General features: G+C 62.8%; 59 protein-coding genes (1 of these 59 cut by a window edge). 29 read left to right on the top strand and 30 right to left on the bottom strand.

The features are described 5' to 3' along the window. Positions 1 to 27 precede the first annotated feature (27 nt). On the bottom strand, positions 28 to 2,514 hold the full coding sequence (glyS, locus tag EN859_RS25640) for a glycine--tRNA ligase subunit beta (RefSeq protein WP_127855266.1): 2,487 nt from the start codon (positions 2,512 to 2,514) through the stop codon (positions 28 to 30). A 227-nt stretch (positions 2,515 to 2,741) separates the two neighbouring features. Here glyS and EN859_RS25635 point away from each other — a divergent pair, with 227 nt between their 5' ends. After that, positions 2,742 to 2,924: a hypothetical protein gene (locus EN859_RS25635; protein ID WP_127855267.1), complete on the top strand. Its 183-nt coding sequence runs from the start codon at positions 2,742 to 2,744 to the stop codon at positions 2,922 to 2,924. A 91-nt stretch (positions 2,925 to 3,015) separates the two neighbouring features. On the opposite strand, the gene EN859_RS25630 is transcribed toward EN859_RS25635, so the two are convergent. Beyond that, positions 3,016 to 3,972 carry a glycine--tRNA ligase subunit alpha gene (locus EN859_RS25630; RefSeq protein ID WP_189502239.1) on the bottom strand — a complete coding sequence of 319 codons (957 nt, stop codon included), beginning with the start codon at positions 3,970 to 3,972 and terminating at the stop codon, positions 3,016 to 3,018. 217 nt (positions 3,973 to 4,189) lie between these two features. Here EN859_RS25630 and EN859_RS25625 point away from each other — a divergent pair, with 217 nt between their 5' ends. Next, entirely contained in the window at positions 4,190 to 4,681 is a 492-nt protein-coding gene (locus tag EN859_RS25625; RefSeq protein WP_127855269.1) for a GNAT family N-acetyltransferase, read from the top strand. Positions 4,682 to 4,738: 57 nt separating this feature from the next. Here EN859_RS25625 and EN859_RS25620 read toward each other — a convergent pair whose 3' ends face one another. The 6 genes from EN859_RS25620 to EN859_RS25595 all read right to left on the bottom strand — a co-directional run bounded on the left by EN859_RS25620 (position 4,739) and on the right by EN859_RS25595 (position 10,432). After that, positions 4,739 to 6,514 (bottom strand): tetratricopeptide repeat protein, encoded by a 1,776-nt coding sequence (locus EN859_RS25620; protein WP_127855270.1) that lies wholly within the window; start codon positions 6,512 to 6,514, stop codon positions 4,739 to 4,741. A gap of 257 nt (positions 6,515 to 6,771) precedes the next feature. Continuing rightward, the gene (locus tag EN859_RS25615; RefSeq protein ID WP_127855271.1) at positions 6,772 to 7,215 is read right to left on the bottom strand and encodes a DUF1284 domain-containing protein; all 444 of its coding nucleotides are present in this window, start codon (positions 7,213 to 7,215) and stop codon (positions 6,772 to 6,774) included. Beyond that, positions 7,212 to 7,805, bottom strand: a complete 594-nt coding sequence (locus tag EN859_RS25610; protein ID WP_127855272.1) for a biotin transporter BioY — start codon at positions 7,803 to 7,805, stop codon at positions 7,212 to 7,214. The genes EN859_RS25615 and EN859_RS25610 overlap by 4 nt, the downstream gene beginning before the upstream one ends. A 338-nt stretch (positions 7,806 to 8,143) precedes the next feature. Continuing rightward, positions 8,144 to 8,554: a hypothetical protein gene (locus EN859_RS25605; RefSeq protein ID WP_127855273.1), complete on the bottom strand. Its 411-nt coding sequence runs from the start codon at positions 8,552 to 8,554 to the stop codon at positions 8,144 to 8,146. A 60-nt stretch (positions 8,555 to 8,614) separates the two neighbouring features. After that, positions 8,615 to 9,295 (bottom strand): GntR family transcriptional regulator, encoded by a 681-nt coding sequence (locus EN859_RS25600; RefSeq protein WP_127855274.1) that lies wholly within the window; start codon positions 9,293 to 9,295, stop codon positions 8,615 to 8,617. A 120-nt stretch (positions 9,296 to 9,415) separates the two neighbouring features. Next, positions 9,416 to 10,432, bottom strand: a complete 1,017-nt coding sequence (locus EN859_RS25595; protein WP_127855275.1) for a polyprenyl synthetase family protein — start codon at positions 10,430 to 10,432, stop codon at positions 9,416 to 9,418. Positions 10,433 to 10,596: 164 nt separating this feature from the next. On the opposite strand from EN859_RS25595, the gene EN859_RS25590 reads away from it, so the two are divergent. From EN859_RS25590 to moaB, 6 genes are all read left to right on the top strand, one after another. Then, positions 10,597 to 10,821: a DUF2007 domain-containing protein gene (locus EN859_RS25590; protein ID WP_127855276.1), complete on the top strand. Its 225-nt coding sequence runs from the start codon at positions 10,597 to 10,599 to the stop codon at positions 10,819 to 10,821. After that, positions 10,821 to 11,621, top strand: a complete 801-nt coding sequence (locus EN859_RS25585; protein ID WP_127855277.1) for a methyltransferase — start codon at positions 10,821 to 10,823, stop codon at positions 11,619 to 11,621. The genes EN859_RS25590 and EN859_RS25585 overlap by 1 nt, the downstream gene beginning before the upstream one ends. A gap of 86 nt (positions 11,622 to 11,707) precedes the next feature. Beyond that, a complete protein-coding gene (locus EN859_RS25580; protein WP_127855278.1) occupies positions 11,708 to 12,571 on the top strand; it encodes a S49 family peptidase in 864 nt (287 codons plus the stop codon). An 82-nt stretch (positions 12,572 to 12,653) separates the two neighbouring features. Next, a complete protein-coding gene (locus EN859_RS25575; RefSeq protein WP_127855279.1) occupies positions 12,654 to 12,839 on the top strand; it encodes a hypothetical protein in 186 nt (61 codons plus the stop codon). Positions 12,840 to 12,865: 26 nt separating this feature from the next. Beyond that, positions 12,866 to 13,762, top strand: a complete 897-nt coding sequence (locus tag EN859_RS25570) for a 4-(cytidine 5'-diphospho)-2-C-methyl-D-erythritol kinase (protein ID WP_189502235.1) — start codon at positions 12,866 to 12,868, stop codon at positions 13,760 to 13,762. Beyond that, positions 13,749 to 14,306 (top strand): molybdenum cofactor biosynthesis protein B, encoded by a 558-nt coding sequence (gene moaB, locus EN859_RS25565; RefSeq protein ID WP_127855281.1) that lies wholly within the window; start codon positions 13,749 to 13,751, stop codon positions 14,304 to 14,306. Before EN859_RS25570 ends, moaB begins: the two co-directional genes overlap by 14 nt. Positions 14,307 to 14,356: 50 nt before the next feature. On the opposite strand, the gene EN859_RS25560 is transcribed toward moaB, so the two are convergent. Both EN859_RS25560 and EN859_RS25555 read right to left on the bottom strand, forming a co-directional pair. After that, on the bottom strand, positions 14,357 to 15,331 hold the full coding sequence (locus tag EN859_RS25560) for a hypothetical protein (protein WP_127855282.1): 975 nt from the start codon (positions 15,329 to 15,331) through the stop codon (positions 14,357 to 14,359). A gap of 298 nt (positions 15,332 to 15,629) precedes the next feature. After that, complete coding sequence (locus EN859_RS25555; RefSeq protein ID WP_127855365.1) at positions 15,630 to 16,133, bottom strand: glycosyltransferase; 504 nt, start codon at positions 16,131 to 16,133, stop codon at positions 15,630 to 15,632. A gap of 149 nt (positions 16,134 to 16,282) precedes the next feature. On the opposite strand from EN859_RS25555, the gene EN859_RS25550 reads away from it, so the two are divergent. Both EN859_RS25550 and EN859_RS25545 read left to right on the top strand, forming a co-directional pair. Continuing rightward, a complete protein-coding gene (locus EN859_RS25550; RefSeq protein ID WP_127855283.1) occupies positions 16,283 to 17,437 on the top strand; it encodes a PA0069 family radical SAM protein in 1,155 nt (384 codons plus the stop codon). A gap of 157 nt (positions 17,438 to 17,594) precedes the next feature. Further along, positions 17,595 to 18,299, top strand: a complete 705-nt coding sequence (locus EN859_RS25545; RefSeq protein WP_127855284.1) for a ribonuclease HII — start codon at positions 17,595 to 17,597, stop codon at positions 18,297 to 18,299. A gap of 123 nt (positions 18,300 to 18,422) precedes the next feature. Here EN859_RS25545 and EN859_RS25540 read toward each other — a convergent pair whose 3' ends face one another. The 7 genes from EN859_RS25540 to EN859_RS25510 form a co-directional block, all read right to left on the bottom strand. After that, entirely contained in the window at positions 18,423 to 18,914 is a 492-nt protein-coding gene (locus EN859_RS25540; RefSeq protein WP_127855285.1) for a F0F1 ATP synthase subunit B, read from the bottom strand. A 10-nt stretch (positions 18,915 to 18,924) separates the two neighbouring features. Further along, a complete protein-coding gene (locus tag EN859_RS25535; protein ID WP_127855286.1) occupies positions 18,925 to 19,518 on the bottom strand; it encodes a F0F1 ATP synthase subunit B in 594 nt (197 codons plus the stop codon). A 99-nt stretch (positions 19,519 to 19,617) separates the two neighbouring features. Continuing rightward, positions 19,618 to 19,842 carry a F0F1 ATP synthase subunit C gene (locus tag EN859_RS25530; protein ID WP_127855287.1) on the bottom strand — a complete coding sequence of 75 codons (225 nt, stop codon included), beginning with the start codon at positions 19,840 to 19,842 and terminating at the stop codon, positions 19,618 to 19,620. A gap of 82 nt (positions 19,843 to 19,924) precedes the next feature. Then, positions 19,925 to 20,683 (bottom strand): F0F1 ATP synthase subunit A, encoded by a 759-nt coding sequence (locus EN859_RS25525; RefSeq protein WP_127855288.1) that lies wholly within the window; start codon positions 20,681 to 20,683, stop codon positions 19,925 to 19,927. A 69-nt stretch (positions 20,684 to 20,752) separates the two neighbouring features. After that, positions 20,753 to 21,151: an AtpZ/AtpI family protein gene (locus EN859_RS25520; protein ID WP_127855289.1), complete on the bottom strand. Its 399-nt coding sequence runs from the start codon at positions 21,149 to 21,151 to the stop codon at positions 20,753 to 20,755. Positions 21,152 to 21,417: 266 nt separating this feature from the next. Beyond that, positions 21,418 to 22,599 (bottom strand): cell wall hydrolase, encoded by a 1,182-nt coding sequence (locus EN859_RS25515; RefSeq protein WP_127855290.1) that lies wholly within the window; start codon positions 22,597 to 22,599, stop codon positions 21,418 to 21,420. 144 nt (positions 22,600 to 22,743) lie between these two features. Continuing rightward, complete coding sequence (locus tag EN859_RS25510) at positions 22,744 to 24,027, bottom strand: MFS transporter (protein WP_127855291.1); 1,284 nt, start codon at positions 24,025 to 24,027, stop codon at positions 22,744 to 22,746. 137 nt (positions 24,028 to 24,164) lie between these two features. On the opposite strand from EN859_RS25510, the gene EN859_RS25505 reads away from it, so the two are divergent. Continuing rightward, positions 24,165 to 25,085, top strand: coding sequence for a LysR substrate-binding domain-containing protein (locus EN859_RS25505; RefSeq protein WP_127855292.1), 921 nt, complete (start codon positions 24,165 to 24,167; stop codon positions 25,083 to 25,085). Between the two features lie 30 nt (positions 25,086 to 25,115). Here the strand turns inward: EN859_RS25505 and der are convergent, their stop codons facing one another. Both der and EN859_RS25495 read right to left on the bottom strand, forming a co-directional pair. Further along, positions 25,116 to 26,546, bottom strand: a complete 1,431-nt coding sequence (gene der / locus EN859_RS25500) for a ribosome biogenesis GTPase Der (RefSeq protein ID WP_127855293.1) — start codon at positions 26,544 to 26,546, stop codon at positions 25,116 to 25,118. A gap of 6 nt (positions 26,547 to 26,552) precedes the next feature. Beyond that, positions 26,553 to 27,218 carry a tetratricopeptide repeat protein gene (locus EN859_RS25495; RefSeq protein WP_127855294.1) on the bottom strand — a complete coding sequence of 222 codons (666 nt, stop codon included), beginning with the start codon at positions 27,216 to 27,218 and terminating at the stop codon, positions 26,553 to 26,555. Positions 27,219 to 27,413: 195 nt separating this feature from the next. Between EN859_RS25495 and EN859_RS25490 the strand changes: the two genes are divergently transcribed. Beyond that, entirely contained in the window at positions 27,414 to 28,418 is a 1,005-nt protein-coding gene (locus EN859_RS25490) for a polysaccharide deacetylase (RefSeq protein WP_127855295.1), read from the top strand. Between the two features lie 24 nt (positions 28,419 to 28,442). On the opposite strand, the gene sbmA is transcribed toward EN859_RS25490, so the two are convergent. The 3 genes from sbmA to EN859_RS25475 form a co-directional block, all read right to left on the bottom strand. Continuing rightward, a complete protein-coding gene (sbmA, locus tag EN859_RS25485; RefSeq protein WP_127855296.1) occupies positions 28,443 to 29,702 on the bottom strand; it encodes a peptide antibiotic transporter SbmA in 1,260 nt (419 codons plus the stop codon). 119 nt (positions 29,703 to 29,821) lie between these two features. After that, the gene (locus EN859_RS25480) at positions 29,822 to 30,937 is read right to left on the bottom strand and encodes a YbfB/YjiJ family MFS transporter (protein ID WP_189502237.1); all 1,116 of its coding nucleotides are present in this window, start codon (positions 30,935 to 30,937) and stop codon (positions 29,822 to 29,824) included. Positions 30,938 to 31,126: 189 nt separating this feature from the next. Further along, complete coding sequence (locus tag EN859_RS25475; protein WP_127855298.1) at positions 31,127 to 31,336, bottom strand: hypothetical protein; 210 nt, start codon at positions 31,334 to 31,336, stop codon at positions 31,127 to 31,129. 98 nt (positions 31,337 to 31,434) lie between these two features. On the opposite strand from EN859_RS25475, the gene EN859_RS25470 reads away from it, so the two are divergent. The 3 genes from EN859_RS25470 (at position 31,435) to EN859_RS25460 (ending at position 34,088) form a co-directional block, all read left to right on the top strand. Beyond that, complete coding sequence (locus EN859_RS25470) at positions 31,435 to 32,349, top strand: LysR substrate-binding domain-containing protein (protein ID WP_127855299.1); 915 nt, start codon at positions 31,435 to 31,437, stop codon at positions 32,347 to 32,349. Positions 32,350 to 32,430: 81 nt separating this feature from the next. After that, positions 32,431 to 33,687, top strand: coding sequence for an aminopeptidase (locus tag EN859_RS25465; protein ID WP_127855300.1), 1,257 nt, complete (start codon positions 32,431 to 32,433; stop codon positions 33,685 to 33,687). Positions 33,688 to 33,731: 44 nt separating this feature from the next. Next, positions 33,732 to 34,088: a DUF488 domain-containing protein gene (locus tag EN859_RS25460; protein ID WP_127855301.1), complete on the top strand. Its 357-nt coding sequence runs from the start codon at positions 33,732 to 33,734 to the stop codon at positions 34,086 to 34,088. A 62-nt stretch (positions 34,089 to 34,150) separates the two neighbouring features. Here the strand turns inward: EN859_RS25460 and EN859_RS25455 are convergent, their stop codons facing one another. Further along, positions 34,151 to 34,504, bottom strand: a complete 354-nt coding sequence (locus EN859_RS25455; protein ID WP_127855302.1) for an ArsC family reductase — start codon at positions 34,502 to 34,504, stop codon at positions 34,151 to 34,153. A gap of 178 nt (positions 34,505 to 34,682) precedes the next feature. Between EN859_RS25455 and EN859_RS25450 the strand changes: the two genes are divergently transcribed. Together EN859_RS25450 and EN859_RS25445 are read left to right on the top strand one after the other, a co-directional pair. Further along, positions 34,683 to 35,039: a metalloregulator ArsR/SmtB family transcription factor gene (locus EN859_RS25450; protein ID WP_127855303.1), complete on the top strand. Its 357-nt coding sequence runs from the start codon at positions 34,683 to 34,685 to the stop codon at positions 35,037 to 35,039. After that, complete coding sequence (locus EN859_RS25445; RefSeq protein ID WP_189502233.1) at positions 35,036 to 35,521, top strand: SRPBCC family protein; 486 nt, start codon at positions 35,036 to 35,038, stop codon at positions 35,519 to 35,521. The genes EN859_RS25450 and EN859_RS25445 overlap by 4 nt, the downstream gene beginning before the upstream one ends. Positions 35,522 to 35,795: 274 nt before the next feature. Here the strand turns inward: EN859_RS25445 and EN859_RS25440 are convergent, their stop codons facing one another. The 4 genes from EN859_RS25440 to EN859_RS25425 all read right to left on the bottom strand — a co-directional run bounded on the left by EN859_RS25440 (position 35,796) and on the right by EN859_RS25425 (position 38,986). Beyond that, positions 35,796 to 36,224: a PIN domain-containing protein gene (locus EN859_RS25440; protein ID WP_348632945.1), complete on the bottom strand. Its 429-nt coding sequence runs from the start codon at positions 36,222 to 36,224 to the stop codon at positions 35,796 to 35,798. 143 nt (positions 36,225 to 36,367) lie between these two features. Continuing rightward, entirely contained in the window at positions 36,368 to 36,814 is a 447-nt protein-coding gene (locus EN859_RS25435) for a helix-turn-helix domain-containing protein (protein WP_127855304.1), read from the bottom strand. Between the two features lie 332 nt (positions 36,815 to 37,146). Next, on the bottom strand, positions 37,147 to 38,604 hold the full coding sequence (locus EN859_RS25430; RefSeq protein WP_127855305.1) for an aldehyde dehydrogenase family protein: 1,458 nt from the start codon (positions 38,602 to 38,604) through the stop codon (positions 37,147 to 37,149). A 37-nt stretch (positions 38,605 to 38,641) separates the two neighbouring features. Next, positions 38,642 to 38,986 carry a TOBE domain-containing protein gene (locus EN859_RS25425; protein WP_245525703.1) on the bottom strand — a complete coding sequence of 115 codons (345 nt, stop codon included), beginning with the start codon at positions 38,984 to 38,986 and terminating at the stop codon, positions 38,642 to 38,644. Between the two features lie 285 nt (positions 38,987 to 39,271). Here EN859_RS25425 and EN859_RS25420 point away from each other — a divergent pair, with 285 nt between their 5' ends. The 5 genes from EN859_RS25420 (at position 39,272) to EN859_RS25400 (ending at position 44,703) form a co-directional block, all read left to right on the top strand. Then, positions 39,272 to 40,429: a fumarylacetoacetate hydrolase family protein gene (locus EN859_RS25420; RefSeq protein WP_127855306.1), complete on the top strand. Its 1,158-nt coding sequence runs from the start codon at positions 39,272 to 39,274 to the stop codon at positions 40,427 to 40,429. A 292-nt stretch (positions 40,430 to 40,721) separates the two neighbouring features. Then, positions 40,722 to 41,654 (top strand): substrate-binding domain-containing protein, encoded by a 933-nt coding sequence (locus EN859_RS25415; protein ID WP_127855307.1) that lies wholly within the window; start codon positions 40,722 to 40,724, stop codon positions 41,652 to 41,654. Between the two features lie 116 nt (positions 41,655 to 41,770). After that, positions 41,771 to 42,760 carry an ABC transporter permease gene (locus EN859_RS25410; RefSeq protein WP_127855308.1) on the top strand — a complete coding sequence of 330 codons (990 nt, stop codon included), beginning with the start codon at positions 41,771 to 41,773 and terminating at the stop codon, positions 42,758 to 42,760. A 3-nt stretch (positions 42,761 to 42,763) separates the two neighbouring features. Then, a complete protein-coding gene (locus EN859_RS25405) occupies positions 42,764 to 43,564 on the top strand; it encodes an ATP-binding cassette domain-containing protein (RefSeq protein WP_127855309.1) in 801 nt (266 codons plus the stop codon). Positions 43,565 to 43,680: 116 nt separating this feature from the next. Further along, positions 43,681 to 44,703 (top strand): LacI family DNA-binding transcriptional regulator, encoded by a 1,023-nt coding sequence (locus EN859_RS25400; protein WP_127855310.1) that lies wholly within the window; start codon positions 43,681 to 43,683, stop codon positions 44,701 to 44,703. Between the two features lie 274 nt (positions 44,704 to 44,977). Here EN859_RS25400 and EN859_RS25390 read toward each other — a convergent pair whose 3' ends face one another. Then, the gene (locus EN859_RS25390) at positions 44,978 to 45,559 is read right to left on the bottom strand and encodes a TetR/AcrR family transcriptional regulator (protein ID WP_127855311.1); all 582 of its coding nucleotides are present in this window, start codon (positions 45,557 to 45,559) and stop codon (positions 44,978 to 44,980) included. Positions 45,560 to 45,815: 256 nt separating this feature from the next. Here EN859_RS25390 and EN859_RS25385 point away from each other — a divergent pair, with 256 nt between their 5' ends. The 3 genes from EN859_RS25385 to EN859_RS25375 are packed head-to-tail and all read left to right on the top strand — an operon-like array spanning position 45,816 to position 50,417. Next, a complete protein-coding gene (locus tag EN859_RS25385; protein WP_127855312.1) occupies positions 45,816 to 46,076 on the top strand; it encodes a hypothetical protein in 261 nt (86 codons plus the stop codon). Further along, complete coding sequence (locus EN859_RS25380; RefSeq protein WP_127855313.1) at positions 46,070 to 49,246, top strand: multidrug efflux RND transporter permease subunit; 3,177 nt, start codon at positions 46,070 to 46,072, stop codon at positions 49,244 to 49,246. The genes EN859_RS25385 and EN859_RS25380 overlap by 7 nt, the downstream gene beginning before the upstream one ends. A 16-nt stretch (positions 49,247 to 49,262) precedes the next feature. Further along, entirely contained in the window at positions 49,263 to 50,417 is a 1,155-nt protein-coding gene (locus tag EN859_RS25375) for an efflux RND transporter periplasmic adaptor subunit (protein WP_127855314.1), read from the top strand. 213 nt (positions 50,418 to 50,630) lie between these two features. On the opposite strand, the gene EN859_RS25370 is transcribed toward EN859_RS25375, so the two are convergent. Then, positions 50,631 to 51,104, bottom strand: coding sequence for a cupin domain-containing protein (locus tag EN859_RS25370; protein ID WP_245525702.1), 474 nt, complete (start codon positions 51,102 to 51,104; stop codon positions 50,631 to 50,633). Beyond that, the gene (locus EN859_RS25365; protein WP_127855315.1) at positions 51,101 to 51,727 is read right to left on the bottom strand and encodes a TetR/AcrR family transcriptional regulator; all 627 of its coding nucleotides are present in this window, start codon (positions 51,725 to 51,727) and stop codon (positions 51,101 to 51,103) included. The genes EN859_RS25370 and EN859_RS25365 overlap by 4 nt, the downstream gene beginning before the upstream one ends. Positions 51,728 to 52,013: 286 nt before the next feature. Between EN859_RS25365 and EN859_RS25355 the strand changes: the two genes are divergently transcribed. From EN859_RS25355 to EN859_RS25340, 4 genes are all read left to right on the top strand, one after another. After that, positions 52,014 to 52,751, top strand: a complete 738-nt coding sequence (locus EN859_RS25355; RefSeq protein WP_127855316.1) for a GntR family transcriptional regulator — start codon at positions 52,014 to 52,016, stop codon at positions 52,749 to 52,751. Between the two features lie 62 nt (positions 52,752 to 52,813). Then, complete coding sequence (locus EN859_RS25350) at positions 52,814 to 53,920, top strand: mandelate racemase/muconate lactonizing enzyme family protein (RefSeq protein ID WP_127855317.1); 1,107 nt, start codon at positions 52,814 to 52,816, stop codon at positions 53,918 to 53,920. Between the two features lie 225 nt (positions 53,921 to 54,145). Beyond that, positions 54,146 to 55,468, top strand: coding sequence for a homoserine dehydrogenase (locus tag EN859_RS25345; protein ID WP_127855318.1), 1,323 nt, complete (start codon positions 54,146 to 54,148; stop codon positions 55,466 to 55,468). Positions 55,469 to 55,488: 20 nt separating this feature from the next. Next, positions 55,489 to 55,686 carry the start of an FGGY family carbohydrate kinase gene (locus tag EN859_RS25340; protein WP_127855319.1) on the top strand. It continues 1,293 nt past the right edge of the window, so only the first 198 of its 1,491 coding nucleotides appear in the window; its start codon is at positions 55,489 to 55,491; the stop codon falls past the right edge of the window.

Below are 55,686 nucleotides of genomic sequence, written 5' to 3'. Positions count from 1 at the left end.
TGCAAGCCGGCTCGAAAGGCCAGCTTCTCAGCCGGCGATCTTGGAGAAATCCGCGACCTGGTCGGTTGCGGCGCGAATGCGAGCGAGCAGCGCCAGACGGTTGGCACGCACGGCCTGGTCCTCATCATTAACGAGAACGCGTTCAAAGAATGAATCAACCGGTTCACGCAACGCGCTAAGCGCCAGCATGGCGGCGGAAAAGTCTTCGTTCTGAATCGCTTCGCTGGCTTGCCTCTCGGCCTGATTCACCGCGGCAAACAGCTTCTTTTCCGCATCTTCGCGGAAAAGCGCCGGCTCGACACGGTCGGCGATCATCGTTTTCTTCTTCTCCTCGACGGCCAGGATGTTGGCCGCGCGCTTGGTACCGGCGAGCAGGTTCTTGCCGTCCTCGGTGTCGAGGAACGAGCCCAGCGCCTCGACCCGGCGCACGATCTGCAGAAGGTCGTCGTTTTGCGATTGGCCAATCTCCCCCCTTGTGGGGGAGATGCCCGGCAGGGCAGAGGGGGGCGCCTCGCGCTGAGGTGTTGGCGGGACAGCGCCCCCCTCTGTCGGCTTCGCCGACATCTCCCCCACAAGGGGGGAGATCGGGCGCGAACCCGCAGACAGCACCGCGTCGATCAGATCGTACCGCGCGCCCTGTTCGCGAAGATAGACCTTCAGGCGGTCGTGGAAGAAGGAGAGGAGGTCGAGCACTTCAGCGCCAACCTGTTTACCGCTAATTTCCCGCATTCCTCGTCCTATTGCAAAACTTCCACCTAGCTTACGGAGAACGTTTTCCATGGACTGATGGATCGAGGGAACATGAGATTCTGCGACACCGACAACGCTCAATCGAGTTTTGTTCTCGACCAGAATCCTGATCACACCCAGTGCCGCCCTTCTCAGCGCATAAGGGTCCTTCGACCCTGTCGGCTTTTCATCGATGGCCCAGAAGCCGACCAGCGTGTCGAGCTTGTCGGCGAGCGCGACGGCGACCGAAACCGGATCGGTCGGCACGCGGTCGGACGGGCCTTGCGGCTTGTAGTGTTCCTCGATTGCGGCGGCGACCGAAGGATGCTCGCCCTGCAGCAACGCATATTTGCGGCCCATGGCGCCTTGCAGCTCCGGGAACTCACCGACCACTTCGGTGGTGAGATCGGCCTTGGCAAGGACTGCGGCGCGACGCGCCAGCGCCGGAATCTCCCCCCTTGAGGGGGAGATGGCCGGCAGGTCAGAGGGGGTTGTCTCGCGTGGATCGGTGACCCCCTCTGTCGCCTTCGACGACATCTCCCCCTCCAGGGGGGAGATTGCACGTGCCACGATAGGCGCCAGTTCCTCGGCCAGCCGCTTGATCCGCTCCACCCGTTCACCCTGCGAGCCCAACTTGGCGTGGAAGGTCACATTCAGATGATCGAGACGGGCCATGCGCTGGTCGAGTGGTTTCTCGAGATCGAGCCCGAACTTCTCCGCCGATGCCTGCAGCTGGTCGAGATCGGGCAGATCGCCCTGGTCGGTCTTCCAGAAATAGAGCGCGTCGGACAGACGAGCGCGTACCACCTTGCCGTTGCCGTGGGCGATCTCCTTGCCGCCGTCGCTGGCCTCGATGTTGGCGGTGAGGATGAAGCGGTTGGAAAGGTCTTCGCCGGCGCCGTGCGGCCGCGTGACAAAGCACTTCTGGTTGGCGCGGATGGTCAGCCGGATCACCTCGGCCGGAATGGCGAGAAAGTCCTGCTCGAATTCGCCCATCAGCACGACAGGCCATTCGACCAGGCCGGACACTTCCTCCAGCAGCCCGTCGTCCTCGACCAGGTCCAGCCCGCTGGCGAAGGCGAGATTGCGGGCGTCAGCGAGGATGATCTCCTTGCGGCGGTCGGCATCGAGCACGACCTTCGCAGCCTCCAGCTTGGCGACATAATCGTCGAAGCGGCGCACGGTGATTGCGCCCGGCGCGTGAAAGCGGTGGCCATATGTGACGTTGCCCGAACGGATGCCGTCGATCTCGAAATCGACCACCTCCGGTTCCTCGGTCTCCGGACCGAAGGTACAAAGAATGGATTGCAGCGGCCGCACCCAGCGTAAGGATCCCGGCTTCGCCGAGGCCGGCCCCCAGCGCATCGATTTCGGCCACGGAAAGCTGCGGATGATGCCCGGCACCAACTCGGCGATGATCTCCTCAGCCGCCCTGCCCGGCTTCGAGACATGGGCGACATAGAAGTCGCCCTTCTTCGGGTCGGAATGGACATGCGCGTCGGTAATCGAGGCAAGTCCGGCCTTGCGCAGGAATCCCTGCACCGCCTGTTCCGGCGCGGTCGTCGACGGTCCCTTGATCTCCTCGCGAATGTCCTTGGAGCGCGCGGTGAGGCCGCGAATGTCGAGGGTGAGGCGCCGCGGTGTCCAATATTCACGCGCCGCCTCGTAGGTCAGCCCGGCCTCGACCAGACCGTCCGTCATCATCTTCCTGAGATCGCCCGCAGCCTTGCGCTGCATGCGAGCGGGGATTTCCTCGGATCGAAGTTCTAGAAGCAGGTCGGGCATAGAGGTCAGCTCATGCGGGAGAGTGGTCCGGGCGGGGCATAGCAACTCGGCTGGCCGCTGTCACCCTTTCCACGGTGCCGATTGTCGGCTTCGCCCAGTTTGCGAAAATTTTGCTTGCCCTGTCGGGACGAAACGAACCCGCCCGTCCTTGGATCAAAGATTTCCATGAACCGAACGCAGCGCTGAAGCGACCCACGCTCAGGCAGAGAGCTTTTGGCTGAACGACCATGAAGACGGCATCGACATTCCTGCAGATCCTGGCACTCAGCGCCTGCTTTGCCGCGCAGATGCACGGCACGTTCACGATGCCTGGCGTCAGGCAAGCGTTGCGGACAATGGCTGGCCCGAGCGGCCAGGGGTTGTTGCCAATCAATGCCGCCGTTGAAATCACCAAAGCCGCGTTGAGCTAAAGCGCGTCGCGTTTGAAGAGATGCGAGGAACGCGCTTTAGATGTTTTATGCATGTCGCCCAAAACCGCCGCGCACTTTTGGGCGACATGCATCAGGCCGCCAGACCACCCGCCTGCGTCAGCAGGAACGCCTCGCCGCAGGCTTTGGCCAGGTTGCGCACCCGCAAGATGTAGCTCTGCCGCTCGGTGACCGAAATCACGCCGCGCGCGTCGAGCAGGTTGAAGACATGGCTGGCCTTGATGCACTGATCGTAAGCCGGGAACACCATCTGGTGCGGCTTTGGAACACCAAACTCCCCGTAGAGTGGATTGTCTTTGTACTCGTCCGGAACGCGGTCCTGCCCCGCATCGAGCAACGCCTTGCACTCAGCTTCCGCATCCTCGAAATGCCGCAGCAGCATCGCGGTGTTGGCGAATTCGAAATTGTGGCGCGAATATTCCTGCTCGGCCTGCAGGAAGACGTCGCCATAAGTCACCTTGTCGCCGCCCTCGCGGCCGTTGAAGTTGAGGTCGTAGACATTATCGACGCCTTGCACATACATGGCCAGTCGCTCCAGCCCGTAGGTGAGCTCGCCCGCCACCGGCGCGCATTCGATGCCGCAGACCTGCTGGAAATAAGTGAACTGCGACACTTCCATGCCGTCGCACCAGCACTCCCAGCCCAGCCCCCAGGCGCCCAGGGTCGGGCTTTCCCAGTCGTCCTCGACGAAGCGAATGTCGTGCAGCAGCGGATCGACGCCGATCGCTGCCAGCGAGCCGAGATAGAGCTCCTGCAGGTTGGGCGGATTTGGCTTCAGGATCACCTGGTACTGGTAATAATGCTGCAGCCGGTTCGGGTTCTCACCGTAGCGCCCATCCTTGGGCCGGCGCGAGGGCTGCACATAGGCGGCGTTCCAGCGCCTTGGCCCGAGCGCGCGCAATGTCGTCGCCGGATGAAAGGTGCCGGCACCGACTTCCATGTCGTAGGGCTGAAGGACGACACAGCCATAGTCCGCCCAGTAGTTATGCAGGGTCAGGATCAGCCCCTGGAACGAGCGGCTGGGATGCATATGGGCGGGGATGTTGACGGTCACGGCGGCCTCGACGGAGCGGCGGGATGCGGCACTCCCTAGATGCCTGGCCGCCAAGCGTCAAGGCGAGGCTCGCCGTCACGAGTTCCGCCGCCTGGCGACCAGGAGAAATGTTGAACGCTTTGCTGATGCCTGGCCCATTGCCGACCAAGGACGGCTGCAGTCTGCTGGACCTGCAAAATGCAGCAGGTGCAAAATGTCTGGCCCGATCACCATTCGCCCCGTTACACGGCAAGATTTCGATCAATGGCTGCCGCTGTGGGAGGGCTACAATGCGTTTTACGGCCGGTCGGGCGCAACCGCATTGCCGAACGAAATCACCGAGATGACCTGGTCCCGCTTTTTCGATGCCTATGAGCCAGTGCATGCGCTGGTGGCGGAAGCCAACGGAGATACCGAGGGCAAGACGGACAGCCTGGGGCAACTTCTTGGCCTGGTGCACTACCTCTACCACCGCAGCACTACGGCGATCGGACCGAACTGCTATCTGCAGGACCTTTTCACCACGGAAGCTTCGCGGGGCAAAGGCATCGGCAGAGCCCTCATAAACGGCGTCTACGACCGCGCGAAAGCTGCCGGCTCAGGCCGGGTCTATTGGCTGACGCATGAAACCAATCACACGGCGATGAAGCTCTACGACAAGATTGGAGAGCGCTCAGGATTTGTCGTCTATCGAAAGCTGCTTTGATCCAATGTGAGGTGCAACTCGCACCCCACACCGGAGCGAACCCCAGCCTGACGCGGCTCATCCCTTCGGCGCGGGCACCGGCTCGGGCTTGACCTTCGGGGTTTCCTGCGCCGTGTTGGATTCGATCGGCGGCAGGCCCTTCAGCAGCTTCTGCTGCAAGGCGGCGAGCACGTCGGGATCCGGCTTCAGGTCGCGGGCCTGGTTCCACTGGAAGGTGGCTTCCAGCTTGCGGCCGACACGCCAGTAAGCGTCGCCAAGATGGTCGTTCAGTACCGGGTCTTCCGGCTTCAGCGACACAGCACGCTCCATTTCACGCACCGCATCCTCGAACCTGCCGAGGCGGAAATAGGCCCAGCCCAGCGAGTCGACGATGTAGCCGTCGCTTGGCCGGAGGTCGACAGCCTTCTGGATCATCTCAAGGCCTTCCTTGAGATTCATGTTCTTGTCGACCCAGGAATAGCCGAGATAGTTCAGAACCTGCGGCTGGTCGGGGAACAGTTCCAGCGCCTTGCGGAAATTCGGCTCGGCCTTCGGCCATTCCTTCAGGCGCTCATAGGCAATGCCGCGCTGGTAGAAGATGTTCCAGTTGGCGCTGACCGGGGTCTTCAGCACATCCACCGCCTTGTCGTAGAGATTGGCCGCGGAGCGGAAATCCTCCTTCGAGGAGTAGACATTGCCAAGCGCCAGATAGGCGCGCATGTCGTTTGGGTGCGCCTCGACGAACGCCTTCAGATGGGCGATCGCCTCGTCCTTGCGGTTGAGATCGGCAAGGTTGAGGCCGAGTTGCAGGTCAGAAAGCTCCTTCAGCGGCGAGCTTTCGGGAATGCGGCGATAAAGCGCGATTGCCCCCTCGCCGTCCTTCAGTTGCTCGGCAACGGCGGCAAGCTGCGCAAGCGCCGCATCACTGTCGGGCTTTAGCGCAAGGGCGTATTGCAGATAGAGGCGGACGAACGGCTCGCCGCCGCCGCGATTGAGCGCTGTGGCAAGATCGAGCAGGATTTCCGCGGCACCGCCCGACGGACCGGAGACGAAAGGCTCGACCTTTTCGCCCTTGTTGATCTTGTCGCGAAGTGCCGCGATTTCCAGCTTGCCCGGCGAGAACGCCTCGGCCTGGTCGAGCACCGAAAGCGCCTTGGCCTTGTCGCCCTTGCGGGCGAGGAAGGAGGCATAGGCCTCAGCATTGCGCATCCATGTTTCGGGGGCAGCACCGCCCGCGGCAGCGTCCTGCAAGGTCGCGGCATAAATCGTATCAGCCTTGTCGGGCAGGCCCGCGGCATCGGCGATCAGCGCGCGATGGAAGGATTTGAACAAGCCGAACCAGTCCGGCCCCTGGAGCTTGTCGATGGCGGCCATGGCCTCGCTGGCGTCGCCGGCGCCCTCCTTGGCCCAGCCGGTCATGACGCCGGAAATGAGCCGGTCGAGATCGGATTCGAGCGAAAGCTTGAGCCAGTATTCTGCCTTGGAGAAATCCTTCTTGTGGAACGAATCAACCGCCAGCGCGAGACGCGAGAACCGCTCGACGTCGGGAACTTCCTTGAGCTTGTCGGCATAGACCAGCGATTCCTCGAAGCGGCCCTGCGCGATCAGCGACAGCATCAGGCTCTGCTGCAGCGAGGTGTCGCCAGGATCGAAGGCGAGCGCCTGCTTGTAATAGGCGATGGCGCTGTCGAGGTCGTTGTCGCTTTCAGCGGTCCGGGCAGCGAGATAGGCTCCCGAGAAAGACGTGATCTTGACCGGTTCGGTGGTTTGTTTGGCATGGGCCGGCAGACCAGAGATCGCCATGCCCGTCACAATTGCCAGCCCTGTCAGCCAGCGCGCACGTCCTTGCTGCATCGTATCCCTTTCAGCCAGGCACCCTCCCACGTCAGCGGGATCACCATAGACTCGATCTTTTCCGGGCAAAGCATGGCCTTTTTGGGGTCAGGCTTCAATCCGGCCTGAATTCACAATCGGGTCAGGGGATTAATAAACGATATGGAGAAGGGTGTGAATGGTTCCGGATGTCGCAACCGGTTGGCTCAGACCTATTGCTGGGACGGCACTCGCAAGACGGCATGATGATTTATGCAACGCGAAATTGTCGCGCGTGTCTAGCCCTGCTTCGACTGACCGGACCGCTGGACGCGGGTCTCTTGATACCCGCTCGCTGCGACTGCACTGCACAGCCCGGACCATTCGCAGCCTTGGCAGGCATTCCGGGTCTGGCCTGTGGAAAAGGCCCGCCGCATCTCAGTCAAGATTGCCTTGTCGAGGATAAGGCTGGTGCCGGCGCGGATCGGCCGCGCCAGCAAACCTCCTACGTCGCGCGCTGCAAGCCGGTCCCGCTCGGCAGCGCTTTCGCGCAGGCAGTGCGGTTCCGGCTCTTTGAGTGGCGGGGCACAAATGTCGTCAGGACCGGAAACGATCAGGACATCCTCGCCCCGGCCAAGACGCTCCGCGATCACGTCGTAGTTGGCGGTGAACGCAGGACTGTATCCCTTGCCGACATAGGTCAGCAGGCAGAGCAGGTGGTGGGAGCGCAGCCTTATCGTCAAGGATTGGCCGGCTCCGCCTTGTTGCCGGAGAACAGCTTGAGTGTTGCGGCGCCGAGCGCCGACTTGAGCAAGCCGCCGACGATGAACGGCAGGAAGCCAAGGGCGAAGGCTTGTTCGGCGCCGATGATGACGGCGAGCCACGCCGTGCCGAGAACCAGGCAGGCGAGGTTGCCGAGCAGCATGGCGGCGAAGGCTAGCATGACCCTGTTGCCGTTCCAGCCACGTTCGGCCAGCCAGCCGACAAGGGCGCCGGTGATCGGGAAGGCGAAGAGATAGCCACCCGTCGCGCCGAGGAAATGCTGTACGCCAGCCGCGCCTCCAGCCAGCACCGGAAAGCCCAATGCGCCTTCGACAAGCCATGCGGTGATGGTGATCGCGCCAAGCCTGCAGCCATAAAGAGCGCCGATGAGCGTCACGGCAAAGGTCTGCATGGTGACTGGGACCGGCACCATTGGGACTTCGATGTAGGATGACAGCGCCAGCAACAGCGTGCCGAGGACAACGGCTCCGGCCTGCCAGCCGAGGGAGCGGGTGTGCAGCCTCAGCGGGCTGAAAGACCTCTTGGAGGACGTAAGTGCGATGTCTGTCACGGATATTTCCTAGCTTGGTTGAAATTATAGATAATTTTTGCATTCGATCTATTATCGAATCCATATTTTGCCAGGGATGGCAACCCCTCGCGCCGGAAATTACTTGGGAGCGCTTCGGCATTGGGGACATTTGCGGTTGGCGGAAGCCTTCATGACTTCGTTATCCCAGGGCGGAGCGAACGCGAAGCGGAGCGCAGACCGTGGGATCCATGCCGTAATGCCAGCCGAAGAATGGAGCGGCGCAAGACGACGAAGCTGAAAAGCTTCGGCCAATCTCGAAGGTTTGAGAGTTTCCTGCCGACAAGCTTCCGACCTGCCAAAATCACTTCACCGAGGCCCTAGAAGAATCCACTGAGGAATGCCGCCGCTTGATCCGAAATGCCGACGATCTTGTTCGTTGCCTGACGATAGAATTTGAAATTGAGCTCGGTCCCGGGCTGGCCGTCATTCCAGTCGGTGAGATGTTTGAGTTGGCTGCGTCCCAGCGGTCGCTTGGCGAGCGCGGTGCGGCTGATGGAGAGGCTCACGCGCGGCGTCTGCCTGACGATGCCGGGCCTCCTGGCGACCGCCTCGGCTGATGTGACGACGCCGCGCGCAATCAGGCCTTGCCCACCCTCGTTCTCGCTCGCGAATATGAAAACCGTGTCGCCTTCGGCAATATGCTTGCCGCCATACATCGTCTTTTGAGCCGTGAACGCGAAGGTTTCCGCAGGCGGATCACTGACCTCGGCTTTGATCGCGAACGCCATGCTGTCCTGCCCTCAAATGAGGATCACCGTCATTTCGCCGCCTGCCCGGGCTCGCCCGGTCTAGCCGACGATGGCGAAGGCTTCCCGGGTCCTGCCTGAAGCGGTCTTGACCGGCTTCTGGCCGATCCATTGCACATGCCGGCCAAGGGTGGCGGCGGCCGATTCGGTATTGCCTTGCCGGAGCGCGCTCAGGATCGCCCGGTGATCCTGATCGGTGCGGATTTCCCATTCCGAGCGCCAGGCCGCGAACAGGAAGCGGGCACTCGCCGCGTGCAGGTCGTCGATGGTGGCGAGAAGACGCGGCATGCCGCAGGGCGCAAGGATCAGCCGGTGGAAGGTGCGGTTGGCTTCCTCCCATGAGCGGACATCGCGGGATTTGTCGCCGGCCTTGGTCGCCTCCTCGGCGAGATCGAGAATGGCCGCCGTCAGATGCGGCGCGGCATGGCGCAGCGCCAGCACTTCGAGCGCCGCCCGCATTTCGGCGACCTCCCTGACCTCGCCGAGATCGAAGGCGGCGACGCGGACGCCACGACGCGGCTCGCCGATCGCCAACCCTTGCGCCTCCAGACGACGGAAGGCCTCGCGTACGGGAACATGGCTGGTGTGGAATTCCTCGGCGATATGATCCTGCCGCAGCCGGGCTCCCGGCTCGATGGCGCCCGATATGATGCGATCCGCCAGCACCTTGCTGATACGGACGGCGATAGTGTCGTCTGTGCCCTTGGATTCTTTTCCGACCATATTTTATAGATAATTTGCGCGGCGGCCAATTGTCGAGACGACCGTTACACGATTTCGCGGCGGGTTCGCGCCGGAAACGTCGTCAGGGCATTCGGCGCCGAGCTTGCCGCTGGCCGGACCTCAGTTCACCCGGCTGATGCAGAAATCGATGACGTCGATCAGCGCCGATTTCTGCGGCGTCGCCTCGAGCGGCGCCAACGCATCGCGGGCGATCTCGCCGAAATGGCGGGCACGCCCGATGGTGTCGGCGATTGCCCCATGGTGCGTCATCAGCCCGATCGCCTTTTCCAGGCCGGCGTCGTCGGCGATATTGTCCTCGATGGCGCGCTTCCAGAAAGTGCGTTCGGCCTTGGTGCCGCGCCGGTAGGCGAGGATCACCGGCAGCGTCACCTTGCCTTCGCGGAAATCGTCGCCGACATTCTTGCCCAGTTCCTTGCTCGAGCCGCCGTAGTCCAGCACATCGTCGATCAGCTGGAAGGCAAGGCCGAGGTTCATGCCGTAGGAGCGCAGCGCGGCGCGATCGTTGCGCGTCGCCAGCGCGATAACCGGACCGACCTCGGCGGCGGCCGAAAACAGCGCCGCGGTCTTGGCCTTGATCACCGCGAAATGCTCGTCCTCGGTGGTTTCCAGGTTCTTGGCTGCGGCAAGCTGCATAACCTCGCCCTCGGCGATGATCGAAGCCGCGCTTGACAGGATGTCTAGTGCCTCCAGCGAACCGACATCGACCATCATGCGAAAGGCCTGGCCGAGCAGGAAATCGCCGACCAGCACGCTTGCCTGGTTGCCCCAGATCATGCGCGCGGTCTTCTTGCCGCGCCGCATGCCGCTCTCGTCGACGACATCGTCGTGGAGGAGGGTGGCCGTGTGCATGAATTCGACTGACGTGGCGAGCTTGACGTGACCCTCGCCGGAATAGCCGAACATCTGCGCGGCGGCGAGCGTCAGCATCGGCCGCAGCCGCTTGCCGCCCGACGAGATCAGGTGGTTGGCGACCTCGGGGATCATCTCGACGTCGGAGCCGGCCTTCGACAGGATCAATTCGTTGACCCGCCCCATGTCGGCCGCCGTCAGATCGATCAGATCCTTGATGGAGGCGGCATCCCGCTTTCCGTTTTCGATGTTGAGAACGACACCCACCACAAACACTCCCGTCCTAATGTCACGCGAACGACGGCACCCCGGTCCCGTTACAACTCTAGGGCGGCACCCACGGGCACGGCAAGAGGCGAATTGGCGCGGAGAGGCTGGCGAGGGGAGCCACCCACGTTTACATCAACGCTGCAACCTGCGAGTTTCATCCGATGATAGAGCTCATCCGCACCAACGACGCCGTGATCATCTCCTTTGTCGAGTCGCTGATGCGCGATGCCGGCATCGGCTGTTTCGTTGCCGATCAGAACATGAGCGTGCTCGACGGTTCGATCGGCATCCTGCCCCGACGCATCATGGTCGACGCCGAGCAGGCCGATGCGGCGCGGCGCATCCTGACCGATGCCGGCATCGCCAACGAAATTCGCCAGAGATAATGTCTGCTTCGCGCGCCGCTCTTGTTCCGGACACGCCGGCCCACACGGTCGATGCCTTCCATCGCGGGCGCTTCTGGCTGGTGCAGCCGAGGCAGGCCGGCCATCGCGCCGGCATGGATGCCATGATGCTGGCAGCCGCCGTGCCGTCCTCCTTCGCCGGTCGCCTCGCCGATTTCGGCGCTGGCGCCGGTGCCGCAGGCCTGGCGGTGCTGTCGCGCTGCCCGGACGCCGAGGCGGTGCTCGTCGAACGCTCCCCGGAAATGGCGGCCTTCGCCGCGACGACACTTGCCCATCCCGGCAATGCGCATCTCGGCAATCGTGCCTCGGTGCTTACCGCCGATGTCACGCTGTCGGGTCGGGCACGAACGGTCGCCGGCCTTGCCGACAAGTCCTTCGATTTCGTCATCATGAACCCGCCCTTCAACGCCGCCGAGGATCGCGCCACGCCCGACCGGCTGAGGAAGGAAGCGCATGTCATGGAGGACGGGCTGCTGGACAGCTGGATCAGAAGCGCTGCCGCGGTGGTCCGGCCGCGCGGCGAGCTCGCCGTGATTGCCCGGCCGGAGCAGCTCAGCGTCCTGCTCGATGCGATATCGGGCCGCTTCGGCGACGCCGAGATGCTTGCCGTCCACCCCCGCCCCGAGGCAGCGGCAATCCGTATCGTCGTCAGGGCAGCGCTCGGGGCACGCGGAAAACTGTCGATCCGCCCTCCACTGCTGCTGCATGCGCAATCGGGCAACGGCCCTTCGGAACGGGCCGAGATGATCAACAACGGGCTGGCATCACTGTTTGGCGACTGATCCCTTTTCCCAGCCGGCGTCGCGGCATTGCCGTTGGCCGGTGAATCCCTACATGCTTTCAAGCTAATGACCGGAGACAGTCCCTCGTGAAACGCTTTTTCAATCGCCTGCTGCCGAAGTCCTTGCGCTCCAGCGTCGTCACCATCCCGGTCATCCGGCTGCACGGCACCATCATGGCCGGCGGCGGCCAGTTGCGTCCGAGCCTGTCGCTGGCGTCAACCGCCGGCCTCATTGAAAAGCTGTTTTCCTTCGATGCCCCCGCCGTCGCCATCTCGATCAATTCGCCGGGCGGCTCACCAGTGCAGTCGCGGCTGATCTTCAGGCGCATCCGCGACCTGGCGGCAGAGAAGAACAGGAAGGTCCTGGTCTTCGTCGAGGACGTGGCGGCCTCGGGCGGCTACATGATAGCGGTCGCCGGCGACGAGATCATTGCCGACCCATCATCCATCGTCGGTTCGATCGGCGTGGTATCGGCTTCGTTCGGTTTTCCCGAGCTGATGAAGAAGATCGGCGTCGAGCGCCGCGTCCACACCGCCGGCCAGAACAAGGCGGTGCTCGACCCGTTCAAGCCCGAGAAGAAGGAAGATGTCGAGCGGCTAAAGGCGCTGCAGCTCGAGGTCCACGAGACCTTCATCGACCTGGTCAAGGAGCGGCGCGGCACGAAGCTCAAGGATGATCCGGACCTGTTCACCGGCCTGTTCTGGACCGCCAAGAAAGGGCTGGAACTCGGCCTTGTCGATGCGCTCGGCGATATGCGCAGCGTGCTGAAAAACCGCTTCGGGGCAAAAACCCAGCTCAAGCTGATCACGGCGCCGCGCGGCCTGTTCGGCCGCTTCGGCCTGTTCGGCTCGAGCAAGGGCTTTTCGGCGCCCGATATCGCCGCTGCTGCCGCCAGCGGCCTGATCGATGCGGCGGAAGAACGCGCATTGTGGGCACGCTTCGGGCTTTGAAAAACTGGTGAAAGCGTTTAGCTTAAGAGCTTGACCGACCCGACCGGCCGCCTTTGCCGGCTTTGCGAGGGAGGAGTTTGACATGCCACAGATCATTTTCTTCATCGCCGTCGGCGTGCTGGCCTATATCGGCTATCGCTCCTTCGTCAGGGAAGCGGAGCGCGTGACGGCCAAGATACGGCGCACCGAAAAGCAGGCGGCCAACGGCACGATGGGCACATTGGTCAAGGACCCGAAGACCGGCGAATACCGTTTGGCCAAGGACTGACCATCATCTCCCTTGCGGCCGACACATTGAATTCCGAGGCCCGGACGCAGCATGCGCATGCCAAGATCAATCTTGCGCTGCATGTCACCGGCAGGCGCGGCGACGGCTACCACACGATCGAAAGCCTGGCGGTGTTCACGCGCTTCGGCGACAGGGTCGAGGTGGAGCTTGCCGACCGCGACGATTTTTCCGTATCGGGCCGGTATGCGTCCGCAGTCCCGCTCGACGGCAGCAACCTGGTGGTGACAGCGCGCGACGCGCTGCGACGGGAAGCCGGTCTCCGACAGACGCCGCCTGTCGCCATCAGGCTCGAAAAGAACCTGCCGGTTGCATCCGGCGTCGGTGGCGGTTCGAGCGACGCTGCAGCCGTGCTCCGTGGCCTGGTCCAGACATGGGAACTTGATATCGACGATGCCGAACTGGCGCGGATCGGCCTTTCACTCGGCGCCGACGTGCCGATGTGCCTCGCGGCCAAGCCGCTGATCGCGCGTGGCATTGGCGACGAGCTGTCGACCGTGCCGGGCTTTCCGGCACTCGGGCTGGTTCTCGTCAATCCCGGCATTGCCGTCTCCACGGCCGAGGTGTTCAACGCGCTTGCCAGTCGCGACAACGAAGGACTGCCGCCATTACCGCGCAGCATCGATTTCCACAGCATCCGCAACTGGCTGGAGACCACGCGCAACGATCTCGAGCCTGCGGCCCGCGCGATCCAGCCTGCCATCGGCAAGGCGCTTTCGGTGTTGAACAAGGCCGGGGCGGGGTTCGCCCGAATGTCGGGTTCCGGCGCGACCTGCTTCGGACTGTTCGAGACCGGCAATGTAGCCAAGCGCGCCGCCGTCGATATCCGCAGCCGCCATCCCGACTGGTTCGTCGCCGCGACGCGAAGCATGACATCGGAGGCGGACCGACATGGCCAGGACTGACGAGAGCCGTCCGTTCATTCCCGTGCGTATCGCGGTACTGACGGTTTCCGACACGCGCAGCCTTGCCGACGACAAATCCGGCCAGACGCTTGCAGACCGGATCGCGGAAGCCGGCCATATCCTGGCCGCACGCGACATCGTCACCGACGACCGGGAAAAGATCCGCGACAAGGTTTTGGGCTGGTCGAAAGATGAAGCGATCGATGTCGTCATCACCACCGGCGGCACCGGCTTCACCGGCCGCGACGTGACACCGGAAGCGCTGGAACCGATCTTCGAAAAGCGCATGGACGGCTTTTCCGAAGTGTTCCACCGCATCTCCTACGCCAAGATCGGCACCTCGACGATCCAGAGCCGGGCGACCGGTGGCGTCGTCAACGCCACCTTCGTCTTCGTGCTGCCGGGCTCGCCCGGCGCCTGCAGGGATGCCTGGGACGGCATCCTGAAGCCGCAGCTCGACTACCGCCACATGCCCTGCAATTTCGTCGAGATCATGCCGCGGCTGGACGAGCATCTGCGGCGCGGCGGCGCCAAGACCGGTTAGACAGGATTGCCTTGCGGGAGAGAGGCTATCGAGCTTCTTAGGGGGCCAAATCAGCGAATGACTGGCTCGCCATGGAAGCGCCGGCGCGAGGGCGGCGAAACGCCGAAGCCGACTTCCATCATCAGCCGCGGCGTGCGCGTCGGCACGGTGCCCATGTGGAACCCGAACGGGTCCTCGACGAAGCCGAGACCGGCCTCGCCGGTCAGCATGACCGGGCTCTGCTCGCCATAGACGTCCAAGACCTCTTCCGCGGGATGGCCGACGAGAAGGGTCAGCTGATGCTTCAGGATACGACGGTTGTGGCTGCCGCGGACATAGACATGCGGACCGGTGCCCTCATCGACCGGCTTGAGATAGAAGAAGAATTTCAGCATCCGCCAGTCGTCGAGGTCGAAATGGTATTTGCCGAGCGAAGCAAGGTTCTTGTCGGCGTCCGAGGCCGCACCGGTCGGAAAGCTCCACCAGACGCGGGTCGTGATCAGCTTTGCCTGGCTGCCGAGATAGTGCGCGGCAATGTCGAGTAGCAGGGGATCACGTTGCACGGCGAGTGCCGCATCGCAGTCGAGGATGCGCTCGAAAAAATGTCCGCTGAGCAACGGACGGCCGAAATGGGCCTCAGCCTGCGCATGCTCCGTCGGCAAGAACTCGAGACGGCGATCGAAATTGCCGAAGCACGACGTGCGCTCGGCGAAACTGGCGATCTCCTCATGGATCGATGCCGGCAGGACAAGCCCGGAAAAAAGCCCATCCAGCCGCAGCGCATCGACAGCGTCCTGACGATCGACGCCGGCAAACATGGTTTCACGGGCTTTCTGTCCCGGCCGAACCGGTTTTGCACCGCGCCAGTGCATCCGCCGTGCCGGCATGGTGCGCGCCAGCATGAACATCGGCAGCCATGCCGGATTCTCGCGAAGGTCCGACAGATAAGTCGGAATGCGCACGGCGATGCGACGCAGCAGGCTGCCGTTTCGCGCGATCGCCTCGAGGCTTGCAGCGCCGGATTTGTCAGGGCTTGGAAGGGTCATCGGGGTCCTCAGATATGAATGCAACACCGGCGAAGAGTCGGTTGCTCACCGCTCCGCCATTACCCAAGCCTAATTTACCCGTATCGCAAGAATGCTAACCGCGCGTCGGATTTTGTGCAATGCACAATAACTGACAAGCTGTAGCAAAATCGCCGAGCTCTTCAAAATACAGCCGAGTGCCTGAACGGCAGGCAAGCGGGCGATATCCGCTGCAGCATCAATTTTATCTGCACGCCGCTCTGGTGCCGCTCTGGTCCGCCCGCCGCTTCGCTCCGCTTAGTGACGGGAGACGGCGAGATCACTTCGTCGGCGCCACCCAGATCTCGGCGTGAAGCCTTTTGGTCGCAAGGCCGCGGGCGAGGGCTTCGGCGCTGCGGGCGTTCTTCGACAAGGCTGTAGCCTGACGCTTGCTGATCACCAGCCCTTCGGCCAGCGCCCGGTTTCCCGAAAAGACCCGCGACAGGAACGGCACGCGGCTGCCGCGCGCCCGCGAGAACCGCGCCGGCATGGTTTGCTTGGCCGTATGGGCGACGACCTCATCGATCCAGCCCTCCGCCAGCCGCGCACCCGGCTCCAGCACAAGCAGCCATTCCCCCTTCGTCTGCCTGATGCCGGCCGTAATGCTGCCCATCACGTAATGGCAGCCGGCATGTTCGGCGACACGGTGCGTCTGGTCGGTAGAGCCGGTGTCGCAGACGACGACATCGCGCACCACGCCCTCGACCGCGCCGCCGACCAGTGAGGCGAGCGTGCGGGCAAGGCCTTCTTCGTCATTCAGGGTTTCAATGAGAACGCTGAGCATCATTAGCCGAATAGCGGAAAGCCGGGCGCAGCGCCAGTTTTGCATCGCACCATAAAAAGTTCTTGCTTTGTTCTCACCGGCAAAATAGGAATAGTTTCATGAACAGAGCGATTCGACAGCCAGCCGACAGTCCGTGGGAGAGGGCGAAAATGGAACAGATCGTGCGTGCCGACATTGCGGCTTTCGGGGCCGGAAGAGCTGAGATGGCGAATGCGATGATCGAGCAGAGCGGCGTCCGCGTCCGCCCGGATCGCAATCGCGGCCGCTCGGCCGGCATCAATCCGTCCGGCCGGTTCGAACCGGTCAGCCGGCATGTGTTCGACGACGGCTGGAATTCGCTGGAGGAACTGCCACCGTTCAAGACCGAGGTGCAGGTCGAGAGGCCGCGCACCATCATCACCCGCAACGAATCGCCCGACATTTCCTTCGACCGCTCGATCAACCCCTATCGCGGCTGCGAGCATGGCTGCGTCTATTGCTTCGCGCGGCCGACGCACAGCTTCATGGGCCTATCGCCGGGGCTGGATTTCGAATCGAAGCTGTTCGCCAAGCCGGATGCGGCGCGGCTGCTCGACAAGGAACTGTCGAAGCCCGGTTATCAGCCGCGTACCATCGCCATCGGCACCAACACCGATCCCTACCAGCCGATCGAGAAGCAGTACCGGATCATGCGCGAGATCCTCGAAGTGCTGGAGGCGCGCGGCCATCCGGTCGGCATCGTCACCAAGTCCGCGCTGGTGGCGCGCGACATCGACATCCTGTCGCGGATGGCCGAACGCGGGCTGGCCAAGGTGGCACTGTCGGTGACGACGCTCGATCGCATGCTGGCCAGAACGATGGAGCCGCGCGCGTCGACGCCGACCAAGCGACTGGAAGCGATCAGGCAGCTTTCGGATGCCGGCATTCCGGCCTCGGTCATGGTCGCGCCGATCATCCCAGGCCTGACCGATCCGGAGATGGAGCGCATCCTCGATTCGGCGCGGGCAGCGGGCGCGCGCGAGGCCGGCTATGTCGTGTTGCGCCTGCCGCTGGAGGTGGCGCCGATCTTCAAGGACTGGCTGTTGCGCCACTATCCGGACCGCTACCGACACGTCATGTCGCTGATCCGCTCGATGCGCGACGGCAAGGATTACGATTCGGAATGGGGCAAGCGCATGAAAGGCTCCGGCCCCTATGCCTGGCAGATCGGCCGGCGCTTCGAGATTGCCGCCAAACGGCTTGGCCTCAACGCCGAGCGGCGGTCACTTCGCACCGACCAGTTCGTAGCCGCTGCGAACGCAACCGAGCAGTTGATGCTACTTTGAAAGGGTGTTCCGTGGCGGCCGGCTGATGCGGCCGGCGCATGAATAAGAATCCCGTCCGGCTGTCCCCGGCCTGCAGACGGTGCCCTCCCGGTCCGGCGCCCCACCCGCCCCGGAGGGACTTGCGGAGAATCGGAACCGATGCGAACCTCGCCGCAACATGGCTCGCGCGCGTTCTGATTCTCCGCCTCTCTTCGAAATCGTCGAGAAACCCGATTTCTCCTTCGAGACGAAGGCGATGGCCGAAGGCCTGTGGCCAGTGGCGGGGATGGACGAGGCCGGCCGCGGGCCGCTCGCCGGGCCGGTCGTCGCGGCGGCGGTGGTGCTCGATCCCGCCAACATTCCTGAAGGCCTCGACGATTCCAAGCGCCTCACCCACCTGCAGCGCGAGGCGCTGTTCTTCAAAATCCTCGGGTCGGCCTTCGGCGTGTCGATGGCTTCGATCAGCGCCGAGGGCATCGACGGCAGCAATATCCTCAAGGCCAGCCTCGAGGCGATGCGTCGCGCCCTGGTCGGCCTGTCGGTGCAGCCGAAGCTGGCGCTGGCTGACGGCCGCGACGTGCCGCCGGGGCTGCCCTGCGCCGGGCGTGCGCTGATCAGGGGCGACCAACGGTCGCAGTCGATCGCCGCAGCCTCGATCGTCGCCAAGGTGATGCGTGATCGCATGATGTGCGGCTGCGGCAGCCACCACGACCGTTACGGCTTCGAGATGCATATGGGCTATGCCACGGTTCGCCATCGTACGGCGATCGAGGCCCACGGGCCGGTGGCGCGCCTGCACCGCGCCTCCTTTGCGCCGTTCAGGCTTGGCGGCACCGAAGTGCTGGACGAGGAAGAGCTGGAACTCGAGAATCCTTTGCTCTGAAACGCCCAATCCGGCCGCGTCGCGGGCCAGCGTTGCTACCCGAGAAATCAGAGCCTTGCCTGCAAAAAAGCCGCCAGGTTTCCGGGCGGCTTTTTCGATGATTGGCTCAGTAGAACCGTCGGCTCAATTGAGCTTGGACTTCACGTCCTGAAGCGAGGCCTTGAACAGGTCGGCGCTGGCCTTGGCGTCGATCTTGCCGGCAAGCAGCGCGCGCGCGGCTTCAACGGCGATGTCGACGGCGCTGGCGCGCACTTCACCGATCGCCTCGCGCTCGGCCTGGCCGATCTTCAACTCGGCTAGTGCGGTGCGCCGGGCAACATAGTCCTCGGTCTTCTTGTGCGCCTCGGCGGCAAGCAGATCGGCTTCGCGCTTGGCGGCAGCGACGATAGCGGCGGCCTCCTGCTCGGCTTCCTTGCGCTTGCGCTGGTATTGGCCGAGCAACTGCTGGGCCTCCTCGCGCAGCCGGCGGGCTTCCTCAAGCTCATCGCTGATCTTGGCGGCGCGGGCGTCGAGCGCCTTGGCGATCAGCCGCGGCACCTTGATGTAGACGGCAATGGCCAGGAAAATGACGAGGGCAACCGTGGCCCAAAGCGTTGCGAGAGATGTGGCGTCCATGATGCGCTCCTCACCGGGCCACGGATTTGACCGCGGCCGCGATCTCGGCCTTGTTGGCCTTGCCGCCGACAAGCGCCTCGACAATGGCCGAAGCAGTATCCTCGGCAATCGTGCCGACTTCCTTCATGGCGCTGGCCTTGATGGAAGAAATGCGCGCCTCGGCCTCGCCAAGCTTCTGGTCGAGCTCAGCCTCGACCTTCTTGCGGGCAGCCTCGGCCTCCGCCTTGGCGGCGTCATTGGCCTGCTGGCCGATCGTATTGGCCCTGGCCTTGGCTTCCACCAATTCCTGCTCATAGGCGGCAACGGCGGCGTCAGCCTCTTTTTTTAACCGGTCGGCATGATCGAGATCCTGCGTGATACGATCGTTGCGGACATCGATGATGCCACCAACGCGCGGCATCACCACCCGCTTCAGGAACAGGTAGAACAGCCCGAAGGTGATCGCCAGCCACAGAAGCTGCGACGGGAAGGTCGCCGGATCGAATGGCGGGAAGGCGCCGTGCGCCTCGGCAGGGGCGCTGGTGCCGGAATGCGTTTGCCCTTCCGTGCCGGCGCCTTCGACGGCGGGCGCGGACTCTTGTGCAAAGGCAGATGTCACGAACATGGACTATCCCCGAAATTCAGGCCTGCCGCGGGATCGCGGCCGGCCTGTGCAATTCTTTCCCAATGGCCAGCCGAACGGGGGCTTGGCCGAGCAGGGAGCTTAGCCGAACAGGGCCAGTAGCGCGATGAGAAGGGAGAAGATGCCCAGCGCTTCGGTGACGGCGAAGCCGAAAATCAGGCGGCCGAACTGGCCATCCGCGGCCGACGGGTTGCGCAGTGCGCCCGCCAGGTAGCTACCGAAGATGTTGCCGAGACCAATGCCCGCGCCACCCATGCCCAGGCAAGCGATGCCGGCACCGATGAACTTTGCTGCTTCTGCGTCCATTTATTCAACTCCTTTGGATCTAAAAATTCCGTTGCTATTCCATCCGGCGGCAATGCCGGAAACTCTTGGTCAGTGCCCTGGGTCAGTGCCCCGGATGCAGCGCGTCGTTCAGGTACATGCAGGTCAGAACGGCAAAGACGTAGGCCTGCAGGAAGGCGACCAGCAGTTCAAGCGCCGTCAGCGCCACCGCCATGGCCAGCGGCAGGATCGAGCCCGCGACGCCGACCGCGCCGAGCGCGCTCAGGCTGACGACAAATCCCGAGAACACCTTCAGCGTGATGTGACCGGCCAGCATGTTGGCAAACAGACGAACCGAGAGGCTGACCGGGCGCGATACGAAGGAAATCACCTCGATCAGCACCACCAGCGGCAGCAGGAAGACAGGAACGCCATGCGGCACGAACAGCTTCAGGAAGCCGACGCCGTGTTTCATGAAACCGTAAACGATGACGGTTCCAATCACCAGCGCGGCGAGGCCAAAGGTGACGATGATGTGGCTGGTGACGGTGAAGAAATAAGGAAACAGGCCGAGCAGGTTGGCGACCAGCACGAACATGAACAGCGAAAACACGAAGGGGAAGAATTTCAACCCTTGCGTTCCGGCTGCGTCCCTCAACATGTTGCTGACGAACTCGTAGGCCATTTCCGAAACCGACTGCAGGCGGCCGGGAACGAGGCTGCGGCTCGAGGTGGTGAGATAGAGGAACGCCGATGCGACAGCCACGGTGGCGACCATGAACAGCGCAGAATTGGTGAAGGACAGATCATAGCCGCCGATGTTGATCGGAATCAGCTTGACGATATGGAACTGGTGGATCGGATCGACCTTGTCAGCAGCCACTGTACATCCCCATCAAAGCCGCGTGCGGCCTTAGTGTCCTGTTCGTTGCGCCTGTAACAGCGCCTCGGTTCATTCCTTCGGATCGCGCGGTTTGTCGCCCTGTCCGAAATCAGCCACAAGCCCCGCCGAACGCAGGACATTGAGCACGCCGGCGACAAAACCCAGCAGCAGGCCCACGATCAGACCCCACGGCGAGGTTCCCGCCACACGATCCAAAAACCAGCCCAGGGCCACGCCCACCACTATCCCGGCGATAAACTCGCTGGATAGCTTGAGGGCCTGGCCATAACCGGCCGCACTGCCCGCTTTCGCGTCGTCTTTCCCCTCGAGCCGGTCCGGCCGCCTTGTCGCAAGCGATGCCTCAAGGTCGCGCCGGCGGCGCTCAAGATCGTCGTCGCGGATGTCGGCTTGGCGCTGCTTGCCGCGGCCGGTTTCTCCGGTTCCGTCTGGCCCGTTCTTGTCGGCCATCGTAACCCCCCTGCCCGGTCAGACCGTCACCGTCCGTCCGCTTCTGAAGTCGCCGGCAACATAGTTAGAGGGTCCGCGCCCGTCAAGCCACGGACGGAACTTCAAACCTATGTATTTTTTCAAATAGAATCAATAAGTTGGCAAGGTGCGACATCGTGCCCGGCACGGCTGCATCGGCGCACGGCCCGAATCCGTCCGGCGACGGGTCTTCGATCTGCAGCTATCGGAGCCTTTCCGTCTGGGACTGAACGCTTCTGGCGGAGTGCTCAGCTCCAGCCGCCGCCATAGGTGCGGTAGAAGATATGCAGGCCGATCCTGGTCATCTTCTGCATCGTCCGCGCCCAACCCGGATGGACATAGTTGGCGTAATAATGGGTCGACGAGCCGACTTCCGGAATGAAGATCTTGCCGGCAGTGACCGCCATGGCGACATCCTGGGCGGTCTTGTAGGCGGCGGGATTGTCGATGCGCTTCTTCCTGCCGTCGCAAGCAAAGGAGAACTGGCAGCGGTTGAACCAGTTGTCGTTCTGATAGACGACGCCGCAGATCGACTTCGGATAGGCCGGATTGCGGACACGGTTGAGGATGACCTGGGCAACGGCAGCCTGGCCGCGCACGGATTCGCCGCGCGCCTCGAAATAGATGCCCTTGGCAAGGCATACCTGCTCGGGTTCCGAGAAGACACTCGCCGGCAGCGGGTTCTGGACCCACGAGTGATCGCCCTTGCCCATCGGCGGAATGAAGCGGCCGCTGTTCGGCTGTTCGTCCTGCAGCAGGGCCTCGAAGGGCGAGGCCTGGGCATAGTCGGGTTCGGCCTGGGCATAGGCGGTGGCCAGCACGTCGGGGTGGTCGTTGTTGACCAGCGAGGCCAGCATGGCCGGCACTCCGGGATCCGGCTCCTTGTCCTCACGGATGTGAAAGGCCTGGGCGATCTGGATCTCCTTGCCTTTGATCTCGGGCTTGGCGAAGGCCAGTCTCAGCCCGCTGTCCATGCTAGGGCGAAGCAGCGAGGAGGTGCGCTCGAAGATCGAGCCGGCGTTGAAGTTCTTCGGCGGCGCCACCGGCGAGATGTGGATGATGCGGCCCTTCTTGTCGGCACGCATGATGCGGTTCTCGTCTGGCGTGCTGCCCGCGACATTGCCCTTGCCGCGAAACGACACTGCGCCGATGCCGGGCAGACGAACGCCGGAGCCGGAGATCGAGCCGGTGGCCATGGTATCGATGAAAGGCATTTCGGCGGCATGGACCGAACCGGCGACGGATTTCTCGACATAGGCGTTCCAGCGGGCGTTCGGCGCCTCGAGGCCGGAGACCAGGCTGGCCATGTCCTGGTAGGCAACGACCGAGGGAAAGCCGACCCAGATGCACAGACCGATAATGAGCGGAGACAGGAAGCGTTTTTTCTCACCGGCGGCGGCGACAAGCCGCGTCAAAACACGTCGATGCACGGAACTCTCCAGAAACGCAACGGACCCCACTGGAGAGGCACAATGATGCATTAACCTTGATGGGGCGTTAACGGGTTCGATCGTGTTTTTTTAATGTTGATCTGGAAGTCAGGTGCTTTTTCGTTCCGAACAAGCCGCAGAAAATCAGGCAGGTCGAAGAAAGATCGGCCAGGCTATCAGCGCGCAAATAGAAGCAGCCAGCCAGACGCCCGTCCACGACCAGAGGACGAGAAGCCCCGGAATGGCGATTGGCACCAGGAAGAACGCGACGAAGACGAAGCTGTTGGCAAGGCCGAGCGCCGTTCCGGCGTGGCTTGCGCCGGCAAGCGTGGCAAGTTCGGTGTAGGCGACACCGTGCCAGGAAGAAACACAGACGCCGGCAACAACCAGAACCACGGGGATGGCCGGCGAGAGCATCGGCGCGGGCATGATGGCGGATGCCAGGACGAGCGCCGCGAGAACCGTGAAAGCAGCCACGCTGAGGAGGCTGCAAAGGCGCAGGAACGACCGGCGGTTGCCGCGACGGTCGGTGAAGCGGCCACTCCAGACGCGCATCACCATGGCGCCGACCTGCACCGCGGCCAGGCTGGCGCTGATCACTGTCGTTCCCATGCCGCCAAAATCGTGCAGGAAGACGGAAGCGAAGGTGAGCACCGCCACTTGCGGGAAGCAGAGCACGCCGATGGCCGTTGCGATGCGCCAGACGTCGAGATTGCGCAATGGTGCCGGGCCGGCCGGCGCTGCCGTGACGGCGTGGTCAGCATCTTCATGAGCCGGCGGCTGGTGCAGCCAGCGCCAGGCGAAAAACGTCGAAACCGCGGACGCCGCAGCCAGAAAGCCGAAGACCGCCGCAAAGCCATACGCGGAAGCAAGCGACGGCAAGGTGAGAGCGCCGAGCCCGCCGCCGAGAGGCACCGCCGTCTGCCTGATGCTCATGGCAAAGCCGCGCTCGCCCTCGCGGAACCAGGCCATGATGGCGCGCCCGCTTGAGCCGTTGACGCTGCCGCCGAGCAATCCGGTGACAAGCAGGCTTGCAGCCAGGAGCATGACACCCGGCACATATGCCGATGTGGGGACGACGAGAAGGGTCATGAGAAGCAGCCATGCCGCAGTCGCGCCGAGCCCGGTCAAAAGCACGCGGCGATCGCCCCAGCGATCGGTCAACAATCCCCACGGCAGTTCGCTCAGCGCAACACCCAACCCCAGAAAGCCCAGAACCAGGCCTAGCTCGCCATTGCCGAGATGATAGCCGGAGCGCATGAACACCGCCGTCGTCGGGATGCCGGAGAAGGTCGCGGAAAAGCAGGCATTGGCGGCGACGGCGATGCCCAGCACCTTCCAGCGATGATTGGCGCGACGTGCCGGCGCACCAGCTGGAGCGGCGGTGATGCCCGGTTTGCAATTCAGGTCGGTAGCGGCAGCTGACATTCCTCGATTCCTTGGAGACTCGATTCCTTGGAGCGACCGGCTGTGTCCGGCCTTGACGCGTTATCTCTACCGCCGTAGCTTTGTCCTGAATATCGGGAAGTTCTGGATGTAATGTTCCAAAAATTGGGATTATTGCCATGCGACGCGTTACCTTCGACCTCGACGTTCTCAGAAGCTTCGTCACCGGCATGGAGCTGGGCAGCTTCGCCAAGGCCGCCGACCGGCTCGGCCGCTCGACCTCGGCGATCAGCGCGCAGTTGAAGAAGCTGGAGGAGCAGGCGGCGACGCCGATCTTCCGCAAATCGGGGCGCGGCCTGGCGCTGACGGAAGCCGGCGAAACCATGCTCGGCTATGCGCGCCGGCTGATCGAGCTCAATGACGAGGCCGCGTCCGCCATCCATGACGTGGAGCTGGAAGGCTGGGTACGGCTCGGCCTGCAGGAGGATTTCGGCGAGGCGGTGCTGCCGGAGGTGCTCGGGCGCTTCGCCCGTGCCCACCCCAAGGTCAAGATCGAAGCCAGGATCGCGCGCAGTTACGAACTCGCCGAACGGATCACGTCAGGCAGCCTCGACATCGCGCTCGCCTGGCACAATGGAGAGAAGCTGCCCTACAGCCAGCCTGTCGCCGATGTCCAGATGCGCTGGATCGGTCCGGCAAAACCGATCGGGACCGGCCTGCGCGATGGCGAGGCGCTGCCGCTGGTGGCGCTGGAAGCGCCTTGCCTGCTGCGCACCGCGGCGACGGAAGCACTCGACCGCGCCGGCTTGTCGTGGCGGATGGCTTTCTCCAGCCCGAGCCTTAGCGGCATCTGGGCAGCGGTCGCTGCCGGGCTCGGACTGACGATCCGCACCGACATCGGCCTGCCGGCCAATGTCAGGGTGATGGAGCCGGAGGTTCTGGGGCTGCCTGCCTTGCCTGGGATGGCGCTGTTCCTGCACCGCAAGGAGGCCGAGCTCGACCCTGTGGCGGAGCGCCTCGCCGACATCCTGCTGCAGGCGGCGCTGGAATCGCTGCCCGAAAGTGCGCAGATGCATAGCGGTTTGCGAAGCGCGGCTTGACGCCAAAAAAGGCCGGAAGCGCGGCGGCGCTCAGTGGCGTTTCTTCGCCCTGCTGGCGAACGGGTTCTCCGAGGCGCGCAGAGCGATGCGTATCGGCACGCCGGGCATGTCGAAGGCCTCGCGCAGGCTGTTCGAGAGATAGCGGACATAGGATTGCGGCATCGCGTCGGGCCGCGAGCACGAGACGACGAAGCCCGGCGGGCGCGTCTTGGCCTGCGTGACATATTTGATCTTCAGCCGGCGCCCGGCGACGGCGGGCGGCGGGTGATGCGCCAGGATGCCTTCCAGCCAGCGGTTGAGCTTGCCGGTCGAGACGCGACTGTTCCACACCCGGTGCGTCCTGATGACGGCGTCCATCAGCTTGTCGAGGCCGCGCCCGGTCTCGGCCGAGACCGGCACCGCCTGGATACCGCGGGCCTGCGGCAGCAGCCGCTCGGTCTTCTCGCGCAGTTCCGCCAGAAGCTCCTGCGGGTTGTCGATCAGGTCCCATTTGTTGAAGGCGATCACCGGTGCGCGACCCTCGCGGATGATCAGGTCGGCAATCTGCAGATCCTGCTTCTCGAAAGGGATGGTGGCGTCGAGCACGATGATGACGATTTCGGCAAAGCGGACGGCGCGCAAGCCATCCTGCACCGACATCACCTCAAGCTTTTCGTGAATCCTGGCCTTGCGGCGCATGCCGGCGGTGTCGAACAGTTTCAGGCGACGGCCGTGCCAATCCCAGTCGACGGAGATGGAATCGCGGGTGATGCCGGCCTCCGGCCCGGTCAAGAGCCGCTCCTCGCCGATCAGCGCGTTGATCAGCGTCGACTTGCCGGAATTCGGACGGCCGACGACGGCGATGCGCATCGGCTTGGTGTCGTCATAGCTCGGCTCGGCATCCGGGTCGGTGATATCCTCGCCGATCAGCACTTCGCTGGCGGCGATCTCTTCCTCGCCGCCCTCTTCCTCGCCGAAGGCGCGCGCCTCCCCCAGCGCCGCGATCACCGCGTCGCGCAGGTCGGGGATGCCCTGGCCATGTTCGGCTGAAACCGGGATCGGCTCGCCAAGGCCGAGTTCCCAGGCCTCCAGCATGCCGCCTTGGGCGCCTCGCGCCTCGGCCTTGTTGGCGACGACGACAACCGGCTTACCGGACTTGCGCACGATCTCGGCGAAGGTCTTGTCGTCAGGCATCAGGCCGGACTTGGCATCGATGGTAAAGAAGATCAGGTCGGCCTCGCGGATGGCGATCTCGGTCTGCGCACGCATGCGGCCCGGCAGCGTCGCGGCAGCAGCATCCTCGAAGCCGGCGGTGTCGATGACGTCGAAATTGAGGTCGTAGAGCTTGGCGGCGTGAACGCGACGGTCGCGGGTAACGCCCGGCGTGTCGTCGACAAGCGCCAGCTTCCTTCCCACAAGCCGATTGAAAAGGGTCGATTTGCCGACGTTAGGCCGGCCGATGATGGCGACTTTGAAGCTCATCCGGCATTACGACGCGCTGCCCGAGCCGCGGATCAGCTCGGACATCAACGTCGCCCGCTGGCGCGCGTTGCGCGGGGCGCCGTCATCCGAGGCGATCTGGTCGAACAGTTTCAGCGCATCGGCCGTCTTGCCTTCCTTCCAGGCGGCTAGGCCAAGCGCCTCGCGCGCCGTATGGCGCAGCGTGTTGGTGTCGGCGGTGAGCGCCTCGACGCGGCTGGAGACGTCGGCGAAGGAACCGTGATCGACCAGCAGCAGCGCCGCCCTGAGGCGCGCCATATCGCGAATGCCGGAGGGAATGGCCGTGTCGGCGGCGACGTCGTCAAAATCCTTGACGGCGGCGGCGAAGTCGCCCTTGTCCGCCTTGACGGTTGCCGCACGCATACGGGCGAGCAGCGGATAAGCGCCGTAGCCGTCCTTTTCCAGCGCATCGAGGGCGGCCAGCGCTTCGTCGCTCTTGCCGTCATTGGCGAGCTTCAGCGCCTGCGAGAAGGCATCGCCGGAGCGATTGGAGCGGGTCTCGTCCCAATAGCGATAGCCGACGGCGGCGGCGGTTCCAACCACCACCAGCACTGCAAGCACAAGCAAGGCAGGACCGAAGCGGTCCCACAACGCTTGCGCCTGCTCGCGACGAATCTCTTCGTTGACTTCGCGGATAAAACTGTCGTCCGACATGGATCAAAACCATTCCTGCCCCGGCCGGGGCGGTTGATGAGCCCGCGTTTTAGCGAAATTTTGTCGGCATGGAAGGGGTTCGGCAGGAAAATCGGCTAAGAGCAGGAGAGGCGGCCCGCAAAGAGCGACCGCACCCGCGCCACATTTCGCCGATAGCCGGTCCTCGAACCGCCCTCGTTTCCAGACCAGATGCCGATGCCTCGTTTGTCCCGCGTTGTTGCGTTCTCCATCGCGTCGCTTGCCGCTGCCGGCACGGCCTTCGCCGATCCGCCTGCAGCACCAGTGCCAGCAAAGCCGAAGCAGGTCATCATCATCTCGTTCGACAGCGCCCGCGATATTTCGCAGTGGAAGCGCAGTCGGGCGCTGGCCGCGCGTACCGGCGCACATTTCACCTATTTCGTCTCCTGCGTCTTCCTGCTGTCGCCGCAGACGCGAAATGAATATACGGCGCCCGGCAAGACATCAGGCAAATCGAATATCGGCTTTGCCGCGTCAAAACAGGAGGTTGCTGAGCGGCTCGGGCAGATCAACCTTGCCATCTCGGAAGGCCACGATATCGGCAGCCATGGCTGCGGCCATTTCGACGGCAAGGACTGGAGCAAGGCCGACTGGCTGAGCGAGTTCGGCTCGTTCGAACACGTCCTGCAGAACGCCTATTCGATCAACGGAATTGCGCCCGAACCCGCGGGCTGGCGCGAGTTCGCCAGCAAGGCGGTGGTCGGCTTCCGTGCGCCCTACCTGTCGGCAAACAGGGCGCTCTACGAGGCGCTGCCGGCGGCGGGCTTCCGGTTCGACGCAAGCGGCGTCTCGCGCGGCCCGGTCGAACCACCGACCGCGAACGGCATCACCCGCTTTTCGCTGCCGCAGATCCCGGAAGGCCCGAGTTCAAGGCCGGTGATCGCCATGGACTACAATCTCTATGTCCGCCATTCCGGCGGTTTCGAGCGGCCGAGCATGGCCGCCGAATTCGCCGACCGCACCTATGACGCCTTCCGCGCCGCCTTCGATGCGCAATATGCCGGCAAGCGCATTCCGCTAGAGCTCGGCTTCCATTTCGCGCTGATGAACGACGGCGCCTATTGGAACGCGCTGGAGCGCTTTACCGGCGAGGTCTGCGTCAAGGCCGATGTCGAGTGCATCAGCTTTCGCGATTATGTTTCGCGGCACGACGCAAAGCAGGTGGCGGCGGTGGGCGGCTGAGCCGCCCACGTCATCCTCCAAAAATCAGGCCGGGTCCTCGGCGCCTTGGCGCTGGAGATAACGCTGATCGATATCCGGCAGCGGCTCGCCTTCCAGCGTCGCCTCGAAGGCGCGTAGGCGTTTGTGGACCGATTGCAATTCGACAATGGTCGACCAGGACGTGAGCAGGAATTGGAGCGACCCGGTTACGCGGCTGAATGCATTGGAGATCTGGCTAAACGCCCCGAAACTGATCTTATGGGCCACAAAGGATGGCCCCAGGATCAACATGGAGAAGATACCGTCGGCCTGCAGATAGGTGTAACGCACCACATTGAAATAAATGTAGTGAAAATAGAGCCTGAAATAGTTGTGACGGACATTGGAGAACAGCTCGGCGGTGGTTGCGGGTTGGGCCCTGTCCGCATTATCTTCGCCGTAGACGAGCTCCTTGCGATAGGCGGCCTCAACACGCTGGTTGCGAAACTGCAGCCCAGGTAACTTCAGACCTGCAACCATGACCGAAACCGTTCCGAACAAACACCAGGCCAGGGCGGCAAACACAAGAGGCTGAGGGATCGCACCGACAATCGGCAGTTCGCTGATATGGGTCTGCAACTGGATCATGACCGGGAGGAATGCGATCAATGTCATGATCGACTGGACAAAGCTGGAGCCCAGATCTTCCATGATCTGCGAGAACCGCATCGTATCTTCCTGAATACGTTGCGAGGCGCCTTCGATGTGGCGCAGCCTGCTCCAGTTCTGAACGAAGTAGTCGTTCATCGCCGTGCGCCAGCGGAAGATCCAGTGGCTGACGATGAAGGCGTTGACCACCTGCACGTTCATACCGACCAGTGCAAGCCAGGCGAAGCTGCCTAGCCCGATATAAAACTCTGCGGCGGTCGACTTGATGGTGCCCGACATCAGTCCCTGAATGTAGTCATAAAAAGGACCGTACCAGGTATTGACGGCGACACTGACCTGCACGTTGAAATAGATGAGAAACAAGATGACAGCCGTCATCAAAATCGACCAGCCCTGCCACGGGTGTGGCGCGTACCAGTTCCAGAACGCGTAGAAGGCAGCGACGCAAAAAGCGAAATAGAGATAAAACCACAGGAACGGTTTCGACCAGAGCACGGCGATGCCGATGATGGGCGGCGCGTCAAGAGCAGCAGGCGGCAGCCCAAAAACAGCTCCCAATTGTTCACCGGCGAAAAACCAGAACAGGATCGCGGCAAGACTCCAGGCGGCCGCCGAAGTGAAGAACAGCTTCGGCTGTGGAAAGAAGGATACAAACACTGTGACGAAATCCCCGGTCGATCCGCAAATCAGCGGCGTTGCTGTTCGACGGGCATAAAGTCACACATCGACTGGAAAGAAAATGGTGGCCTATGCCCCGGCACCGAGCAAAACCATAATCATGGCGATTTTGGCGCAGCCGACCAGGCGATCGCACCGGAGGCGAGCAAGACGGCAGCGGCCATGATCGACGCCAGGAAGAAGCTGCCCGATGCCTGCGCAAGCAGCCCGGCGACGACCGGGCCGATGATCTGGCCGAGGCTGAAGGAGGCCGTCGTCACCGCGAAAGTCCGCCGCGGCGCTTGCGGGGCAAGCAGCCGCGCAGTCTGCAGGCCAAATGCGGTGATGGCGATGACGGTGCCTCCAAGTAGAAACCCGCCGAGCAACGGCCCGATCGATCCGCCCATGGCGACGCTCGCGGTGACGCCAACCGCCTCGAGCAGGCAAGCCACGGCATAGGCCGAATAGAGCCCGATCCTTGCTGCGACCTTTTGCCAGAACCAGAGCGATGGAAATGCGGCAAGGCCGGTGACCATCCAGACCATGGCTTCGAAGACGCGGCTGCCGCCGCCCTGGCGGACGATGGCGACCAGGAACGTCGCCGTCACCACATAGCCGAAGCCGAACAGGCCGTAGGCGACAATGACCTTCACCAGCGAGCGGTCTTTCGGCAGCGCCGGTTCGCGGCCTTCGTTGCCGTTGGTGGTCGCGGCGCCGCCGACAAACAATGCCACTGCGGCAAAGCCGCAGGCGGAAATGGCGGCGGACCACAGCCAACCCGCTGGCCAGCCGGCATGTTCGGTGACCAGGATCGCCATCATCGCCGAGGACGCTGCGATACCCAAGCCGACGCCGCCGAAATGCAGCGCCTGCAGGTTGTTTCGGTTGGTCGCCGCCAAATGACCAAAGACTATGCTGGACATGAACACCATGACGAAGGCGCTGGCCAGACCGGCAAGAAAGCGGATTGTCAGAAAGGCAGCCATGCTCCCGGTCAGGCCCATCAGTCCGGCGAGGACGGCGCTGGCGACAAGGCCGGCCAGCATCAGCATGCGCTCGCGCCCGTGCGCCCAGCCGCCGGCCGCCGCAAGCGCGCCAATGAGGTAGCCGAGATAGTTGGCGGATGCGATCCAGCCGGCATCGGCCGGCGACAGGCCAAGCTCCTCCATCATGCCGGGCAGGATCGGCGTGTAGACGAAGCGGCCGATGCCCATGGCGACGGCCAGGGCAATCATGCCGGCGAAGGCAAGACGCAAAGGTGACGGCAAGGCGGTTTCCACAGCGGCGCACAATAGGTGCGCTGACGGATGAGACAATCCGCTTTTGTTGGGCCAGAACGCTTCGCAACGGCGGTTGGCAATCGACTTCTATTTGCCCGCACCAGCCGCAGAGGGCGAAGAGCTACTGCTAGCGTTTCAGCGAGTTCAGCCGCAGCTGGCCTGTACAGCGTCCGTCTCGTAGGCAGTGCGCCGTGCCGTCAACCTGAATGGCACGTCGCCGAGCTCGCGCTCCGACATGACGTCCAGAGCCGGATGCGACAGCGGATCAGCCACCCACCTGACGGTCTCGCCTTCGGATCGCTGGTCTTGCCGCGCGCCGGCGGGAAAGATCCTGAGCCATGATAAAATCTTCAATAGATTTGCCTCCTCAGGTCTGATTGGCTTCCTTAAAATCTGCAGCTCTGCCCCATGTTTCAATTGAGATTTCGACCGCGCTGGTTTAGAAAAACTGTATGGCTATGCTGAACCGCGTCCATCTTAACGGCCTGCGCGCGGTGGAAACCGTCGCCCGGCTGGGATCGCTTTCGGCGGCGGCCGGCGAGCTCCATGTCTCTGTCAGCGCCGTCAGCCAGCAGATCAACCGGACAGAGAAGCAGCTCGGCCGGGCGCTGTTCGAACGGACGCCGAGCGGGCTCGTGCTTACCGAGTTCGGCGCGGTCTTCACGGCCAGGCTCGGCGCGGGCTTTCGCGAGTTGGCGCAGGCGATAGCACTCGCCGACGAAGCATCCGAATGCACGCTGGTGGTTTCGGTGGCGCCGGCCTTCGCCTCGAAGTGGCTGCTGCCGAGATTGTCGCGGCACTTTGCCCGGCATCCGGATGTGCTTTTGCGCATCGACGCCTCGGTGCGGATTGCCGATCTCGACCACTCCGACATCGACGTCGCCATCCGGCTCGGCGACGGCAAATGGCCGGGGGCGCGGGCGGAATTGCTGCTGGAGCAGGAAGTCTTCCCGGTCTGTGCCCCGGTTATCGCCAGGAAGCTGAAATTGATCGAAGACCTCGCTCTAACCTGCGCAATCACCGACGAAAGGGCGATGATCAGTTGGGAGAGCTGGTTCGAGGCCGCCGGAGTAAAGCCGGTCACCTTCCTCAAGGGCGCGCGCTTCACCGACCCGATGCTTTGCCTGGAATCGGCGATCGCCGGCCACGGCGTCATGCTCGGCTGGCAATTGCTGGCCGCCGACGCGCTGGCCGACGGCCGCCTTGTCGCGCCCTTCGGTGTGCGTGCCCAGAGCGGCCTCGGCTACTGGCTGGTGACCTCGGCCGCCAAGAGCGAAAGCCGCAAGGTCAGGGATTTCAAGATCTGGGTGCGGGAAGAGATAGAAGCGACCATGGCGCAGTTCAGGTCGTTCGAAAGCACGGACTGAACCTACCCGGCGCAATCGCGGTGGAAAGGGCGGCGACGCCGGTCTATGTAAGAAATAGTCCCACAACACGGCAGGCAGATCATGACCACACATTCGCGCGGCGTTTCCGCAACGATCGACCCGGTGAAGCTCGACAGGCTGGCCGAGGTTGCCATCAAGGTCGGGCTGCAATTGCAGCCGGGGCAGGATCTGGTGCTGACGTCGTCGATCGAAGCCCTGCCGCTGACACGACGGATCATCGAGCACGCCTACAAGGCAGGTGCCGGCCTGGTGACGCCGATCTTCAACGACGACGAGATCACTCTGGCACGCTTCCGCTATGGGGCGGATGCCGGCTTCGACCGCGCCGCCGGCTGGCTCTATGAAGGCATGGCGAAGGCCTTCGCCAACAATGCGGCCAGGCTTGCCGTGCGCGGCGAGGACCCGTCGCTGCTGTCGGCGCAGGATCCGGCGAAGGTATCACGCGCCAACAAAGCGAATTCGATCGCCTACCAGCCGGCGCTGGAGAAGATCACCGGCTTCGACATCAACTGGAATATCGTCGCCTATCCTGATCCGGCCTGGGCCAGGCAGGTGTTCCCGGACGACGCCGAAGACGTCGCGGTGGTGAAACTCGCCGACGCCATCTTTGCCGCCTCGCGGGTGGACGTCGAGGATCCGATCGACAACTGGAAGGCGCACAATGCGACCTTGAAGGGCCGCACCGAATGGCTCAACGGCCATAATTTCCATGCGCTGCATTTCACCGGACCGGGCACCGACCTGACCGTCGGGCTGGCCGACGGCCATGAATGGATGGGCGGCGCCTCGACCGCCAAGAACGGCGTCACCTGCAACCCCAACATCCCGACAGAAGAGGTGTTCACCACGCCGCATGCCAGGCGTGTCGAGGGCCATGTTTCGAGCACCAAACCGCTGTCCTACCAAGGCACACTGATCGAAGGCATTGCGGTGCGTTTCGAGGACGGGCGCATCGTCGAGGCCAAGGCCAGCCGCGGCGAGGATGTGCTGCAGAAGGTGCTCGACACCGATGAAGGCTCGCGCCGTCTCGGCGAGGTGGCGCTGGTGCCGCATTCCTCGCCGATCTCGAAGAGCGGCCTGCTGTTCCTCAATACGCTGTTCGACGAGAATGCCGCCTGCCACATCGCGCTCGGCCAGTGCTATTCGAAGTGTTTCGTCGACGGCGCCTCGCTCAGCCAGGACGAGATCGCGGCGCGCGGCGGCAACAAGAGCTTCATCCATATCGACTGGATGATCGGTTCGGACAAGATCGACATAGACGGCGTGCATAAGGACGGCAGCCGCGTGCCGGTCATGCGCAAGGGCGAGTGGGCGTAAGGAGCCGCCGGCAAAGTAGTCATGCGGCCTATGCGGAGTTGGCAATGGGGCTCGATATCGCGGTCAAGCGCGTCTATGAGCCGCCCGCGTCCAGCGACGGGCAGCGAGTACTCGTAGATCGTGTATGGCCGCGCGGCGTCCGCAAAGATGACGCTGCGCTGACGCTATGGCTGAAGGACATCGCGCCGAGTGATGAATTGCGCAAATGGTTCGGCCATGAGCCGGCGCGCTGGGCGGAATTCCAGCAACGATATCGCGCCGAGCTGGACAGCAACGGCGAGGCGGTCGGCCAGTTGCGCGCCCTGCTCGGCAAAGGCCGGGTGACGCTGCTCTACGGCGCTCATGACGAGTTGCATAATAATGCGGTGGCGCTGGCGAATTATCTGCGGGGAATGGGTTGAGGCGGCATCGCCGCCTAAGGATGACGAAGGGAGAGGCGTGAAAAGCCTCCTTTGGATCGCGGCTACTTCACACCCACCGCCTGCTGATAAACATCCGGCTTGAACCCGACGAGGACGCGGTCGCCAAGTTCCAGCACCGGCCGCTTGATCATTGTCGGCTTGGCCAGCATCAGCGCCTTAGCCTTGTTCTCGTCGAGGCTCAGCTTGTCCTTGTCCGGCAATTCGCGAAACGTTGTGCTCGCCTTGTTGAGCAGGATTTCCCACCCGACCTTGCCGGACCAGCCATTCAGCCGATCCGCGTCCAGACCTTCGACCCGGTAGTCATGGAACTGGTAGGCGACATCGTGGCTTTCCAGCCAGGTGCGCGCCTTCTTGATCGTGTCGCAGTTGGTGATGCCGTACATCGTGATCGTCAAAACGGGGTCCCTCGGACTGATCGTATTCGAATCTGACCGCAGCCTAAAACCGCGCTCGTCACTTTGCCAGCGGCCCCGCTGGCATCCCAATTTTTGGGGCTTGCCAATACTAAGGAATTTCCCTAAGTATACCGAACCATCTTGGCCGCGTGCAGTGGCCGTGAAGAAGGAATGGGCCATGACAAGCCTGCAGACTGCAACACGCGGCGCCCCACCGATCGACGGCATCTTCCGCGCTCTCGCCGACCCGACACGCAGGCGTGTGGTGGAGCGGCTGAACAGAAGTCCTGCCTCGGTCAGCGAGCTTGCCCAGCCGTTCGACATGGCCCTGCCCTCCTTCGTCGAACATCTGAAGGTTCTGGAAGGCTGCGGGCTGGTGCGCTCCGAAAAGACCGGGCGCGTGAGAACTTATCGGCTTGCGCCTGAGTCACTGAAGCTTGCGGAAAACTGGCTGGCCGAGCAGCGCGCGCTTTGGGAACGCCGCCTCGACCAGTTCGACGACTATGTCCTGAAACTCAAGGAGAGAAACACATGAATGTGGCCCCGCTGTTCAAGCCCGACCCGAAACTGGATCTCGTCATCGAACGCGTCATCGAGGCGCCGCGAGAACTGGTCTGGACCGCCTGGACGAAGCCCGAGCATGTCCGCCAATGGTTCACGCCAGCGCCCTGGGTAATCACCGAGTGCGAGATCGACCTGCGCCCCGGCGGCCTGTTCAGGACCCGCATGCAATCGCCGGACGGCAAGGAGGTCAACGACAGGCGTTGCTGCTACCTCGAGATCATCCCCAATGAGCTGCTGGTGTGGACCGATGCGCTGCTGCCCGGCTATCGCCCGTCGACGGATCCGTTCCTGACCGCGGTCATAGCACTGCAGCCGGAAGGTAAGGCGACGCGCTACACCGCGACCGCCATCCACCGGGATGAAGCGACACGCAAGAGCCATGAGGAGATGGGCTTTTACGCAGGTTGGGGCACGGTGCTCGATCAGCTTGCGGTATATGTCAAGACGATCTGAGGCGGCGGCACCTGCTCGCGTTTACATGGCGGCCACGGAATCGTCGTGGCCCTTCCGTTTGGGAGCGGCCAGACCCGGACTGGTTGTTACCGGGGACTGGAGCCTTTGTATGGTCCATCTTGAACCGCACGTGGCGGGCTATTTCGCGACCGCGTGCCATAAGATAGAGTTTGGGCGGGGATCACTCCCCGCCCGCTCGTTTAGCCGCCCGTGCGCTGAAATTGACGGCCGAGCAGATAAAGGAATTGGTGCGCCGCCAGCGAGAGCGGAAGGATTAGATCACAGCCGCATATTTTCTGAGTTCGGCAACCGTTTTGGGCAAACCCTGCTTTTCTAAGGTATCTAGGTACTCTTCGGCGGTTCTGGGCGGGTTTTTCAGGCGCGCTCGGCATCTTTGAGCGGCAACGAGTACAGCGGCGGTGTTAGGCCCGAATTGGTGAAATATGAAGTCGTCGGGATGAATTACCTCAAGTTGGTATTTTGCGAGGTAGTCCGCGGGGAAATCCTTCAGATTGAAGGTCACAATCGCGTCGCAGCTGCCATGGATTGCGGCGGCCAGGACATGGTGATCGCCTTTGTCGGGAAGACTTAGGCCAGCCATGAGTTCTTCAAAGCCTTGAATCTCGCAATCCAAAATCGCGCGGTTCATGAGGTCTTTGGTGCGGGTGAGTTGAGCTAATGTTAGGTCGGGACGATTTTCCAAGACGTTCCTGATCCACTCACCATGGATCTGTTCCGTCCATTTAGCGCGGAATAAACCTTCCCGCTGCGAGTTCCACGAGGAAATCACGCAGCGGGGCCGGGTAAAGTGCACAAGCGTCAATTAGCGCCGTGTAGCTAGACTTCTTAATAGCCCATCCCCAATTCCTGGGCTTGGGCGGCCAAGTCATCCATTACGCGCTTTCGCTCATCCTCATTAGACTTACGGAAGGCTTCTAAGTCGCCAAACTTGATGCGCCTATGGGTTCCAACCATGTTGAACTTCACCTTACCCTCCTCAAGCAAGCGAATTAGGTACGGGCGAGAGACATTCAGATAATCAGCAGCCTCTTGCGTTGTCAGCTCCGCATGGATTGGGACTAGCGTAACGGCATTCCCCTGCGCCATCTCAGTTAGCAGGTGGTACAGCAACTCACTCACGGCCTTGGGAAGCCGAAGCACCTCGCCACCATCCACTTGAACGCGCAGTTCTGCACCTTCGTGTTTGGCACGCGAAAGCTGGCGGCTGGCCTGTGCAGCCAATTCGGCATCGTCGGCCGATGGCAAGATCGGTCGTTCCAACAGCGTGGTCATGTTGATTTCCTTTGTGTGATCTCGATATAGCATCTCGAATCAACAACCGCAATATCCGCAACAACCGCAATAAACGCAATCCATTACTTAATTGGAACCCTTTTCGTTCCCATTCTCACCATCAAAAAAATTGTGCAATTTCAAAACGATGACCATCGAAACTGATAGCGTGATCAAACAATCATGCATTCAAGGCCGGCTTGAAAGGGATATTCCTATCCCATGTCAACCATATATCGCCGCGAGAACAAAAAGGGAACAAATCAAGCAAGAACGAGGCGAGCGCTGATGCCTGGAAGCAACCAGCGCTCGCAAACCACCTATTACGGCGCTTACTGTCCAAGCTTGGGAATTTCCGGAGAGTTAGGCCCGTAACCGATAATGCCCTTCACTTCGAGGAAATCGTGGATCGCCCAGTCGGCATATTCGCGGCCGTTGCCGGACTGCTTGTAGCCGCCAAAGGGCGCGAACGTGTCCCACTCTGGATAGTTGATCGAGATCTGCCCGGCGCGCAGACGCCCGGCGATTTTCCGCGCATGGTCGATATCCTTGGATTGCACGTAGGCGGCGAGGCCGTAGACGGTATCGTTGGCGATCTTCACCGCATCGTCGTCGTCCTCATAGGAGATGACGGAGAGCACCGGCCCGAAAATCTCTTCCTTTTCGATTGTCATGCCGGGCGTGACGTGGCCGAAGACCGTCGGCCGCACATAATAACCACGGTTGAGGTGCTCCGGCCGGCCGGGGCCGCCGGTGACCAGCGTCGCGCCTTCGGCGATGCCGGCCTCGATCAGGCGCTGGATCTTGTCGAACTGAATATTGCTGACCACCGGCCCGAGCTTGGTGTCTTCTGAGCGCGGATCGCCCACCTTGTGCGCTTCGGCCGCCCTCCTGGCGATCGTCAGCGCCTCGTCGTGACGGGCAGCCGGCACCAGCATGCGCGTCGGCGCATCGCAGGACTGGCCACTGTTGCCGAAACAGGCGTTGACGCCCCGGCGCACGGCCGCCTCGAAATCGGCATCGGGAAGCACGATGTTGGCCGACTTGCCGCCAAGCTCCTGCGCGACGCGCTTGACCGTCTCGGCCGCCGTCTTGGCGACGATGATGCCGGCCCGGGTCGAGCCGGTGAACGAGACCATATCGACATCGGGATGGCCCGCCATGACCTGGCCGACATCGGGGCCGGTGCCATTGACCATGTTGTAGACACCCTTCGGCGTGCCGGCTGCCTGCATCACCTCAGAAAAGACAATGCCGCTGATCGGCGCGATCTCGGAGGGCTTCAAGACAACGGTGCAGCCGGCGGCGATCGCCGGCGCCACCTTGCAGACGATCTGGTTGAGCGGCCAGTTCCACGGCGTGATCAGCGCGCAGACGCCGATCGGCTCCTTGACCACCATGGTGGTGCTGCGCTTCTCGCTGAACTCATAGTCCTCCAGCGCCTTGATGGTGGCCTCCATATGCGCCCTGCCCGCCCAAGCCTGCGCCTCGCGGGCCCAGGTGATCGGCGCGCCCATCTCTTGGGAAACGGTCTGCGCGATGTCCTCGTAGCGCTCGTTGTAGACTTCGAGGATACGTTTCAGCAGCTTCAGGCGCTCGGCCTTACTGGTCTGCGAGAAGGCCGGAAAGGCTGCCTTCGCCGCCGCCACCGCGCGATCGACATCCGCCTTCGAGCCGACGGAGATCTTGGTGTATGCCTCTTCGGTGGACGGATCGATCACATCCAGCGTTGCCGGCACCACAGGGGCCACCCATTCGCCGTCGATGAAGAAATTCAGATGATTGCTCATGGGATGCTCCGGTTTTTCTGGAAGGGACAGGATCAGATTAGCTGGGCAGCATAGGGCAGTTAGCGCCACGGCGCAGGCTGATATGCGCCACGTCGCCGACGCTGAATTGAAAACCCTCGGCCTGACGAGGTGCGTCGATCACCACCGGTGTGCCCTGCTGCCCCAGCTCCGCATGCAGGCGCAACGTGCGGCCGTGAAAGACGATGCTGTCGACCCGCACCGGTGCGGTGCCAGCCGTGGCCTCGGTCGTCGCCAAAAGATCCTCCGGACGCACGCCGATGATGCGCACCGCGCCTTCATCCGGTGCCTCGCCAGTCTCCGATGTAGCTTCGAGCGGCAAGGCGCCGGCGGCAAAACGCAAGCGATAGCGCGACTGCAGCAAAGGTCACCTACATGCGCTTGGTCAAATGAAAATCCTAGTGGCGATTTCATGATTTTGAAAGAGCGTTTCCACCTCGCCATTGGGACACGTCAAGATCGATCGGGATCCAGCGGTGCCGAGACCGCCCGGACAGATTGACAAAACTTGCCTTGGAGGCGGGATAGACCTTTGGCGGGAATTTGTTGAAAGTGCCGTGCCGAACGGGCAGGCCCCATCTTTCGATCATTCATTGGCCGCGCCGGGTAACCGCCGCAGCCGGACCAGGACAACAGGGAATAGCAAGCCATGACCAACGCAACACTCTTGCCCGCCGAGGGCCTCTTTCTTGGCCGCGCCAGGACAAGCGATGCTTCCCATCCGCTGGTGGTCACGGTGCGCGACGGCGAAGTCTTCGACATCACGTCGAGCACGGCACCGACTGTGCGCGATGTTTGCGAGCTGCCGGATCCGGCAGGACATGTCCGCTCGGCCAAGGGCAAGCCGATCGGCTCGCTCGACGCAATTGCCGCCAACAGTTTCCAGGCTGCGCGCGATCCGGGAAAGCCATACCTTTTGTCCCCGGTCGACCTGCAGGCGGTCAAGGCGTCGGGCGTCACCTTCGTCGTCAGCCTGCTCGAGCGTGTCATCGAGGAGCAGGCGCGCGGCTCGGCCGAGAAGGCAGACGCCATTCGTGCCGACATTGCCGGGCTGATCGGCCACGATTTGTCGAAGCTCAAGCCGGGTTCACCGCAAGCGATGGAGATCAAGGCCAAGCTCATCCAGCGCGGCGCCTGGTCGCAATATCTGGAAGTCGGTATCGGCCCCGACGCCGAGATCTTCACCAAATGCCAGCCGATGGCCTCGGTCGGCTTCGGCGCCGATGTCGGCCTGCATCCGGTGTCGACCTGGAACAATCCGGAGCCGGAGATCGCCGTGATCGCCGCCAGCAGCGGCAGGATCATCGGCGCGACGCTCGGCAACGACGTCAATCTGCGCGATGTAGAAGGCCGCTCGGCACTGTTGCTCGGCAAGGCCAAGGACAACAATGCCTCGGCTTCGCTAGGCCCCTTCATCCGGCTGTTCGATGAGACTTTTTCCATCAATGACGTGAAGCAGGCCACCGTGCGCCTGAAGGTCGAGGGCGAGGACGGGTTCTCGCTGGAGGGCGCCAGTTCGATGGCCGAGATCAGCCGCTCGCCGGAAGAGCTGGTCGCCGCCGCCATGGGGCCGCACCACCAATATCCCGACGGGCTGGCGCTCTATCTCGGCACGATGTTCGTGCCGTCGAAGGATCGCGGTGAAAAAGGCAAGGGCTTCACGCACAAGGTTGGCGACATCGTCACCATCTCGTCGGAAAAATTCGGCGCCCTGGTCAATCGCGTGCGGCTGTCGCCCGACTGCCCGCACTGGACCTACGGCGCCAGCCACCTGATGCGCGATCTCGCCAGGGCCGATCTCATCTAGCTTCTCATCCCAAAACAATTCCCACCTATCACAAGAGATGCAGGGTTCCCGGCATTCAAAGTTGAGGGGCCGCTTGCCGGGAAATATCATGAAAACTGATGCAATCTGATGGGATTACTGATGGCGCCGCAGTTTGCGCCAACGTCCACTGATTGATGGAGGCTTGCCAACGGTCGAAAAAGGGATTGCTCTGAGGGTACCCAGATCGGCGCTGGCAGGAGGATACGATCAAGGTCCTGACCGTGATCGTCGCCGGAGGTGGAGATCAGTTTTCAACATGGGAGGAAATCAAATGCTGACGAGGCTAAGACTACTTGTACTTGGCTTGATTGTGGCGCTGGCCATTCCGGCGGCGGCACAAGCCAAGACCTTCTATTGGATTTCGCATGGTGGCCCGGCCGATCCGGTCTGGACCTACTTCCTCGCCGGCGCCAAGCAATGGGCGAAGGACACCGGCAATACCGTCAACACCTCGTTCCACAATGGCGACGTGGCCTCCCAGCAGGAGGCGGTGCGCGCCGCCATCTCAGCCAAGACCGACGGCATCGTCACCACCAGTCCCGATCCGGGCAGCCTTGTCGAGATCGTCAAGGAAGCACGCGCGGCAAATATCCCGATCATCAATTTCAACACGCCCGATCCAAAGGCGAACTTCAACGCCTATGTCGGCGGCGACAACGTCACCTTCGGCAAGCACTGGGCGCAATATCTGGTCGACAAGGGCCTGGTGAAGAAGGGCGATTTCGTCTGGATGCCGGTGGAAGTGCCCGGCGCCACCTACGGCGTCCAGGAAGAGGAAGGCATCAAGAGCGTCTTCGAGCCGCTTGGCATCACCTATGAGATCACCGAAGCCACGCTCGACCAGGCCGAAGTGATCAGCCGCATGGTCGACTATCTCACCGCCAACAAGGCCAAGGTTAAGGCGATCATCGGCCTCGGCGACCTGGTGACCGGCTCGATCAAGCGGGTGTTCGACCAGGTCGGCATCAAGCCGGGCGAAATACCGGTCGTCGGCTGGGGCAACTCGCTCGACACCACGCAGGAGGTGCTGAACGGCTACGTCAACGCCGGGCAATGGCAGGACCCGCAGGCGACCAGCTATGTGGCGCTTTCGCTCGCCAACATGGCCGCCAGCGGCATCCCGCCCGGCTTCAACGTGATCACCGGCGCGCTCTACGAAAAGGACACCGCCGGGGTCTACGACAAGATCCTGTCAGGTAAATAAATCGCCATCGGAACAGTCGCGACTGCACCCGCGGTCGCGACTGTCTTTTCCGGTCCGTCGAGCCTGCCTGATACCGCGCAGGTTTCAGCCAATTCCATTCATGCCGCGGGTTCAATGTGGAAAATCGTCCCCCCATCATCCAACGCCTGATCGCGAGACCGGAGTTCGGGCCGTTCGTGCTGCTCGTCATTGAGCTTGCCGTCTTCTGGGGCATCAATCCCGATTTCCTGTCGCCGCAGAACATCTCCAACATACTGGCCTTCACGGTCGAGCTCGGCCTGATCGCGCTGGCGATGACGCTGTTGATGACATCGGGCGAATTCGACCTTTCGGTCGGCTCGCTGTTCGGTTTCTCGCCGGTCTTGATGTGGACCCTGTTCAACGGCGGCGTCACCTCGCTGGAGGCAGGCTTCGTCATCGCACTGCTGGTCGCCGCCTTCATCGGGCTGGTCAATGGCTGGTTCGTCACCCAGCTCAAGATCCCGTCCTTCCTGGTGACGCTCGGCATGCTGCTGGTGGTGCGCGGCACCGCTTTGTTCGTCACCAGCGGCTTCCCGCAGCGGACCTGGAGCGCCGAAGGCAGCTGGCTGGCCGAGGCGTTGGTCGGCGATTTCTTCATCGGCCCGTTCCGCATCTATATGTCGCTGTTCTGGTTCATCGCCGCGGCAATCGCGCTCGGCTACGTGCTGACGCAGAGCCGTACCGGCAACTGGATCCAGGCAGCTGGTGGCAACCCCAACGCGGCAAGGGCGCGCGGCGTCAACGTCAGCGGCGTCAAGATCGGCCTGTTCATCCTGTCGTCGATCATGGCCTCGCTGGCCGGGGTGATCAGCTCGCTGCGCACCTTGGCGGCCAATCCCAACAGCGGCACCGGCTACGAGCTCGAAGTCATCGCCATGGTGGTGATCGGCGGCACGGCGCTGACCGGCGGGCGCGGCACCATCGTCGGCACCGTGCTCGGCATCCTGATCCTGCGCGTGATGCGCAACGGCATCGTTCTGATCGGCGTGCCTGGTCTTGCCTACAACATCTTCATCGGCGCGATCATCCTCGGCATGATGGCGCTTCATTCATGGCTGGAACGCCGGCATCAGGCAGGAACTTGAACCATGGCTGAACCGCTTGTCCGCATGGAAAACATCCGCAAGTCGTACGGGCGCGTGCAGGCGTTGGTGGACGCCAATTTCCACGTCAACGAAAGGGAGATCGTCGGGCTGCTCGGCGACAACGGCGCCGGCAAGTCGACGCTGATCAAAGTGCTGTCGGGCGCGGTGCCGCTGACCAGCGGCGATATCTTCATCCGCGGCAAGAAGGTCCAGCTGCGCAGCACCAGCGATGCCATCGCCCATGGCATCGAAACGATCTACCAGGACTCGGCGCTGGTCACGCAACTGTCGATCGCGCGCAACCTGTTCCTCGGGCGCGAGCCGATCAAGCCGCCGCGCTTCCTGAACCGGATGGACCAAGAAGCGATGAACGTGGTTGCCCGCGACCTGCTCAAGCAGGTCGGCATCTCGAAGAACATCCCGCCGACGACGCCGATCGGCTCGCTCTCCGGCGGCGAGCGGCAGGCCGTGGCGATCGCGCGCGCCATGCACTTCGACAGCGACCTGATCATCCTCGACGAGCCGACCAACAATCTCGGTGTCGCCGAGACGCAAGGCGTGCTGAGCTTCGTGCGCAGCGCCCGCGATTCCGGGCATTCCTGCATCTTCATCGCCCATAACATCCATCACGTCTTCCAGGTGGTCGACCGCATCGTCGTCATGCGCCGCGGCAAGGTGGTCGCCGACGACATCGACCCCAAGAAGACCAGCGTCGCCGAGGTCGAACGGGTCATCACCGGCATGTCCGACAAGGAGATCCACGACGCCCTGGTGGAGGGCTCGAAATCGCAGGGTAGCGGTTAGCCGGCCCCAGTTGGTTGATTGTCGAGCCGACCCGACGGGCGCTCATCTGATGGGCGACAATCATCGACTGCGGCAAGTTCTGGCACAGGATCGCATCAGCTCCTATGACTGTGACAATGAAGGCTACCGTTGCGGACATCGCCAAGAGCTGCGGGCTGTCGACCGCGACCGTCGACCGGGTGTTGAACAACCGACCCGGCGCCAGCGCCGCCAACCGGCAGCGCGTCATGGAGGCTGCCAAGCAGCTCGGCTATCTGCCGGTCCTGGACCAGGTCGCGCTGCCATCGAGGCCGGCGCATCTCGAATTCTTCCTGCCGATCGGCAGCAACGACTTCATGATGGACCTGGCCAGGCACATCGAGGATTATGCGGCGCGCCTGCCGCTTGTCGCCTCGTGCCGGATTCACAACCTTGCCGGCATCTCGCCGAACGCATTGCAGGCGGCCGTCGAAAATCTCTCGCTGAAGGCAAACGGCGTCGGCGTCATCGCCGTAGATCACCCGAGAACGCGCAATATCCTGCGCGAGGTCGTCGAGGCCGGCCTGCGGCTCGTCACGCTGGTGTCGGACGTTCCGGCCGCACCGCGCTCGGCCTATGTCGGCATCGACAACCGCGTAGCCGGCCGCACCGCGGCACTGTTGATGGGACGCTTCCTCGGCGGCCGCACCGGCCATCTGGCTATGGTGGTCGGTTCGCGCTCCTATCGCGGGCACGAGGAACGCGAAATGGGCTTTCGCTCCGTTCTCAGCGAGGAGTTCCCCAACCTCACCGTCACCAGCGCCGTCGAGATCAACGACGAGCCGGAAGTCAGCTACATCGCGACGATGAAGGCGCTGCACAACGAGCCGGAGCTGCTCGGCATCTATTGCGTGGGAGCTGGACGCTCCGGCGTGGCGAAAGCGCTGCTCGAAGCCAAGCCGCAAAAGAAGCCGGTGTTCATCTGCCATGATTTGACAAAGGAAACGCGCGGCTACCTCGTCGACGACCTCGCCGATGTCGTCATCGACCAGAATGCGCGGCTGATCGCCGAGCAATCGGTCATTCGCCTGCTTGGCTCGATCGCGTCGTCGGCGCCCTATTTGACGAAGAAATTCATCGAGCCGCGCCTGATCTTCAAGGAAAACGTTCCGGTGCAGTGAACCCGCGCTTCCGGACCGACATCGCAAATTTTGAGGCGAGCCGCAAATCTGCACACCAGCTATGCAACTTTTATGGTTGCCGAATCATTAAGCAGCCCATATATATTGTGTGTCGGCCATCTACTCCTCCCAGATGCGATGCCGACGCTGAGTGCGGTGCACCTCCTCCCGCGCCGTATTCGAAATCGAGCCCGCTGCCACCTCCTCCCGGCAGCGGGCTTTTTTTATTTCCGGCTCATGGATCTGCGGAGCGTGTGCGAGCAGGCTGTTTTTGCTATCGCGCCTTGAACGATGCGATCAGGCCTTCCGCCATGCGCACGAACTGCGCGCTGGGGCCCTCGGCGCCGACGCTTTGCAGGCTGACGCGGGCACCCTCGAGCAACAGCGACAATGTGTCGGCGAGAAGCTCGGCCTGCCCGACGCCGGCATCCCGGCACAGGGCCACCAGACGATCGCGCTGGGCCTGCTTGAGTTCCTTGATCACGCGCCTTGCCGGATGATCGCTTTCGCTCAGCTCGATGGCGGCATTCGCCATGTCGCAACCACGACTGTCGGACATCAGGCAATCTGCCGCCATCCGAACCCAGGCATGCAATTGCGCCAGCTTGTCGCCCGGGTGCTCGGTCTCGAACTTTTCCCACATCGCATTGGCGCTGCATGCGGTCGCTCGCAGGCACTCGATGATCAGGTCGTCCTTGGACTCGAAGTGACGGTAGAGGGTCATCTTGTTGGTGCCGGCCGCCTCGGTGATCGCGTCAATGCCGACGCCCCGAATGCCATGCTTGTGAAACATGTCCCGTGCCGTCTCCAGGATGCGATCCCGGGGGCGAACACGTTCCACAGTGCCGTCTTCCATCAAAACCTCCTTGCGTTTCCTGTTTCCTGAAAATTTCCCTCGGCACACCTCTTGACTGGGGTGTTACCGGTCTGTAACGTTATGAATGTTACTTACTGGTAACACCTCTATTGCCCGGCGTCAATGACAGGATCGCCGTTCGACCCGCCGGGGCGGAATGGGGACAAAAAACTGAAAATCATGCGGCTTCGGCCGGTGAGAACGACAAAGCGGTTCGCGATCATCCGATGCGAATCGCCAGCAAGGAGCCGCTACGATGTCGCAGCGCAATGATCTGACGATCGATGAAGCCGTGCAGGATCCGATGATCCGGATGCTGATGAAGGCGGACCGTGTCGACCCGCGCGCATTCGAAGCGATGCTGCGTTCCCTCGTGGCTGCGCAGGGCGAGCGGCGCAAGGCGCAGTCGTCGCATTTCCTGGAGGACTCCGGTTCGGCGCGTAGGCAGCGGCTCTCCAGAGCTGCCAAGGGATTTGGTAACGCAAAGGCATTCAGCGAGGCGTGCGTTTCATGGTGAACTTTTTCATCCACCGTCCGATCTTCGCATCGGCGATCGCCATCATCATGGTGCTCGCCGGGACGATTTGTTATTTCCTGCTGCCCGTCTCGCAGTTCCCCGACATCACGCCGCCTCAGGTCGTGGTCAGCGCCAATTATCCCGGCGCCAGCGCGCAGGTGGTCGCCGACACCGTGACGACGCCGCTCGAACAGCAGATCAACGGCGTCCAGGGCATGACCTACATGTCGTCATCGAGCTCCAATGACGGCTCATCGACGATCACCGTCACCTTCGAGGTCGGCTATCCCCTGAGCACTGCCGCCGTCGACGTCCAGAACCGGGTGTCGCAGGCGGCGTCGTCGCTGCCGGCGATCGTCAACCAGGGCGGCGTGACGATCAAGAAACAGAACCCGAACTTCGTCCTGATCGTCAACCTCACCTCGCCGGACGGCTCCGTCGATCCGGTCGCGCTCAGCAATCTCGCCTATCTTCAGGTGGTCGATCCGTTGAAGCGCCTGCCCGGCGTCGGCGACGTGCAGATCTTCGGCGAGCGCCGCTATTCGATGCGCGTGTGGCTCGACCCCGACAAGCTCGCCAATCTCGGCATTACCGCGGTCGATGTCCAGAACGCGATCGCCGAACAGAACGTCCAGGTGGCGGCCGGCAAGATCGGCCAGTCGCCGGCTCCCGCCGGCACCGCCTTCGAGATGCAGGTCAATGCGGTCGGCAGGCTAAGCGATCCCAAGGAGTTCGGCGACATCGTCGTGCGCGCCAACTCCGCCAGCGGTTCGCTGGTGCGGCTGCGCGACGTTGCCCGCATCGAACTAGGCGCGCTGCAATATTCGTCTTCGGCCTTCTTCGGCAAGGATCCGACGGTGGTGCTTGCGGTCTACCAGATGCCGGGTTCCAACGCGCTCGATCTGCAGCAACGCGTCAAGGACAAGATGCAGGAACTGTCTGCCCGCTTCCCAAAGGGCGTCAGCTACGCCATGCATTACGATACGACGCGCTTCGTCTCGGCCTCGATGCATGATGTGCTGATCACGCTCGGCGAGGCACTGGTCCTGGTCGTCGCCGTCGTGTTCATCTTCCTGCAAAGCTGGCGCACCACGATCATTCCGACCATTGCCATTCCGGTGTCGCTGGTGGCGACGCTTGTCGTCATGTACATGCTCGGCTTCTCCTTGAACATGCTCAGCCTGCTTGGCATGGTGCTGGCGATCGGCCTCGTCGTCGACGACGCGATCGTCGTGGTCGAGAATGTCGAGCGTCAGTTGGAGGCCGGCCTTCGTCCGCTGGCCGCCACCCGCGCCGCCATGGCCGAGGTGACGGGCCCGATCATCGCCACTACCGCCGTGCTGATGGCCGTGTTCGTACCGGTTGCCTTCATCCCCGGCGTTTCCGGGCGGCTCTACAACCAATTTGCTCTGACGGTGGCGATCTCGGTCGGCATCTCGGCCTTCAACTCGCTGACGCTCAGCCCAGCGCTCAGCGCTGCCTTCCTGCGCCACCGCCCGGAAACGCAGTTCTTTTTGTTCCGTTGGTTCAATACGGGCTTCGAACGGCTGTCGCACGCCTATGCCCATGGCGTGCGCATCCTCATCCGCTTGCGCTGGATCATGCTCGGGCTGTTCGCGGCCGGGCTGGTCGCCACCTATTTCGTCTGGCAGCGGCTGCCCTCGACCTTCCTTCCGGTCGAGGACCAGGGCTATTTCTTCGTCGTCATCCAGTTGCCCGATGGCGCGTCGCTGGAACGCACCGACGCGGTGGCGCGGAAGGCGCGCGACATCCTGCAGAGTACGCCCGGCGTCGATATCGTCGGCTCGATCAGCGGCTTGAACTTCCTCACCAGTGCCGCCCAGTCGAACTCGGCGGTTGAATTCGCCATCCTGAAGCCGTGGGATGAACGCGGGCCCGATCAAAGCGCCTCGAAGCTCGTCGCCGACGTGCGCTCGAAGCTGCTGCAAATTCCGGATGCTGTCGCGCTCAGCTTCGATCCGCCTTCAATTCCGGGCATCGGCACGACGGGCGGCTTCGAATTCCAGGTCGAGGATTTGACCGGCCGCGGCGCCGCGGCGCTCAACGATGCGACGCAAGCGGTGATCGCCGAGGCGCGCAAGCAGCCCGAACTCAACCCGCAGCAATTGTTCTCGTCGTTCTCGACCTCGACGCCGCAGTTCAACTACGATCTCGACCGCAACAAGGCGAAGCTGCTCGGCCTCAACCTGCCGGATGTGTTCAACACGCTGCAGATCTATCTCGGCTCGCTCTATGTGAACGACTTCAACCTGTTCGGTCGCACCTTCCGGGTGACGATCCAGGCGGACAAGGATGCGCGCGCCGGAGCGGCCGACATTTCGCGGCTTTACGTGCGCAATGCCTCCGGCGGCATGGTGCCGTTGAGCACGCTGGGCAGGCTGGTGCCGATCGTCGGCCCCGAAACCGTCCCGCATTACAACAACAATGCGTCGGCGAAGATCAATGGCGGTGCGGCGCCAGGATTTTCCTCAGGCCAGGCGGTGGCAGCGATGGAGCGTGCCGCCAACGCGGCCTTGCCGAGGGATTTCGGTTTTGAATGGACCGGCATCACCTATCAGGAGCTCAAGGCCGGATCGATCGCGTCCATCGTTTTCGGGCTCGCCATGGTTTTCGTCTTCCTGATCCTGGCGGCGCAATATGAGAGCTGGGCGATGCCGTTCATGGTGCTGCTGGCTGTGCCGCTCGCTTTGTTCGGCGCATTTGTCGTGCTGTTCCTGCGCGGCATGCAGATCGACGTCTATTCGCAGATCGGCTTTGTCATGCTGATCGGACTGGCGGCGAAGAACGCCATCCTGATCGTCGAATTTGCCCGGCGCCGGCGCGAGGAAGGCCTCAGCATCGTCGACGCGGCGATGGAGGCGGCACGTCTGCGGCTGCGGCCGATCCTGATGACCGCCTTCGCCTTCATCCTCGGCGTGCTGCCGCTGATGTACGCCACAGGTGCAGGTGCTGCGAGCCGCCAATCGATCGGCACCACCGTCTTTGGCGGCATGGTTGCGGCGACCGTCCTGTCGCTGGTGTTTGTGCCTGTCTTCTATGCGGTGATCGAGAAGTTCCGCGAGCGCCGCATCGAGGATGAACCTGTTTCCGAACCGACCGAACCAACTGCCGAACCCGTTTTCGCGCCATTGGCCGAAGCGGCTGAATAGGACTGGAGAATTGATCATGCGTAAATGGAAAGTCGCATTGGGAGTGGCTATCGCCTTGGGGGCGATATCGGTGGCGAGCGTCCACTTCCTCGATATGGGCAATCTCGGCCTCAATGCCGGCACAGCCGGGGCGGCGACGCCCAAGCCGGCGGCGTTCGTCATGCCGGTGCCGGTTGTGGGCGTCGTCAAGAAGACGATCCCGATCTATCTCGAATACGCCGCCCGGGTGGAGCCGATCCGCAGCATCACGCTGCAGGCGCGCGTGCCAGGTTACCTGCAGGAGCAGAGCGCGACCGACGGCGCCGATGTCCAGAAAGGCGATCTTCTCTACAAGATCTCCCCCCAGGATTTCCAGGCTGCGCTCGACCAGGCGAAAGCCCAGGTGCAGCGCGACGAGGCAACGCTCGACTATGCGCGTTCCAATCTTGGCCGCGGTACCGAACTCGCCAAGAGCGGCTATATCGCCAAGGATGTGTTCGACCAGCGCACCAGCACGCTTCGCGAGGCCGAAGCTTCGCTCGCCGTGAACAAGGCCGCCGTGCGGACGGCCGAGCTCAATCTCAGCTATGCCGAAATCCGCGCCCCGTTCGCAGGCCGCCTCGGACGCAACCAGGCCTCTGTCGGCACGCTGGTCAACGTCGGCGGCACGACGCTCAACACGTTGGTGCAGCTCGATCCGATCTATGTCAACTTCAATCCGAGCGAAACCGACCTGGCCGAGATCGAGGAGGCCAAGGCAGCAGGGCCGATCGCCGTCGATGTGCTGCTTCCCGGCGAGACGGAACCGCGCCAGAAGGGCGAGCTGACCTTCATCGACAACACGATCGATCACTCGACTGGCACCATCACGGCACGGGCGACGATCGGCAACGGCAAGTTCACGCTGCTTCCCGGCCAATATGTTCGTGTCAGGCTGCACATCAAGCAGCAGCCCGATGCGCTGATGGTGCCGCAGACGGCGCTGGGCTCGAGCCAGCTCGGCAAATACCTCTATGTCGTCGGCAAGGACAACACGGTCGACCAGCGTATCGTTTCGCTCGGCCCGACCAATGGCGATCTGGTGACCATCCTGAAGGGCGTGTCCGAGGGCGACCAGGTGATCACAGGCAATCTGCAGAAGATCGGCCCCGGCGCGCCGGTGTCGCCGCTGCCGCAGAAGCCGGAGAGCTGACTAGTCAGCGCGTAGAGCGCCATAGCAACAACAAGCGCGCCGCAGAGTACGGCGCGCAGGGTCATCGGACCAATGGCGACTTGCGCGGCCATCGCTTCTTCATCGGTGGCAGCCGTACATCTCGAATGTGACTTGGGATGGGCGGCTGCATTTCGGTGGGTTAGCGTACCGTTCTTCAGGTCAAATCCTGACTTTGGCGCGGCGGTTTCCCAGTCAAGCCGCCTGCAAGATTTGGATCCCATGGCGCCCGGTAAGCTCGATCACGCGGCTAACCATCTCTGCCGTCGGCGGGCCGGACGGCGCATCCTTGGATGCAGCCTCCTCGAAGAAGGCGATCATGTCGTCGTCAACGATCGCCATAAATGTAGCGGATACGGAACCAGCATTGCGATAGCCATGGGGCGCGTCACCCGGAATGGTAACGACATCACCGGGTTCCGCCTCATATTCGCGCGCGACACCATCGATCATTGTCCATATCGTCAGAGTGCCTTCAAGAATGCGGAAAATTTCCGCGGAAGAATGCGTGTGGGGCGGCGTGCCGCTTCCAGGAGGGACCGTGACGTCGATCACATTGAGTGCCGTCCCAACGAGCTTCGCCCGCACGGTCACCTGGTCGCCCATCACCCAGAAGCCTCGAGCTGAAACAGCTGGATGAACCATCGCTTTGGTCTTGTGCCAAGTCATTTGCCTTTTTCCTTTTGAACAGCGCCCTGTTGCGATTTTGCCGCATTGAGCAAGGCGCGAATTGCCCAGGCAGCTGCCTCCCCGGCCTCACGGCCGGTCAGACCCCAGTAGTCTTTCATCGTCTGCCAAGCAGTGGCGCTGAACAGGAGCTGGACCACGGCCTCAAGCTGGCGCGTCGCCTTCTGGTCCATCCCCGTTGCGACTTGTGTAAGGCTACTCCGAAACGCCCGTTGCCGCTCAGCGTTGGCTTGCAGGCGCATTTCGCGTCCGGTAGCGCTCGCATGCGAGGCCCTGATTACGCCTTCGATTGCATCGAGCGCGGCGAAAAGGTCGGGAGGAAGATCGGTCAGATCCTGTTCCCGCTCAGGCCAGAACCGCACTCCCAGCGAGGCATTGATGCTGGCCCAAAAGGCTTCCAAAAGCGCTTCCTTCGTCGGAAAGTGGCGGAAAATCGTCCTCCGATTCACGCCCGAGACCACGGCAAGTTCATCGAAGCCAAGGAGGCTGTACGGATTTCGCTCCAGCATCGTTCGGACGGCGGCCAGGATGCGCTCGCGCGTGGCCTGCGCCTGCTCTGCCCGCAGCGGGCTCTCGTACTTTTGCGTCATCTCTTGTGAATTCATGTCACTATGAGTGACACAAAGCTTCAGAGCCGTCAATGGACATTACAACACACTCGTCCGCCGTCTTGCCGAGGAGTTCGACGTGGCCGGTGACTTCGGCGCGCTCGGCCTTTGCCGGAGGCAAGAAGGCGCAATAGGGTGCCCAAGCTGGATGAGACCGGCAAACCGCGATTAATCGCCCTCGCCTCCAGATCTGCGCGGGCCATGACCCTCCAGAAATAGGCCTTGTTAGATTGTCGACAATTTGCTTGTCTTGCTCTCTCGGATCCCCTTCTGGAGCGGCCGAATGGCAAAGCTGGATTTCAGTCCGATCGCGGACACGACACGCAGGGCCGAGATCGTGGCGCTGCTCAAGCGGGCGATCCTCACCGGCCAATTGGAGCCGGGGCAGAAACTCAACGAACTCAGGATCGCAGAGCAGATGCGGGTGAGCCGCGCGCCGCTGCGCGAGGCGATGCGCGAGCTGGTGCAGGAGGGTATCCTGACCAGCATCCCCTACGCCGGAACCTTCGTCATCGACGTTACTGCCAAGGACATCGATGACGCCTATTCGCTCAACAAGGTGCTGGACGAATTCGCGATCGAGCGGACCTGGCCGCTTCGCGACCAGCGCTTCTTCGACGAACTCGACCGGCGCCACGAAGCGGTGAAGCAGGCGACGCGCGACCTTAACACCACCCGCCAGATCGAAACCGCGTTGCAACTGCACGGCCTGATCCATGAATGGGCCGGCAATTCGGTGCTGCTGGAAACCTGGCAGCGCCTGACCAGCCGGCTGCAGATGTATTTTGCCCTTCACCAGCGGGCGCGCAAAGAGCCGGTGCCTGCCGAAGACCTCCACGAGACCTATGTGCGGCTGCTGAAGGGTGCCGACATGCGCGCCGCGCAGCGCCACGCCAGCGAGCATATCGACGGCGACTTCGAACAACTGCTCGCCTATGCGCAGGGCCTCGAACAACGCACCTCCAAGGGCGCAGGGGCCAATCGTGCCGTGGCGGCGCGCAACCGGCCGGACGACGGCTGAGACTAGCAGCCGATGCCAGTTGGCGGCCCCTTCCCCGACATCACACACAACGGACAGAGAACGTGCAGATCAAAACCATTAAGGCCTACCATGTCGTGCAGCCCTTCGTGGACGGGCCCTACCGCATGTCGAAGGGGCGCGTGGCCGACGCCTTCGATGCGGTGATCGTCGCCATCACCTCCGACAGCGGGCTCACCGGCTGGGGAGAGATGGCGCCGCTCGGCAATTTCTATTCTCCCGCCTTCGCGGCCGGCGTTCGCGCCGGCGTCGTGGAAATCGCGCCGCATTTGCTCGGCCAGGAGCCGCGCGGGCTGGCAAGCATCGGCCGGCTGATGGATACGGTGTTCAAGGGTCATCCCTATATCAAGTCGGCGCTCGATATGGCGTGCTCGGATCTCGCAGCGCGCGCTGCCGATGTGCCGCTGGTCACTCTGCTTGGCGGGCGCGAGGGCGAAACCGCCGAACTCTACAAGGTCGTCACCCACGGCACGGTCGACGCCATGGCGGCGCTGGCCAAGCGCATCGTTAAGGGCGGGTTTCAGCGGCTGCAGGTCAAGGTCGGCGGCAACGTTCATGACGACATCGAACGCGTCACCGCGGTCGCAGCTTCGGTGCCGAAGGGCACCGTCATCTTCTGCGACGCCAATGCCGGCTGGACGCCCTATCAGGCGCGCCAATTCGCGGATGCGACACGCGCCATCGACTACACGTTCGAGCAGCCCTGCACGACGATCGACGAATGCGTGTCGGTGCGCCGTTCGCTCGACAAGCCGATGGTGCTCGACGAATCCGTCGCATCGCTGGACGATATGCTCGACATCCACCGCAAGGGCGCGGCAGACGGCCTGACGCTGAAGATCTCGCGGCTCGGCGGCGTGACTAAGACGCGCCAGATCCGCGACCTCGCCGTCGACCTCGGCTTCATGATCACCGTCGAGGACACTGGCGGCGCCGAGATCGACACATCAGCCATGGCGCATCTGTCGCTGTCGACGCCGGAGGAGCGCAGGCTGCACGCCATCGCCTTCCACGAATGGGTGACGGTACGCACCGCATCGAACATGCCGCCGGTTACGGGCAGCCGCATGGGCATTCCGGACGGGCCTGGCCTCGGCATCGACGTCGTTCCCGACCTGCTTGGCGCACCGTTCTTCGAGATCGGCGACTGAGATTTTCGTCCTGCCGGCGCGCTGTTCCGCCGGGCTGATGCCTCTTCACCGTCTGCTGGCCGGATGCGCAGCCACGCTGTGCGTCCGGCGACCGCACCTTTCGAATCCCGGCAATTTGGACAGGAGGCTGCGGAATTGCCGGTTGAAATATTTTTCATTTCAAAATAGGAATGTTCAAAATGATGGCTTTGACGCGGCGGCGCGTCAGGAATTGGAGGAAGCGACATGGCCCATCCGCAATTCGCAGCGGAACTTTTGCAACGCGCTGAAAATCAGGGACCGATCACCATCGGGCTTGCCGGCGCCGGGCAGATGGGCACCGACATCGTCGTCCAGGTGGCGCTGATGCCGGGCATGCGGATCGGTGCCATTTCCGAGGTCAGGCCGCAAGCAGCGATCGACGCGGCGCTGCTCGCCGGCCACGACCGCTCCGACATCGTGCAGGCCGGCAATGCAGCGGCGATCGACCGCGCCATCGAAGCCGGCAAGATCGCGGTGACCGAAGACCTCCATGCGCTGGCGGCGGCCGGCCGCATCGACGTCATCATCGACGCCACCGGCAATCCCAACATCGGCACGCTGTTCGCACTGGAAGTGATGAAGAACGGCAAGCACATCGTCATGCTCAATGTCGAGGCCGACATCACGATCGGCCGCTTCCTCAAGGAGGAGGCGCGCAAGGCCGGCGTCGTCTATACCGGTGCTGCCGGCGACGAGCCCGCCTGCACGCTGGAGATCATCGGCTTTGCCAGGAGCCTCGGCTTCAACATCATCGCCGCCGGCAAGGGCAAGAACAATCCGCTGAAGATCGATGCCATGCCCGCCGACTACGAGAAGGAGGCGAGCGAGCGCAACATGAATGCGCGCATGCTGGTCGAGTTCGTCGATGGATCGAAGACGGCGATCGAGATGGTGGCGATCGCCAACGCTACCGGCCTGGTGCCCGATGTGCCGGGCATGCATGGCCCGACCGCGACGCTGGAGGACCTGGCCAGCGTGCTCTGCCCACGCGAGGATGGCGGCGTGCTACACCGCAAGGGCGTGGTCGACTATTCGATCGGCAAGGGCGTGGCGCCCGGCGTCTTCTGCATCATCGAGACCAGGCACCCGCGGGTGCTGGAGCGCATGATCGACCTCAAGGTCGGCAAAGGCCCGTATTTCACCATCTTCCGTCCCTATCACCTGACCAGCTTGGAAGTGCCGCTGTCGGCAGCGCGCGCCGTGGTCTACAAGCGCGCCGACATGGAGCCGCTCGACCATCCGGTGGCCGAGGCGGTGGCGGTGGCCAAGAGCGACCTTGGCCTCGGCCAGTCGCTCGGCATGATCGGCGAGAACGATTACCGCGGCTTCGCCATGACCTGGGAGGACGCGCGCGCGCGTGGCGCGCTACCGCTCGGCCTCGCCGAGCGCGCCAAGGTGGTCAAGCCGGTCAAATCGGGCGATTTCCTCACCTATGAAAATTGTGTACCCGACGATTCGATGGTGATAACCCAGATTCGCCGTCGTCTCGATCAGTCGGACGGACGGTTCGTTACAAACGCTGCCTGAACCCGCCGGAACTCCGCCTGATGGACGATGTCGTAATCGGGATCGACGCCTCGACGACGGCCGTGAAGGCGATTGCCTTCACTCGTGGCGGCGAGGAGCTGTTCCAGGCGCGTGAAGCCTATCCGCTTTCCAATCCCAGGCCCGGCCATTTCGAGCAGGACGCCGAACATTGGTGGACGGCACTGCTTGGCGCGCTGAAGCAGGTCGCCGACAAGGTC

Source organism: Mesorhizobium sp. M00.F.Ca.ET.216.01.1.1 (assembly GCF_004010325.2).
Lineage (GTDB): Bacteria > Pseudomonadota > Alphaproteobacteria > Rhizobiales > Rhizobiaceae > Mesorhizobium.
Note: the sequence above shows the minus strand (reverse complement) of the source record. Positions and strands in the feature narration are given on the sequence as shown.

Coding starts and splice junctions, on each gene's coding strand:
- glyS (WP_127855266.1), bottom strand. CDS start 2,514: ATGCCCGACCTGCTTCTAGAACTTCGATCCGAGGAAATCCCCGCTCGC.
- EN859_RS25635 (WP_127855267.1), top strand. CDS start 2,742: ATGAAGACGGCATCGACATTCCTGCAGATCCTGGCACTCAGCGCCTGC.
- EN859_RS25630 (WP_189502239.1), bottom strand. CDS start 3,972: ATGCATCCCAGCCGCTCGTTCCAGGGGCTGATCCTGACCCTGCATAAC.
- EN859_RS25625 (WP_127855269.1), top strand. CDS start 4,190: ATGTCTGGCCCGATCACCATTCGCCCCGTTACACGGCAAGATTTCGAT.
- EN859_RS25620 (WP_127855270.1), bottom strand. CDS start 6,514: ATGCAGCAAGGACGTGCGCGCTGGCTGACAGGGCTGGCAATTGTGACG.
- EN859_RS25605 (WP_127855273.1), bottom strand. CDS start 8,554: ATGGCGTTCGCGATCAAAGCCGAGGTCAGTGATCCGCCTGCGGAAACC.
- EN859_RS25600 (WP_127855274.1), bottom strand. CDS start 9,295: ATGGTCGGAAAAGAATCCAAGGGCACAGACGACACTATCGCCGTCCGT.
- EN859_RS25590 (WP_127855276.1), top strand. CDS start 10,597: ATGATAGAGCTCATCCGCACCAACGACGCCGTGATCATCTCCTTTGTC.
- EN859_RS25585 (WP_127855277.1), top strand. CDS start 10,821: ATGTCTGCTTCGCGCGCCGCTCTTGTTCCGGACACGCCGGCCCACACG.
- EN859_RS25575 (WP_127855279.1), top strand. CDS start 12,654: ATGCCACAGATCATTTTCTTCATCGCCGTCGGCGTGCTGGCCTATATC.
- moaB (WP_127855281.1), top strand. CDS start 13,749: ATGGCCAGGACTGACGAGAGCCGTCCGTTCATTCCCGTGCGTATCGCG.
- EN859_RS25560 (WP_127855282.1), bottom strand. CDS start 15,331: ATGACCCTTCCAAGCCCTGACAAATCCGGCGCTGCAAGCCTCGAGGCG.
- EN859_RS25555 (WP_127855365.1), bottom strand. CDS start 16,133: ATGCTCAGCGTTCTCATTGAAACCCTGAATGACGAAGAAGGCCTTGCC.
- EN859_RS25550 (WP_127855283.1), top strand. CDS start 16,283: ATGGAACAGATCGTGCGTGCCGACATTGCGGCTTTCGGGGCCGGAAGA.
- EN859_RS25545 (WP_127855284.1), top strand. CDS start 17,595: ATGGCTCGCGCGCGTTCTGATTCTCCGCCTCTCTTCGAAATCGTCGAG.
- EN859_RS25540 (WP_127855285.1), bottom strand. CDS start 18,914: ATGGACGCCACATCTCTCGCAACGCTTTGGGCCACGGTTGCCCTCGTC.
- EN859_RS25535 (WP_127855286.1), bottom strand. CDS start 19,518: ATGTTCGTGACATCTGCCTTTGCACAAGAGTCCGCGCCCGCCGTCGAA.
- EN859_RS25530 (WP_127855287.1), bottom strand. CDS start 19,842: ATGGACGCAGAAGCAGCAAAGTTCATCGGTGCCGGCATCGCTTGCCTG.
- EN859_RS25520 (WP_127855289.1), bottom strand. CDS start 21,151: ATGGCCGACAAGAACGGGCCAGACGGAACCGGAGAAACCGGCCGCGGC.
- EN859_RS25510 (WP_127855291.1), bottom strand. CDS start 24,027: ATGTCAGCTGCCGCTACCGACCTGAATTGCAAACCGGGCATCACCGCC.
- EN859_RS25505 (WP_127855292.1), top strand. CDS start 24,165: ATGCGACGCGTTACCTTCGACCTCGACGTTCTCAGAAGCTTCGTCACC.
- der (WP_127855293.1), bottom strand. CDS start 26,546: ATGAGCTTCAAAGTCGCCATCATCGGCCGGCCTAACGTCGGCAAATCG.
- EN859_RS25495 (WP_127855294.1), bottom strand. CDS start 27,218: ATGTCGGACGACAGTTTTATCCGCGAAGTCAACGAAGAGATTCGTCGC.
- EN859_RS25490 (WP_127855295.1), top strand. CDS start 27,414: ATGCCTCGTTTGTCCCGCGTTGTTGCGTTCTCCATCGCGTCGCTTGCC.
- EN859_RS25480 (WP_189502237.1), bottom strand. CDS start 30,937: ATGATTGCCCTGGCCGTCGCCATGGGCATCGGCCGCTTCGTCTACACG.
- EN859_RS25470 (WP_127855299.1), top strand. CDS start 31,435: ATGGCTATGCTGAACCGCGTCCATCTTAACGGCCTGCGCGCGGTGGAA.
- EN859_RS25465 (WP_127855300.1), top strand. CDS start 32,431: ATGACCACACATTCGCGCGGCGTTTCCGCAACGATCGACCCGGTGAAG.
- EN859_RS25460 (WP_127855301.1), top strand. CDS start 33,732: ATGGGGCTCGATATCGCGGTCAAGCGCGTCTATGAGCCGCCCGCGTCC.
- EN859_RS25450 (WP_127855303.1), top strand. CDS start 34,683: ATGACAAGCCTGCAGACTGCAACACGCGGCGCCCCACCGATCGACGGC.
- EN859_RS25445 (WP_189502233.1), top strand. CDS start 35,036: ATGAATGTGGCCCCGCTGTTCAAGCCCGACCCGAAACTGGATCTCGTC.
- EN859_RS25435 (WP_127855304.1), bottom strand. CDS start 36,814: ATGACCACGCTGTTGGAACGACCGATCTTGCCATCGGCCGACGATGCC.
- EN859_RS25430 (WP_127855305.1), bottom strand. CDS start 38,604: ATGAGCAATCATCTGAATTTCTTCATCGACGGCGAATGGGTGGCCCCT.
- EN859_RS25420 (WP_127855306.1), top strand. CDS start 39,272: ATGACCAACGCAACACTCTTGCCCGCCGAGGGCCTCTTTCTTGGCCGC.
- EN859_RS25415 (WP_127855307.1), top strand. CDS start 40,722: ATGCTGACGAGGCTAAGACTACTTGTACTTGGCTTGATTGTGGCGCTG.
- EN859_RS25405 (WP_127855309.1), top strand. CDS start 42,764: ATGGCTGAACCGCTTGTCCGCATGGAAAACATCCGCAAGTCGTACGGG.
- EN859_RS25400 (WP_127855310.1), top strand. CDS start 43,681: ATGAAGGCTACCGTTGCGGACATCGCCAAGAGCTGCGGGCTGTCGACC.
- EN859_RS25390 (WP_127855311.1), bottom strand. CDS start 45,559: ATGGAAGACGGCACTGTGGAACGTGTTCGCCCCCGGGATCGCATCCTG.
- EN859_RS25385 (WP_127855312.1), top strand. CDS start 45,816: ATGTCGCAGCGCAATGATCTGACGATCGATGAAGCCGTGCAGGATCCG.
- EN859_RS25380 (WP_127855313.1), top strand. CDS start 46,070: ATGGTGAACTTTTTCATCCACCGTCCGATCTTCGCATCGGCGATCGCC.
- EN859_RS25375 (WP_127855314.1), top strand. CDS start 49,263: ATGCGTAAATGGAAAGTCGCATTGGGAGTGGCTATCGCCTTGGGGGCG.
- EN859_RS25370 (WP_245525702.1), bottom strand. CDS start 51,104: ATGACTTGGCACAAGACCAAAGCGATGGTTCATCCAGCTGTTTCAGCT.
- EN859_RS25365 (WP_127855315.1), bottom strand. CDS start 51,727: ATGAATTCACAAGAGATGACGCAAAAGTACGAGAGCCCGCTGCGGGCA.
- EN859_RS25355 (WP_127855316.1), top strand. CDS start 52,014: ATGGCAAAGCTGGATTTCAGTCCGATCGCGGACACGACACGCAGGGCC.
- EN859_RS25345 (WP_127855318.1), top strand. CDS start 54,146: ATGGCCCATCCGCAATTCGCAGCGGAACTTTTGCAACGCGCTGAAAAT.